The following is a 43,266-nucleotide window of genomic DNA, read 5'->3' on the forward strand; positions in this document are numbered from 1 at the left end:
ATCGACTGGTTGAAGTTGAAGCCGTTCAGGTTGAAGGCCATGGTGCTGACGCCCATGGACGTAAACCAGATGCCGACAACAGGCCAAGCACCCAGGAAGAAGTGGAGGCTGCGGCTGTTGTTGAAGGAGGCGTATTGGAAGATCAGGCGACCGAAGTAACCGTGGGCAGCCACGATGTTGTAGGTCTCTTCCTCTTGGCCGAACTTGTAGCCGTAGTTCTGGCTCTCGCTCTCGGTGGTTTCACGCACCAGGGAGGAGGTCACCAGGGAGCCGTGCATGGCGGAGAACAAAGAACCACCGAAGACACCAGCCACACCAAGCATGTGGAAGGGGTGCATCAGGATGTTGTGCTCAGCCTGGAACACCAACATGAAGTTGAAGGTTCCAGAGATGCCGAGGGGCATGCCATCGGAGAAGGAGCCCTGACCGAAGGGATACACCAGGAACACTGCAAACGCAGCAGACAGCGGAGCGCTATAGGCCACGCAGATCCAGGGGCGCATGCCGAGGCGGTAGGAGAGTTCCCACTGACGGCCCATGTAGCAGGAGATGCCGATCAGGAAGTGAAAAACCACCAACTGATACGGACCGCCGTTGTACAGCCACTCGTCGAGGCTGGCGGCTTCCCAGATGGGATAGAAGTGCAGACCAATGGCATTGCTGCTGGGGATGACAGCGCCAGAGATGATGTTGTTTCCGTAGATCAGGGATCCGGCAACAGGTTCACGGATGCCATCGATATCCACCGTCGGGGCGGCGATGAAGGCAACGATGAAGCAAATGGTGGCGGCCAGCAGGCAGGGAATCATCAGGACGCCGAACCAACCCACATAAATGCGGTTGTCGGTGCTGGTGACCCACTCGCAAAACTGCGTCCAAGAACTGGAGCCGCTCTTACGAAGAGCAGTGGTCATAGGGGAAGGCCCAATCGAGCCAAATGAGTACGAATGCCGCAGATGCGGCCTGCAAAACCTAGGAGCCCCTAGAAAACATTTCCTGGAGCAAAAATTAAATTCAGGAAAGAACCAAAATGTTCATGAAGAGCTTCATGAAGCCTTCATGAAGCTATGTATAGCGCTCGAGTCTGCGCGGCCTGGCGATTAGGCGGGGGCCGATTGTTCTTTGAGCCACTGCTGCGCAGACACCAAAAACGCGCTCCAGTCCAGTTTCTCCTCGTCCGCCGCGCGGGCAACCAACAGGGGAGCCTGGCGCTGCAAGAGAGCATCCAACTCCGCTTCGGGAACACCGGCGGCCAAAGCCATGTAGTCAGCCATCGCCCGGCCCACAACCCTGGTCAGATAGGCGGCACTGAGGGCCTGCATGGCACCCCCCACAAGCCATGTCGGACCGTGCCACTTCACCACCGAGGCCAGGGCTTGAGAGCTCCACTCGACAACCCCCAGACTCAGCGCCGCCTTGCCCAACTGAGACGCCGAGGCTTGCAGTTGCTCAAGGGACCAAGGGCAATTCCAAAGCCTGGCCATCTCCTGAAGCATCAAGCCATTGGCAGCGGCCAGCACCAACAGATCCAAGCTGGGAAGAGGCGCCACAACGACGCCCGCCGCCACGGTCCACTGGGTGCGTTGCAGCAAACGGGACCAGTGCTGGCGGCGCAGGCCCTCGAGTTCAAGCTGCCAAGCCGCATGCAACTCCTGCAGGCAGCGTTGTTGGTTGCGCTCCCGGCTCAGCGGTGTGGATTCCGCGAACCAGGAGGTGAGGTCTCGCCAGCCACTGGCCTCCTGGGCCGCAAGCGGCCAACAGCGCCCGCGCAGATGAACGGGAAGCTGCTGCTCGAGTTGCTGGAGCTGGGCGGAACTCTCGAGCTCCGGTTTCGTGCGCACCAGAATTCCCACCCGCTGCTGCTCTGGCAGGGCTTCAAGCCAGCGCAGGTCAGCCGCGGTCAGGGGCAGATCGAGTCGATACAGCAGCAGCTCGCAGTGGCGAAACACCTCCGGCCACTGCCAGGACTGAGGAGACAAGGGCAGGGCGTGACTGCGATGCACCCGAAGTGGATGCACAGAGGGGCAGTGACACAACAGCTGCTCCTGCTCGGAAGCGCTCCACGCTGCGGTCCCCACCAGGGCCAGCTGAATGCAGGTCTCCTCTTGGCGCTGACGCAACAGCTCCAGCTGAGAGCGGCGCTGAGTCTGGTGGAGCTCAAAGGTCTTGGCCTGAGCACGACCCTCCTCAGCGCTGGCTGCCTGCAGCACTTGGAACTGCTCAAGAACCGCCTCACAGCGCTCAAGCCAACCCTCGGAGGACTGAGGCAGGTGCTGACCGCTTGGACGCATGCGTCCGCCAAGCAACCAAAGGCCGGCCCCTGCGGCACCCAACCCCATCAGCGAGGAGAGGGGCCCATGGAGGGACTCCAGCACCATCCAGCCGCCGCCTGCTGCCGCAAGCCAGGGCCAATGCCGCATTCCCTGGCGCAGAACCTGCGCTTTGAGCTCCTCCCCCAGTGAGACGGGCCTCGGCGATGGGGATTCAGCTGAGACCTGAGGAACCGTCAATGGGGAGCCTGAATTCGGCGGCCGCGCCAACTCTTTAGCTCAGCTATTAACCCATGCCCAGACCCAATAGCGTGGGAGGACCTCAATGAGCCTCCTTGGCCATGGGTCTTGCTGGCCAAACCAACGAGCGGGCCGACCGCCGGTCCGAGGTCCAGAGGGTCCTGCTGGTGGCCCTCGGGGTCAACGTGGCGATGACGCTGCTCAAGCTGATCATTGGTCTCTTGAGCGGATCGCTTGCGCTCTTGGCGGATGCCATGCACAGCGCCACCGATGGCTTGTCCAGCCTGCTGGGACTGATCACCAATGGCCTCTCGGACCCCAAGCCGGACCGCGATCACCCCTACGGCCATGACAAATACGAAGCGGTCGGAGCCCTAGCGATTGCGGGCTTCATTTGCTTGACGGCCTTTGAGATCGTGCGCACAGCCCTCGAGCGCATCAGCTCGGGCCTGCCCCCAATCCGCCTGGATGGGCAGGAGCTGCTGCTGCTCCTCATCGTCCTGGGCTGCAATCTGCTGCTTGCCGGATACGAGCGCAGTGAGGGCAGACGCCTGGGCAACCAGCTGCTGTTAGCCGATGCCAAACACACGACCAGCGACATCTGGACCACCGTTGTGGTCCTGGTCGGTCTCTGTGGGGTCGTTCTGTTCAAGCAGACCTGGCTGGACGTGGCGATGGCCATCCCGCTCTGCGTCCTCTTGATCCGTGTCTGCTGGCAGGTGCTGAAGACCAACTTGCCCTGGTTGGTCGATCAAATCGCCATTGCACCGGAATCCATCCACGAGACGGCGATGGGCGTCCCTGGAGTCCTCAACGTCCATGACATCGCCAGCCGCGGGGTTCTGGGTCAGCGGGTGTTCATTGAGCTCCACATGGTGGTGGATGCCGATGACCTGCCCAAAGCCCATCGGATTACCGAGCTCGTGGAGGAGCATCTCGAGCGGCGCTTTGGACCCGTTCGCTGCACAATCCACCTGGAACCGCGGGAGTACGCGGAATCCACCATCACCTTCCAGGGGACCCATGGCTGAGCTCCTGCGCTGGCTCACCCCCCATCAGCAGCAGCTCTTGGCCGATCTCAGTGACCGCCAACAACTGTTGGCTCGCTGGGATGGCGATCGGCCCATTGCCCTGCTCGAGCGCTGCTGGTTGCGGCTGCAGATCCTGCCCATCAGCAGGCTCAGCGCGGTTTTACCGCCCGACAACAGTGGTGAAGCCCCAGAGTTGATTCGCTTCCGCAACCTGATCCGCGCCGGTTTCTCGAGCGCAGAAGCGGAAGAGCAATGTTGGGATGAGTTCGGGAAGGTGGCCTGCTCCGAGGCGCTCCAACGCTTTTGGGCCGCACAAGATCAGGGTTGCCATGGCTGGACGCTGCAGGCCTACCTCGACCTGCTGTCGCGCTACCGAAGCAGCATCGAATCGGAGGGACCAAATCCTTTGCCGGTACTGGTCTTGGCCCGAGCAGGCAGTCCAGAACACCATCGCCTGATTTGGCACTGGCCGGCCTCACTGTCGGTAGGGCACACTTGCCGCTGACTTCTTCAGGTGTGCGGCCATGGCCGACGGTGATTTCCAGCGGAATTCGGGCGAGCAGTCCCAAGGCAACCGCGGTCCTCGCGAAGGTGGCGGGTTCCGCATTCGCCTGAGCGATAACGAGATGCGCGCCGCCCGCGCCGTGCAAGAGGCTTTTGGCGTCCGTTCCACCGTGGCAGCCCTGGGCCTGTCCCTGCGCACCGTGGCCCAGCTGATCGAAGAGGGCCGGATTGACGACATCGTTGCCCAGCAGAAGGCCAGTGCCGGTTCCCGGGGACGGGGCGAGCGCGGTGACCGTCGTGGCGAGCGCAATGAGCGCCCTGGCAACCGCCCCAATCCGTTTGCCCGTCCCGCCAAACCAGCAGCCGCCGTCCCTCAAGAGGAGACGGTGAGCGAGGAAGCCGCGTCGGAAACCACCGAAGTAGCAACAGAGCAAACCACCACCGAAGAGACCACCGAGGCCTGATTCGAGGCCGCTGCCGGGTCCTGCCTCCAGGCAGAATCCGGCGAACATTTCGCCAGCTCGCATGCAACGCGCCAGGGTCCTGTCCGGAGTTCAGCCCACTGGCGCCTTGCATTTGGGCAATTGGCTCGGAGCCATCCGCAACTGGGTCGGACTGCAGGAGACCCACGACACCTTTTTCTGTGTCGTGGACCTGCACGCGATCACCGTGCCCCATGACGCGGCCGCCCTGGCCCGTGACACGCGCAACACCGCCGCCCTCTATCTCGCCTGCGGAATCGATCCTGAGAAAGCGACGGTTTTTGTCCAGAGCCATGTCTCAGCCCACAGCGAGCTCTGTTGGCTCCTGAACTGCGTCACACCGCTCAACTGGTTGGAGCGGATGATCCAGTTCAAGGAGAAGGCCGTCAAACAGGGGGACCAGGTCTCCGTTGGCCTTCTGGACTACCCCGTGTTGATGGCGGCGGACATCCTTCTGTATGACGCTGACCTCGTGCCCGTTGGCGAGGACCAGAAACAGCACCTGGAGCTGGCCCGAGACATCGCCCAGCAGCGAATCAACGCTCGCTTTGCCCCGCGGGATGCCGAAGGCGAGCCCATCCCCGTCCTGAAGGTGCCCGAGCCGCTCATCCTCAAGGAGGGTGCCCGCGTAATGAGCCTGACCGACGGGCGCAGCAAGATGAGCAAGAGCGACCCCAACGAAGGATCCCGCGTCAATTTGCTGGATTCGCCTGAGGTGATCACCAAGAAGGTCAAGCGCGCCAAAACCGATCCCGTGATGGGCCTCGAATTTGGGAACCCGGAGCGCCCCGAAACCGACAACCTCTTGGGGCTCTATGCCCTGCTGAGCGGCAAAGGTCGTGAGGCAGCCGCTGCAGAGTGCGCCGCGATGGGCTGGGGCACCTTTAAACCCCTACTGGCCGAGACACTGGTCGAAGCGCTGCGCCCCATTCAAGAGCGCTACAACGACCTGAGCGCTGATCCCGCCGAACTGGACCGCGTCCTCAAAGCAGGCAGCGAGCGCGCCAATGCTGTGGCCCAGGCCACTCTGGAGCGAACCCGCGAGGCACTGGGCTTCCTCAAGGCGAACTGAGGCCCCAAGCCGCTAATCAAAAACGGAAGGAAAGATAAAGGTGGCTAATTCGTTACGGCGCATTGGCCAGCCAAAAACCTCGCCAATCGCCCTGGAGAACTAAAAATCAACCTGCAGCACATCGAGGCAGCACTTGTCCAGTTCGGACGGGAAGTCTCACCTTGAGACTCGGCTAGCCAGCAGTCTCAATGGACTGCGACGTTGTGCCGCTTGCCAATTCGTCATTCGCTCCAGCATTCCCTCAAGCCCAGTCGTGCCGCCGCTCCGGCCTGCTCACTGGGTCTGCTGCTTCTGGCCGCTGGCCCCCTCGTGGCTCCCTCCAAGGGAGTCGAGGTGGATCAGTCACTGGAGCAGATCGTGGCGGCTGCCAGCGAGACCGAGGACGGAGAGCTGTATGCAATCACCCCGGAGCGCCGGGCCCTGCTCAACACCATTCGCTACGCCGAGGGCACCTGGAAACAAGGCCCCGAGGGCTATCGCACCCTCTACGGCGGCGGGCGTTTCAGCAGCCTGGCCAAACACCCTGATGTGGTGGTGGTGAAGCGCTACACGAGCGCGGCCGCAGGTGCCTATCAATTCCTGCCCGGCACCTGGAAAGAAGCCGCAAACAAACTGAGCCTTCGCAGCTTCAAGCCCCACAACCAGGACCAAGCGGCCCTGTATCTGGTGGATCGCCGCGGTGTACTCGATCAAGTCGACCGCAGCGGCTTAACCCGCGGGGTGATGGCCGTGCTGTCCAAGGAGTGGGCCTCCTTCCCTAGCCACAACGGACTGAGCGCCTACGGCCAACCCGTGAAGAAGGCTGCGGAACTGGCCAACTTCTACGAATCCAACCTCAAGCAACTGAAGCGCAGCCGCTGGGCTCAGGCCTGAGGAGGATCGGGGCGCTCTTGCTCCGGAAGCGGCACTCCCGCCACCCGCAACATCGCGGAGAGGTTCCAGACCCGCATCATCAGGCGATGCCAAGGGGTCATGGCATCCATATCAACGGCCATGGGGGTCGAGCAGGCGGCCCGGAGTGCTTTGGCGGCAGCGATCGCCTGAAGCGCCTCCTCCAGGGCGGAACGAAACTCCCGCTGTTCCACCGGTGGCACCAGGTGATCGGGGGCGTGATCCAGAAGGACCAAACCGCGCTGGAACCAATAGCGAAAGTCACCAAAGAGTGACTCGAGCAAGTGGTCGAGCAATTCGGCCGACTCAGCCTGGGGTTCTTGGGGGTTGCTCACCCCCACACCCTAGTAATGGTCTGAATTGCGCTGCGTAGGATCGGGGTTGCTATGCCGCTGCCGTGACCGCGACCCGTACTGCCGAGCCTGCAGCCACGGTGCACCTGCCCAAAACCAGCGAGAGCGAGCAGCTGCTGCGTATCCGCCACTCCATGAGCCACGTGATGGCCATGGCGGTCCAGCGCCTCTTCCCCAAGGCCCAGGTGACCATCGGACCTTGGACCGAGAACGGCTTCTACTACGACTTCGATAACCCCGATCCCTTCACGGAGGCCGACCTCAAGGCCATCAAGAAGGAAATGATCAAACTCATCAACAAGAAGCTTCCGCTGGAGCGTCTGGAGGTGAGCCGAGCGGAGGCCGAAAGCCGGATCCAGGCCCAGAACGAGCCCTACAAGCTGGAAATTCTGGCCGGGATCCAAGAACCCATCAGCCTCTACACCCTCGGCGAGGACTGGTGGGACCTCTGTGCAGGCCCCCACGTCAGCAACACCAAGGAACTGAACGCCAAGGCCTTTGACCTTGAGAGCGTCGCAGGCGCCTACTGGCGTGGCGACGAGAAGAACGCCCAGCTGCAGAGGATCTACGGCACCGCCTGGGAAACCCCAGAACAGCTGAGCGAATACAAGCGCAGGCAAGAGGAAGCCAAGCGCCGGGACCACCGCCGGATCGGGACCGACCTCGACCTGTTCTCGATTGAGGACGAAGCCGGCGCTGGCTTGGTCTTCTGGCATCCCCGCGGCGCCCGCATGCGCCTCTTGATCGAGAACCTCTGGCGGGAGCTCCACTTCAACGCCGGCTACGAGCTGCTCTACACCCCCCACGTGGCTGACATCAGCCTCTGGAAGACCTCTGGCCACCTCGACTTCTACAGCGAGTCGATGTTTGGCCCGATGCAGGTGGACGAGCGGGAGTACCAGCTCAAGCCCATGAACTGCCCGTTCCACGTGCTGACCTACGCCAGCACCCTGCGCAGCTACCGCGAGCTACCGATCCGCTGGGCCGAGCTCGGGACGGTGTATCGCTACGAGCGCCCCGGTGTGATGCACGGCCTGATGCGGGTGCGGGGCTTCACCCAGGACGACGCCCACGTGTTCTGCCTGCCGGAGCAGATCAGCGACGAAATCCTGGCGATCCTGGATCTCACCGAACAGATCCTCTCGACGTTTGATTTCCGCAACTACGAAATCAACCTCTCCACACGGCCTGAGAAGTCCATCGGCGAAGACGCGGTGTGGGATCTCGCCACCCAGGGCTTGATCGAAGCGCTGGAGCGCAAGGGATGGGCCTACAAGATCGACGAAGGCGGTGGTGCCTTCTACGGCCCCAAGATCGACCTCAAGATCGAGGACGCCATCGGCCGGATGTGGCAATGCTCCACGATCCAGCTGGACTTCAACCTGCCTGAACGCTTCGACCTGGAGTACGTGGCAGCGGACGGATCCAGGCAGCGGCCGATCATGATCCACCGCGCCATTTTTGGCTCACTGGAGCGGTTCTTCGGGATCATGACCGAGAACTACGCCGGTGACTTCCCCTTCTGGTTGGCACCCGAGCAGATCCGCCTGCTGCCAGTGACCGATGAGGTCGCCGGCTACGCCGAATCCGTCGCAGCGGCCCTGAAGGCGGCGGGCGTACGCGCCAGCGTGGATCACTCCGGTGACCGCCTGGGCAAGCTGATTCGCAATGGCGAACAGATGAAGATCCCCGTTCTGGGGGTGATCGGCGCCAAGGAGGCCGAAGGCGGGACCATCAGCCTGCGCAGCCGCCGGGAGGGCGACCTGGGCAGCATCGAGCTGGAGACCGTTGTGGCCGCTGCCAAGGAAGCGAATCAAGATCGGGAAGCGGGGCTCAAGATCAGCCCCCGCTGATCTCCGATGACCACGCTTCTAGCCGGTGATATTGGCGGCACGAAGACCCTGCTGGGCCTCTACAGCGTCGAAGGAACGGCACTGATTCAGAAGGCCAGTCAACGTTTCGTCTCGGCCGATTGGGCTGATTTCTCGGCCCTGGTGAATCACTTCCTCGACGGGGAGGCGTCCTGCTTCGAGCGACCTCGCCAGGCCTGTTTCGCGATTGCGGGTCCGGTGCGCCAGGGCCGGGTGAAACTCACGAACCTCCCCTGGCTGCTGGATGAGGTGGAACTGGCCCGCGCCTGCCAGCTCGAGGTGCTCGAGCTGGTCAACGACTTTGCCGTTCTGATCTATGGGCTGCCTCACCTGCAGCCAGAGCAACAGACGACCCTGCGGCAGCCGGCTGCGGGCGGCGGCGACCCCAAGGCGCCGATCGCGATTCTTGGGGCCGGGACCGGTCTGGGGGTAGCGATCGGAGTGCCCACGGCAGGGGGCTTGCAGGCCATGGCCAGCGAGGCCTCCCATGGCGAATTCGCCCCCTGCAACGAGGAGCAGTGGCAACTGAAGACCTGGTTGATGGCCGAGTTCGGTCTGCCGCGCCTCTCGATTGAACGGGTGGTGAGCGGCACGGGACTGGGCGACGTGATGCGCTGGCGCCTGGCCACCCATCCCGACGGACGCAACCATGCCCTGATGAAGACGGCCGACACCGAGTTGCCTGCGGCGACCGCTGCGGCCGCAGCGGCTGGCGATCCCCTCGCCCGCAAAGCCCTGGATCTCTGGCTGGAGGCCTACGGAAGCTGCGCAGGGGATCTTGCCCTGCAAAGCCTTTGCTATGGCGGGCTTTGGCTGGGAGGTGGCACAGCGGGCAAGCTTCTCGATGAGTTGCGCTCAGAGCGCTTCCTTGGGGCCTTCTTGAACAAAGGACGGCTCAACGCCGTGGTGGAACAAATCCCTGTCCACGCCTTGATCGACGGCGAGACTGGACTCTTCAGTGCCGCTTGCCGGGCTCGGCTGTTGAACGCCTGAGTGGGACACTGACCCCAGCAGAACAGAGCGCATGGCCCGCCCCCGCATTGGACAGGGGGTTGTGGTGGATGTCCCCGCCACAACAGCCAACTTGGGTCCCGGCTTTGATTGCCTCGGAGCGGCCCTGGATCTGAACAACCGCTTCGAGATGCGCTGCATCGAAGGCAGTGGCGAGCGGTTTGAACTGGTGATCGAAGGCAGCGAGGGATCGCACCTGCGGGGCGGCCCGGACAACCTCGTCTACCGCGCAGCCCAGCGGGTCTGGAAAGAAGCAGGGGAAGAGCCGATTGCTGTCGAAGCGCGGGTCCGCCTGGCGGTTCCACCAGCACGGGGACTGGGAAGCAGCGCCACAGCCATCGTGGCCGGCCTGATGGGGGCCAACGCGCTGATCGGCGAGAAGCTCAGTCGCGAGAAGCTGCTGGAGCTGGCGATCGACATTGAGGGGCACCCGGACAACGTGGTTCCTTCACTGCTCGGTGGCCTCTGCCTGACCGCTCGAGCCGCCTCCCATCGCTGGCGCGTGGTGCGTTGCGAATGGGACCCGAAGGTGATGGTGGTGGTGGCCATCCCGGCCATTCGTCTGTCCACCAGCGAAGCCAGACGGGTCATGCCGAAGGCCATCTCCATTCCCGATGCCGTGACCAACCTCGGATGCCTGACCTTGCTGCTGCAGGGACTACGCACCGGGAATGGCGACCTGATCGCCGATGGGATGCACGACCGAATCCACGAGCCCTATCGCTGGGGCTTGATCCAAGGGGGCCAGGAGGTGCGCGAGGCCGCCATGGCCGCGGGGGCCTGGGGCTGCGTCATCAGCGGCGCCGGGCCGAGCATCCTGGCCCTCTGCCCTGAAGACTCGGCGGTGGCCGTCAGCAAAACCATGGTTCGGGCCTGGGAGGGTGCTGGGGTGGCCTCCCGCTCCCAGGTGCTGCAGCTCCACCAGGCCGGAAGCCGCTGGGAGCACCTGCCCTCCTAGGCCACTCAACCTGAGTAGAAATGCCTAGACCAGATCGGTCTCACTGGTAGATTTCTTCCTTGATAGGCACCTCCCGTAGGAGGAGGGTTGAGTCCCTAGAGGGCTGAACCCAGATACGGGACATCGCCCTCGATACCCAAAAGCCGTGCACGCGATGGACGCCAACCTGCCCCTGATGGCCGCGTCCGCTGCGATTCCCGGCTCCGCGTTTGGAGACTCCGCTCTCGCCCAGGGAATGCTGGCGGCGCCAACAACCTTTCCCTGGCTCAGCCTGATCGCTCTGCTTCCGATCGCGATCGCGCCGCTGGTGATGCTCCTGCCCGGTGATGGCACGGACCCCAAGCTCCCGCGAACAGTTGCGCTGACGACCCTGTTGGCTGACCTAGGGCTGATGCTCTACGTCTACAGCCAGCACTACGACGGCTCGATCGCGGGGCTGCAACTGGTTGAGCGTTTCGCCTGGGTTCCCGCCATCGGCCTGGAGTGGTCCCTCGCCACCGATGGACTCTCAGCCCCGCTGGTGGTGCTCTCTGGCTTGGTCACCCTGCTGTCGGTGGCCGCCAGCTGGAACATCAAGACCAAAACCCGGCTCTACTTTGCTTTGCTCCTGGTGCAGGCCTCTGCCCAGGCCTTGGTCTTCCTTTCCCAGGACTTCCTGCTCTTCTTCCTGGCCTGGGAGCTCGAATTGGTTCCCGTCTATCTGCTGATCGCCATCTGGGGCGGCCAGCAGCGTCAATACGCGGCCACCAAGTTCATCCTCTACACGGCGACGGCCTCGCTGTTGATCCTGTTGAGCGGCCTGGCCTTGGCTCTCAACGGTCCCTTCACCCTGAATCTGAGCGAACTGATTGCCCGCTCTCCAGGCGGCCTTTTCGGCCTGCTCTGTTACCTGGGATTCCTGGTGGGATTCGGCGTGAAACTGCCGATGTTCCCGCTCCACACCTGGCTTCCCGATGCCCACGGAGAAGCCAATGCACCGGTCTCGATGCTGCTGGCTGGGGTGCTGCTGAAGATGGGGGGCTACGCCCTGCTGCGCTTCAACGTGCAGATGTTGCCGGAGGCCCACCTACAGCTGGCCCCCGCTCTGATCGTTCTGGGCATCGTCAACATCGTCTACGGCGCCCTCAACGCCCTGGCCCAGGACAACGTCAAACGGCGTATCGCCTGTAGCTCCGTCAGCCACATGGGCTTCGTGCTGCTCGGCATCGGTGCCATCGACAGCCTGGGGATGAGCGGAGCAATGCTGCAGATGATCAGCCACGGACTGATCGCCGCCGCGATGTTCTTCGTGACCGGCGTGTTCTACGAGCGGACCAAAACCCTCTCGATCCCCAACATGGGGGGATTGGCCAAGGTTCTGCCGATCACCTTCGCCTTTTTTGTCGCCAGCTCCCTGGCCTCCCTGGCCCTGCCTGGCATGAGTGGATTCGTCAGTGAAATCACCGTGTTCCTTGGCGTGACGAGCAATGACGGCTTCACCGTGGGCTTCCGGGTGATCGCCGTTGTCCTGGCGGCCATCGGTGTGGTGTTGACCCCGATCTACCTGTTGAGCCTCTGCCGCCGGGTGTTCTTTGGACCCCGGATCCCGGCGCTGGCGGTCCTCGGCGACATGAAGCCAAGGGAACTGGTCATTGGACTCACCCTGCTCGTCCCAACCCTCGTGATTGGCTTCTGGCCTCGAGTGGCGATTGATCTCTATGAGGCGACCACCACGGCCCTTGCCAACGACCTGGCGCAGCACGCCGTCGTGGCCCTTCGGCTACCCGCCCTCGGCTAATTCCCCGCAGCGTCAGTCCCTGAGCTGGAATGGGCCGAACAAGGCCCCTTGCCTCAGCCACGATGACTGTCAGCAGCGCTGCCAACGCTCAAGCGGAGATCCTGCGAGGCGAGGGCCTGCCGAACTTTGAGGCGATCACCCCCGAGGCCGTCAGCGAGCACATCCCGGCGTTGATGCAGGCCCTGGAGAGCGAACTGGGGGACCTCGAGCAGTCCTTGGGCCAGAGACTCGAGCAAAACCAGACGCTGAGCTGGAACGATGTGATGGCACCACTGCAGCGGCTGGGTGAGCGGCTGCGCTGGAGCTGGGGTGTCGTCAGTCACCTCAACGGGGTCTGCAACAGCCCAGAGCTGCGGGATGCCCATGCCAGCCAACAGGCCTCGGTTGTCCAATTCGGCAACCGTGCTGGCCAGAGCCAGGTGATCTATCGCGCCCTGCAGCAACTCGAGGCGGGTCGCTCTGGCCTGGATGGCACCCAACAACGGATTCTCGATGCCGAACTTCGGGACATGAAGCTGCGCGGGGTCGGCCTCAGTGGCGCCAGCAAAGAGGCCTTCAACAGTGCCAGTCAGAGCTTGGCGGAACTCTCGACCCGCTTCGGCAACCATGTGCTCGATGCCACGAACCACTGGACCCTGCGACTGACGCACGCCGCCGAGGTCGAAGGTCTACCGGCAAGCCTGCTGGGGCAGTTGGCCCAAGCGGCACGCCAGGCCGGCGACGAGGACGCCAGTGCTGAGCAAGGGCCGTGGCTGATGGGGCTGGACATGCCCCGCTACGTCCCCTTCATGAAGTACAGCCGCAGGCGTGATCTGCGCGAGAAGGTCTACAAGGCCCACGTCAGCCGTGCCTCAGGTCAAGACGGCAGTGACCTCAACAACTGGCCGCTGATCGAAGAGATCCTGACGCTGCGCAGACAACAGGCGGAGCGGCTGGGGTTTGCCAACTGGGCGGAGTTGAGCATTGCCTCGAAGATGGCCGATTCAGAGCAGGCCGTGGAGTCGCTGCTGGAGGACCTGCGCGGCGCCGCCTACCCGATTGCCCAGCAGGAACTGCAGGCGCTTGCCAGCTGCGCCCAAGCCCACGGCGCCCCAGAAGCGACTGAGTTGCAGCCCTGGGACATCAGCTACTGGGCTGAGATCCTTCGCCAAGAGAGTTTTGAACTCGACAGCGAAGCCCTACGGCCCTGGTTCCCCCTACCGCAGGTGCTCGATGGGCTGTTTGCCCTGAGCGAGCGACTGTTTGGAATCCGGATCGAGGCGGCCGATGGGGAGGCGCCGATCTGGCATCCGGATGTGCGTTTCTTCCGCATCCTCGAGCAAGGCCAACCCGTGGCTGGCTTCTACCTCGATCCCTACAGCCGTCCGGGCAGCAAGCGTGGTGGCGCCTGGATGGATGAATGCCTGGTGCGCTCCAAGGGCACTGACGGCAGCGTGGTCCTGCCGGTGGCCTACTTGATCTGCAACCAGAGTGCGCCGGTCGGAGAGACGCCGAGCCTGATGACCTTTGACGAGGTCGAGACCCTCTTCCATGAGTTCGGCCATGGTCTGCAGCACATGCTCACGAGCGTGGAGCACCCCCAGGCGGCCGGCATCAATGGCGTCGAGTGGGATGCCGTTGAACTACCCAGCCAGTTCATGGAGAACTGGTGCTATGACCGCGCCACCCTGATGGGAATGGCTCGTCACTGGCAAACGGGTGAGGCCCTACCCGAGAGCGAATTCTCCAAACTGCTGGCCGCACGAACCTTCATGGGCGGTTCAGCGACCCTGCGTCAGGTGCACTTCGCCCTGGTGGACCTGCGTCTGCACAGCCAGTGGACGCCGGAGTCCGGTGTGACACCGGAGGCCCTCCGAAGGGAGATCGCTACCACCACCTCAGTGCTGGCCCCCATCGACGAGGACGCCTTCCTCTGCTCCTTCGGACACATCTTCGCCGGCGGCTATGCGGCGGGGTACTACTCCTACAAGTGGGCCGAGGTGCTGAGTGCCGATGCCTTCGCAGCCTTTGAGGACGTCGGCCTGGAGAACGAAGACCAAATTCGCGAGACCGGTCGCCGCTTCCGCAACACGGTCCTGAGCCTTGGCGGCAGCCTGGACCCCAAGCAGGTGTTTGAGGCCTTCCGGGGGCGTCAACCCAGTAGCGATGCTCTGATTCGCCACTCCGGCCTGGTAGCCGTCTAAGTCCAGGGCCTACAGGATGGGGGGAGATGGGCCGCCCCATGGCTTCAGGCTCCCCCCTCGCCTCTATTGCCGATCCCCTGCAGCTGGATCCGGACTGGTCCTGCGGCGTTCCGCTGCTCGCCTTTGAAGACGCCCTGGATCAGAGCGTCTTTCGCTCAGGCTTAACCCGATCGGATTGGCTCAAACGCCTCGCCCACCAGCTCCACAAGCCACAGTTGCTGCCGCTGCTCTGGCTGTTGCCCAAGGGCTGGAAATTGGCTCCGGCGGATTTGCCCCAGCGCTTGCAGACCCTGGGCGGACTCGTGGAGCGCGAACTGCTCACTCCGGCCCTGCTTGGGGCGGTGGCCGATGCGCTGCCCCACTTCCTCAATGGGGAACACGCCGCTGCCATGGGCCGTTGGCGCGGGCAACAGGACGCCGACCTGCCCAGCAGCTTGGAGCAGCTCCTTCGGCTCAATCCATCAAGCACTGATCCAACAGACCCTCAAGTAGGCAGCACAGAGGCCGAGCGCCTCAGCGGCGGGCTCATCTGGCATAACGCCGGACTGCACCATGAACAGTCCGCCAGCGAGCGAGAGCGCAACGCACTGGCCGCCCGCGTGCTCAATCGCCTCGCAGCCAACGCGCTGGAGCAGGATCAGTGGCAAATCGATGGAGCCAGCAGCTGCAGGGCCTGGTTCAGCCGGTTGCAGCAGGAGGGCTGGAGCCTTCAGGCCCAGCTGCGCGCCAGTGTGGCCAGCTTTGGACTTGGGGCAAGCCTGCCCAATCCAGAGGGGTGCAGCCAGGTGCCCTTGGCCCTCCCCATCCGCACTGGACTGCTTGGGGAGGGGGAGCAGGACATCCAGAGCTTGCTTCCCCACAGCTGTCTGGAGCTGGAATGGCGACGGGGCAACGATCTCATCCGCCTGCAGTACTACCAGGGCACCGAGGGGCTCTGCGGTTGGGAAGCCCTCAACGATCTCCATCGTCCCTGGCAGAACGACCGAGAGAATGGAACGATCCGCTACTTGGGGGAGCCGTTCTGCGCTGAACGTCTCCTCGAGGTGATGGATCTCTGCGACCTCATGGCCTTGATACACAACCAGCAGAGCGATGCCGATGCGCTCTGGCTTGGGGGATATGGGGCCTTGGGATTTTGCATCGATAGCTCTGCGGTGTTGCAACAGGCCATGGACGGACGCTGCGACCTCTTCCCCTGCCTGCTCGGGGCCATCTGGCGAGAACGACTCCTGCAGCGAGCCCGTGGACTGCAGCTACAGCAGGAGTCACAGCACAGGGCCCGTGAGCGCTATTGCCGCGCCCTCACAGAGCTGCCCCACGATGGCTTTTGCTTTGCGGAGGGCAGCCGCGATGCCAAACGGCGCCTCAAAGCCTCACAACCCCAAAGCAGCCCATTCCGGTTGACCCAGCAGGCCCTAGTCCTCTGACTCAATCGCCTGGACGATCTGCTCAACGACGGCCTCGCGGTGCAATTCAGCAAACGGGCCACTCAAACCGTTGTGGTTCATGCCCTCAATCTCCCGCCGTTCAATGCGGGAGTGCTTCAGGGCTCGATTCCAATTCGACAGGGGGAGCAACGGTGATCGCCCCGGATAGGCAATGCGGCCAAAGGCCGCCACCGGGTCACGGCTCCCAATGATCATCGTGATTTTGGAGAGCTGGCTCAGCAGTTGATTGCCGCTAAACACGCCGCAGAAGCTGACGATGCTCACTGGCGCACGGCAAATGCGGCGGAGATATTCCGCGACGCCCATCGCCATCTCAGCACCACCGCTGTAGCCCACCAAAACGATGCGCTGGCCCTGATCAGGCCGAAACCCGACCTCCCCCAACCGCAACGCGATCTTGAGGGACAGCTCGTAATTCATGATCGGGCCGTAGCGGTGGTCCGAGGAAATCCCCACCTTGATCACGTTGTTGGCTTGAACCAAAACGGCAGCCAACAGCTGGATCCAGCCGTTGGGATGCTCCTCTTGCAGGGCAAACAAGCGACGCCAAAACCAGGCACTACCCAGGTCTTGAGCCAGGGCCACGGGCAGAACGGTGTAGGCCTCCAAGCCCTTCACCAACCGGGTGGAGTGGTTGAGCTGCTGATCCAGCAACTGCAGAAAGGCCGAGACCCGCGGCGGATGATCGCGCTCCAGTTGGTGAATCCCATCGAGATACACCACAAAACAGCGATGCTCAGCCGCCGCAGGGGACGTGGGGAACAGGGCGGTGGGATCCGGGAGCCCCTCCAACCAGCCCTCCCAAAAGGCAAATTGCGTGACCAGGGAATAGATGCCAGCCGTCGGAATCAAGACCAACAGCAGCAAGCCAGACCAACGCAAGAGCAGGTTGATGTCGGCCCAATCCAAGACCGAGCGCAGGGCCAAAAGCACATGGCCCACACCAAACCAACTCACCCCCAGCCCCAAGGCGAGCACCAGCACAATGAAAGCGAGCCTCGAGCGAGTGCTGTGTTGCTGGGCTTGGATCGCCGCCTGCTGAGCGGGGGATGACCGGTTCATCACTCAAGCCCCATGGGCATCGGACAGTTGGGAGGCCAGGGTGCTGTATCCCGCCTGCCAGCTCTGGCGGAACAACAACCAGACAAGCAACACGGCAACGGCATAGCCAGGAGTCGCCAGCAGCAAGGCCTCGCCGTAGGGCAGAGCGAAGCGCACATGCAACAACGACACCACGTTGAGGTGCATCAGCACCCAAATCGCAAAGCCGATGGTTTCACCGACATAGGGCGCAGCAACCAGCAAATAAAAGACCGCCGGCAGCAAACACACAGCCACCCCATCAATAAAGGCACTGGGGTGGACTGGAACACTGGCTCTTGTGGCCAGCAGAACCATGTCAATGGTGCTGCTTAAGAGGAAAGCCACCGAAAGCATCAGGCCATCGAGAATCAGATGGATGATGATTTGGCGGCGATTGAGGCGATTGGCCAGGAGAGAAAAGACATGGGAGAGGGACATCGACAGTCCCACCACGAGCAACAAACCAAGGCCCACATCGGTTTGAACGAGCCAAGTACCGAGAGCGTCGAGTACTGCTTGGACTCCCATGCTTCAACTCCCCCGTCAACTAGCGGCCGGATGCAGCACGCAAGGCCGGCCGGTTCACAATCCAGATGACGTAGATGGAAAGAACAGCGCAATAGAAGCACCAGACCGAATTAAACGTGGCGCTATAGGTCAACCAGGTCAGGAAGATCGAGACAAAGATCAGGACCCCAAACAATTTGACGGCCTTATCAGAGAGGGCAATCAAGGGGAGAACAATGAAGCCCCAATACGCCAGCTCACCCACGGGCTCCGTGTTGACGAAGTTATGGATAATGCTGTGCAGATTGGAGACGTCATAGAGCAGACGACCGTTGCTGTGGACCGCAGGCTGCAGAGCGGGAGGGTTAAACAAAACGGGCAAGTAGAAGGCAATGCCCAAGACCGTTGCCACAATCGCGACCCAGCGCAGCCGTTGTTGCAGCCCCTTGGAATCCGTCGATCGACTGATGGACCAGGCGCTCCAGGGAATCCAGATCATCCAGAAGCAGTAGGCGAAAAAGAGGAAGCCCAGCCCCGCCAGGGTGCTCAGCGGCTCCACTCCGCCTTGGTCAATCGCGGTCCACTCCAGACCCTCAACAAACTGTTGGACCCCAAAGAAAAAGGGCACCAGCGCCAGTGGGATGTAATCCCGTTTTCCTGTCTTTTGTGCAACGTGGGTGCTGTAGAGCCCCAACGGCATCAAAACCGCCGATGCCGTGAAACTGGCGGAGGCTGAAAAGCACATAGGGGGCCTTCAAACTTTGCCTACCCATAGACACGCTTCCCTCGAGCGACAACGGCCGTGATGGGAAATGTTGTGGCTAAGGCGCCAGCAATTCCTCAGCCAATGTTGCGATCGCCCGTGGATTCACGATGAGTTGCCGGTGGGTCCAAACGGGCAGGGCCTGCCGCGGCCCCTGGGGCAGAACCGCCCGCCAACCAGGAAACACCGTGATGTCCGTGCGGCTGTACAAACTGACGCACTGCAAGCCATCCAAGTGATGCTTCCCCGCATCGAGATCCCGCAGGAGTGCGCTGCCGATCTTCATGTCAGCAATGCCTGCCAAGGGCCAGCGAGGAACCAACTGCGCCGTCAATGTTCCCTGCTGTGGACTGCCTAAACAGACCAGACGGCGCGTTCGCCGAACCCCGTCCCACTCCTGCAGCCAGGTGCGCGCAATCACACCACCCATGGAGAACCCGAAGAGATCGAGCTCTCTCTCAGCGCCAAAGCGCCCTTGAATCAAGCGATCCAATTGCGCGGCGAGCTGACGAATGGGCGTGGCGCCCAGGCGATGGGGCAAGTGGGGTGCAAAGAGCTCCAGGTCTGGCTGACGCTCCAGCAGCGCCTGCTCGAGCCGGCGAAACAAACGGGGGGTGTCCCACAACCCATGCAGCAGCACCAGAGGACGCTTGGTCATCGGTCAGGCGGACTGGTGCCGGCTGCGCTGCACGCCAACCGTGCCACCAAATCCAGGGACAGGTGCCTGGCATTTGCGCAGTTCGATCGCCATCGGCACCGGGCCGTAGAGGTCCTCGAGCAGATCCAGGATCAGGCCGCTCCAATGCTCCAAGGTCTGACAACGCAGCTGCCTGGCCTGGCGCTGCAGGGCCTGAATGGCACGGCTGTAATCCAGGGTCGCGGTCACATCGTCACGGGCGGCGGCGTCACTGAGATCCCAACGGAGCTCGATGTCGAGTTCAAACCACTGACCGAATTCCCGCTCATGGGGCAGCACGCCCACGTGGGCCCAAAGGCGCAGGTCCCGCACCACGATCCGATCGCTACCGCTCACAGGGGGCAATCGCGATGGCTGAAACTGCGGGCGCCGGAGGCGTAGTCAGCGGCGATGTGCCCGTCACCACGCAACAGGTAGCGATAGGTCACCAGCCCCTCCAAGCCAACGGGGCCACGGGGCGGCAGGGTTTGGGTACTGATGCCGACCTCGGCGCCAAAGCCGTAGCGGAAGCCATCGGCAAAGCGCGTGGAGCAGTTGTGATAGACCCCAGCGCTATCCACACTGCGCAGGAACGTCTCCGCCGTTGCGCCATTGGTGGTGCAAATGCACTCGGTGTGCCGTGAGCCGTGGCGGGCGATGTGATCCAGGGCCTGCTGCAGGTCATCCACGACGCGGACCGAGAGGATCAAATCGGAGTACTCCGTCCGCCAGTCCGACTCCTCGGCTGCTGTTGAAACCCCCAAAGCCTGGCTGGCGGCATCTCCGCGCAACTCCACACCAGCCTCGGCAAAGGCCGGCAGGGCCTGCTCGAGGAACGCCGCGGCGCTGCTGCGGTGAATCAGCAGGGTCTCGATCGCATTGCAGGCGGCCGGGTACTGGGTTTTGGCGTCCAGGGCAATACGAATCGCCTGGGGAACATCAACCTCCTGGTCGACATACAAGTGACAGACCCCATCGGCATGGCCCAGGACAGGAATGCGGGTGTTGTCCTGAATGAAGCGCACCAGTTCGTTGGACCCCCGGGGAATGATCAGATCCACCAGGCCATCGAGCTTGAGCAAGGCCAAGCTTTCCTCACGGGACGTCAGCAGCTCCAGGGCCTGAGGGGCGACCGCCGAGGCCGCCAATCCGCTGCGAAGGGCGGAGAGGATCGCCGTGCAACTGCGGTTGGCTTCCCTGCCGCCCTTGAGGATGGCGCCATTGCCGGAGCGAATGGCCAACGAGGCGATCTGCATCACCGCATCGGGGCGGGCTTCAAAGATCACCCCCAGGACCCCCAAGGGAACACTGAGGCGCTCGAGCACCAAGCCGGAATCGAGCTCCCGGTGCATCTGGCGCACGCCGACGGGATCCGGCAGCTGGGCCACCTGACGCACCCCTTCGATCGCGCCGGCCAGCTTGTTCGCATCCAGCTTCAGCCTGGCCACCAGGGAGGGCGCCAGGTCAGCGGCTGCCGCGGCCTCGAGATCAGCGGCATTGGCCGCGACGATCGCGCTGGCCTCAGCCTCGAGGGCATCGGCCATCGCCAGGACGGCCTGCCGTCGCTCTTGATCACTGCAACGCCCCAGGGCCATCGCAGCGGTTCGAACGCCACCAGCGCGCTGCAGTAGTTCAGGCGATGGATCGGGAACGTTCACACACTTCTGGGGCTCGAGTGAGCATCATCCCAGCCGGGCTCAATCATTCAGCCGTTCCAGAGCCAAGCGCGCGGCCCCCAGTCGACCGGCCCCATTGCCAAGGGCAGCACAGCGGATCTCCAGGCCCAGGCGGCTTTCGGCCTGGACCCGCTGCTCCACCTCCGCCAGGGCATGGGGCAAAAAATGGGCGCTGGCGGCACTCAAACCACCTCCGATCAGCACCAACTGGGGCGTGAGGACATAGATCAAGGAACTCAAGCCGACCCCAAGCCAACGGCCGTACTCCCGCCAGGCCTCCAAGGCCTGCAGGTCGCCCGCGCGGGCCAGCCGATCCAGGGTTTGGGGGTCCTGATCCAACAGCCGGCGCAGGCCAGCAATGCTGCAGTACTGCTCCAGGGAGCCACGGTTGCCGCTGTTGCAGGCGGGGCCATCGGGGTTGACGCTGATCAGTCCCGGTTCAGCGGCGGCTCCGCCTTGACCCGTGAAGAGCTGACCATTGAGCAGCACTCCTCCACCCACGCCGGTCCCCAAGGTGAGCAGCAAGACATCGCGGTAGCCGACCGCAGCACCCCGCCAGGCCTCACCCATCAGGGCGCAGTTCCCATCGTTGGCGAGGGTCACCCGCCGGCCGAGTTGCGGCTCAAGCCATTCCGCCAAGGGCACCTGCTGCCAACCCGGCAGGTTGATGCAGACCCGAGCCACCCGGGCCGCCGCATCCATCGGTCCAGGCAAACCAATGCCCACCCTCGAGGCCCGTCGATCGGGATCGAGGGCAGCGACCGCATCGACGATTGCCGTCACCACTCCGCCGGGCATGGCCGGCTGCGGCGTGGGGCATTCCAACTCCGCCAGGAGCTCACCGCCGGTGGAGAAGCGGCCCAGCTTGATGGCCGTCCCTCCCACATCCACTCCGATCAGTTCGCTCATTGGGATGGCCGCTAGAAACGGAAGAAGACCTGCATCTGGGTCTGCCAACGGGCCTCCGCATCGATGGAGGTCTGCAGTCCCAACCAGGGCTTGGCCTGGTAGCCGAGGGTGACCTGGGGCGGGATGTCGCTGCGGTTGGGAGCAGCCAGCACAGAGGCGTTGAAACGCTCACTCACATCCAAGCCGATGTCGGTGACGGGAACCAGCTGCGATGGCACCTGACCGGAGCGGTTGGATTCGGCGTCGTAGTTCGTCGGTAAGACGTAGGCCGGATAGATCGCGAAGGTGAGCCGCTGGCCCAGCAATTCCGTCAGGCTGCCCACCAAAGGGGAGAGCAAGGACTGTCCAACCACGGTGGCGACGGCTGCTCCAGCGTTGCCACCGACCAGACCCACCAGGGAATTGCCGCCAATCAAGGCCAGCAACCGATCCTCAGGCAACGGCGGGGTACTGGAGAGGCGAATGTTGTCGACCAACTGGTCCGCAGGCCCCGTGACTTCGAGCCGCACCCGCACCAGTTGCAGCTGATCAAAGCTGTTGGGGGTCAAGGAGGCGTTGTTGAAGGAGCCATTGGTGCTCCAGTCGTAGATGGTGGAGCGATTGCTGCCATCGCCGAAGGCCGAGAGGGTGTCGGACACCCGCGTGCGCAAGACGATGTCCACGTAGGGAATCAGGCCCAGGCTGGGGGTGAAGACCGCCACGTTGGGGGCGTCGGGATCGAGGCTGAAGGTGGTGGTGAACAGCCCCAGGCGACCCCGCAGCAGCCGTACGACGCCACTGATCTGAATCTTGGGGTCGAGGGGGCCATTGAGGGTCAACAAACCACCCACACCGAAGTTCAGGACGTTGGGGACTTCCACCCGCAGATCGCGGCCAAAGCGCAAGCGGAAGCGCTCAAAGCTGACGGAGCCCAAGTTGGGCAGGGCGGCCCGCAGGTCTTGGCTGCTGGAGCTCTCCAACTGACGCCCCATGACGAGCAGGGGTTTGTTGAAGTCCCACTTGGACTCCAGCAGGGCAGGAACGGTGGTGGGCTTACTGGGGGCGTCTTCCGTGGCGAGCTCACCGGGCTGAACGTTGATCGCCCCGCGGCTCAGGGCGAGCTCACCGCCCAGAACGGGGCGCAGCAGGCTGCCGCCGATCTCGACGGTTCCGTCGGCGACGGCGGCCATCCGCGCCAGCTTGAACGGGGCTTGCTTAACAGTGAGATTCAGACGGCGTGCTGGCGCACCCTCACCCGAGGCAAAGAGGTTGAGATCTCCGCTGCCACTGAGCTGCCCCTTGTCGCCGACGCGAGCGCTCAGGCTTTGCATCTCCAGGGAACTGAAGTCGAACAGCAGGACCGCATCGAGATCGCGGACCGTCTGATCGGCCAGCTGCATCACCCCATTGCTGAAGCGCAAAAAGCCGTTCGCCACAGGCTGGAGCAAGGAGCCACGCACCAGGAGTTCCAGGTCGGCGCTGCCCTGCTTCCACTGCACCGCCGAACCCGAGAGGGCCGTGAGAAAGCGCAGACCATCACCGCGGCTACCAATCCGCAATTCGAGGGCATCCGATGACGCCGAGAGTGGAACCGTGCCACGCACATCCACGACCTCAGAGGAACCACCACCGCGCAAGACCCAATCGAGGGCGAGTTGGTTGTTCTGCAACGTCACCTCGCCGCGCTCGAGGGCCAAGCGCTCTCCATTGAGGGAGGCGTTCTGCAGGGCCAAATTCAGTTCAAAAGCTGGACGCTGCTTGGGGCCTCCGAGGCGATAGGAACCGCGACTGGAAAGCGATCCCCGGAGACCCTCTGGAACCGGCGCGACCAATGCCAGCAGTGCCAGTGGCAGATGGGCCAGCTCAAACTCCCCCCCTTGGTTGAGGGGCCCATGGAGACGCACAACCGTCGGCTGATCCGTAAGCGCTAGATCGCGATCCGTCCCCTGAAGCCACAGGTGTCCTTGGGCCGCGAGGTCGACAAACAAACGGTCAGCGGATGGCCCCCTCAAGGTGAAGTCGGCATCCAACACCCCCCGCAGGTCCTGCAGTGCGGCTTTGGTTTGCGCCGATTGGGCCCGCTGGCGCTGACGCTGGGCTTGGGCCAGGGCCGTGAGCTGATCCGCCAGGGACAGGCCCTGGGTGTTGAACACCAGCGTGCCCAAATCAAAGGCACGACCACTTGGCGTCGGAGGGAGTCCCCCCCAATGGGGGACAGCGGCCAGCAGCTCCTGCAGGGTTTGCGATTGGAGTTGGCGAGCCTCCAACCGCAGCCAGAGGGGGCCGGCCTGTTGGCCTTTGAGCTGAATGCCAACCGTTCCGTAGCCAAGGGCCGTCCATTGGCCATCCAGGCTGAAGCGACCCTGGCGAAGCGCAGCCTTGGCTTGCAGGGAGCGACCGAACAGTCCAAGCAGCTGCGGTTGATCAACCCGGAGCTGACCATCGAGGGAGAGGGGCTTCATGGCGAGGGCCCCTTGCCCGCTCAAATAACCGGACAACGGTTGGGGGGCGGCCGCTGGCCAAAGGGCCAGGTCAAAGCCAGAGAGGGGGAAACGCTCGGCACTCCAGCGGTAGCGCTGGTTGCCCGCCGTCAGGGCGAACGCCCCGCCCGCCCTCTTGAGGCTGAGGGAGCTGAGCTGCCAGCCGGGGGTCAGCCGTGCCTGCAACACTCCAGGAACGGCGCTGTTTTCGACTTGCAGCCGCAGGGACAAGCCCTGGAAGGTCCCAACCCAGTTCTCATCAAGACCAAGCGGACCGAGCCCAGGCGCCTCCGCCTGAAGAGTGAGGTCGGGTCTAAGGCGTTGCAGGGAACCGCGGAGTGCCCCTGAGGCACTGAGTTGTCCCCGCAGCTCTGTCCCCAGCAACGCAGAGAGGCGCTCCAGGGGAAAGCGCCGAAGGTCAATCTCCAGGCCCATCGGCGTGCGCCCAAGCGGCAGCGGCCCCTGGGCCGTCAGATAGGGCGACTCGAAGCGCTCCAACCGCAGGGCCGAGGGGCGCCAGATCAGCTGGGAGCGAACCGAACCCAGCAGCGGGTTGCGCTGTTGCTCGAGCTCAAGGCTCAGTTGGGGCTTGCTCCAGGGGCCCAGTTGCTTGAGCACAAGCTGCAGGTCCGGACGCGAGCCAAGGACAGGGCCCCAGGCCTTCTGCTGACGCGGTCCCAGGCTGAGTGTCTGACTGCGGAGCTGGAGGTTGGGCCAAAGCTGACCGCTCGCCACCAGCTCACCGCCACCCTGGCGAAGCAGCAACCGCTTCAGCTCAGCGCTTAGGCCTGCTTGGTTGCGCAGGAGGGCCTGGGCCTTCAACACCAAGGGCTGAGGGGGTTGCTTGGCTAGGGCCACACCGGCCAGCTGACCATCGAGTTGGAGCTGGAGCTCAGCCAGCGGCCCAGCGAGCGCGGCGCTGAAGCGGTGGCCCGCCTTGGGCTCACGGGCCTGGAGTTGAAGCTGAAGCTGGTTGGACCGTGCCCCCACCAGGGGAAACTCACCCTGCAGCTGGCCGCGCCAACCACTCCAGCGCAGGGGGGAAGAGGCCAGGCGCAGTCCTTGAGGACTGCAGCGCAGGTCCAAGCGAGCGGAGGTCAAGGGCTCCATTGCCCCCCCTGGCGCCCAGCGCAGATCGGTCAGATCCAGCTGTCCCTGACAGCGATTCTTTGAGGCGGTGCGCTCCAGGCGCAGCCGGCCATTGAGCGCGCCCCTGACATCGGCTTTGACCTCACCCGGAAGGAACGGCAAGAGGGAGGCGAGCTTCAGCGCCTGGGGCTGGAGCTGCAACTGCAGCCGTTGGCGTTGCCAGTCATTGCGGACCTCAACACTCAGCTGCCCCGCCTCACGGCTGCGCAGCTGAGTGTTGGTATCCAGACGCCGCCGGCGCAAATCAACCGACAGGGATCCCTCCAGCGCCAGGGACGTCGGCTCACCCTTCGCCCCGTGAATGCGCACCTGGGCGGGGCCGCCGCTCAAGCCATAACGGAGTGTCAATGGGGGCGGTTGTCCCCCCGCAGGCACACGCCCCAGTTGCCAGAAGGAGCCTTGGCTGTTGCGCCGCAGGTCAACGCGGGCACGATCAATTTGAAACTGCAACACCCAGCTGCGGGTCAGCAGGCTGCGCAGGGGGTCCAGGGAGACCGAAACCGCCTGGGCCTCGATCGTGGATGGGTTGTCGAGCCCCGGCTTGAAGCGACTGGCGCCGGCCGCCAGACCGAGGGGCCGCAATCCGCGATAGGGACCGAGCTCCAGGGGATGACCCATGGAGCGACTGGCGAGGAACTCGAGCCAGGGCTTTCGCAGGCCGTACTGCCAGGCCGCGACACGATCGAGGCCAAACCAAGTCAGCGCGATCCCCGCGGCCGCCAGCAGGGCAGGCAGGGAAGAGGCCGCGGGGCCGCGCGTTCTGGGATTCCTTCGGCGGCGCGCTGGGCCCGTGGGTCTCGGGGGCTGAGAAGGCCGCAATATAAGAGTGTTTCTTGATCCAGAACATTCCCCATGCGCGCCGATCCCCTCTTGCTCACGGCTGGCGAATGGCTGGGGATTGCCGCTGGTGGACTGCTGCTGATCACCGTGGTGGCCTTTCTGGCGCGCTGGGGCTTCCGCTTCCGCTTGGTGGGCGTCACGAGCTTCACCGTCCTCCTCTCGCTGTCCTGCCTGGCCTTTGCCGTGAGCTACGCCCCAAGGCTGGTGGTGGAGGGTGCCGTCAGTGTCCCGGTGGTCTTCGACAACGGCTCTGATCTCGTCGTGGCGGCCGCACCAGCGGACCTCGCTGCCGAGACCTTTGGACCCAGCGTGGAACAGGTCGCCCGCAACCTGCGCGGCAGCGGCCGCAAGGACCCCACCGTTGAAGTCCGCCTCCGCCGGGTCGAACCCCAAGGCGATGGCGTTGATCGCCCCGTGGTGCTGGCCACCGCCGTTCGCGATTGGGCCACGGGCGACGTGACAGTGAGCGTCAACGCCAAGCGGTGAGCGAAGGCAGCCCCTATCCGCTTCCCTCCCATTTCGCCAGGGAGCAGGCTGTCCTGATCGAAGCCGGCATCCAAAGCTGGCCAGCGATTGCAGCCCTCTCCGATCGGGAGCTCGATCAGCTCTCCAGACGGGGTGGGGCGCTGGAACGTCAGCTGCGCAAACTGCGCGGTCAGGCCCAGCTGGTGGTGGAGCTCGATCTTGAGCCCTACCAAGCGGCCCTCCTGCTCTACGCGGGGATCGCCAGTCGTCAGGGCCTAGCGGCGGCATCGCCCCAGCAGCTCTTGACCCAGCTGGGCCGCCTCGAGCGCTCGCTGACCGGGATGGCCCCGGCACGCATCACACCCGCCCTGATTCGAACTTGGATCAAACGGGCGCAGGAGGCCAGTCGCTCGACGAAGTGACCCCTAGCGCGCAGCGCTGTAGCACAGGCGACCTCAAATAGATCCATCGGGAGTTCTTTCAGTGACACGCCTCCGCCTTTGCGGCCTGTCCCTGGCCGCTGCAACCCTCTGTTTCATCCAGGCCGCTCCGGCGCTGGCGGACTCTGCGCTGCTGGAGTCGGTCAAGCAGAACCCCCAGAAAGCCAAGGCCCTCTGCGCAGAACTGCAGGGTCTCAACGCCAAGGGCATCTCCTACAACTCCCCTGAAGCGACAGCCCTGGTCGCGAAGCAGCAGGGTCTGAACACCACCGACGCCGAAATCCTCTCCACCTACGTGGTGGGCCTGTATTGCCCGAAAGTCCGGTGATCCAAGAGCAGCTGCGCTGCTCTGACGGCACTGCCCTGAAGTCGACCCTATGGAAGCCAGAGGGCCAAGGTCCCTGGCCCTGCCTGTTGATGCGTCAGCCCTATGGGCGGGCGATCGCGTCAACCGTCACCTACGCCCACCCCAGTTGGTACGCCAAGGGGGGCTTCGCCGTTCTCGTCCAAGACGTCCGCGGCCGCGGCGATTCGGAGGGGGAGTTCCTCGGCTTCCAGCAGGAGGCCAGTGACAGCACCGCAACCCTGCGCTGGATCCGCCAACAGCCCTGGTGCAACGGAAAGGTAGGGACCTACGGCTTCTCCTACCAAGGACTCAGCCAGCTGCTGGTCTCGGGTTCGGAGCATCTGCCGGATGCCCTGGCACCGGCCATGTGCGGCCTGGATGAACGGCTGCATTGGGCCAGCGAGGGGGGCTGTCATTGGTGGGCCCTGGGTTTGGGCTGGGCGCTGCAGCTCGCCGCCCAACGCTGCCAGCGTCAGGGGGATGGGCAAGGGTGGATCGAGATCCGCCGCAGCCTCGAGAACGGCTCCTTTCTGCATGACGGCCTGGCCTTGCTGGAGCGCTTCGACCCGATGGGCATGGGGCTGCGCTGGCTGAACAGCGACCCAGAGCGGCCAGAAGGATGGATTCGATACGAGCCGCCCGAGGAGCTCTGGCAGCGGCCGATGCTCTTGATTGGCGGGTGGCATGACCCCCACCTGAGGGGTGTGCTGGATCTTTGGAGACGTTCCACGGCTGCCGGCGGATCCAGCCTGCTGCGCATTGGCGCCTGGAGTCACCTCAACTGGCAGGGGGGACTGGATCAGCTGCAGCTGGAGTTTTTCCAGGAGCATCTCTGTGGACGTGGCCCAGCCGAGCCGTTGCCTGCCACCCAGCTGATGGAGATGGGCTCCGGTGCATGGCAGCAGCGCTCACCACGGGAGTGCAGCGGCCAACGCTGGTCCCTCGCCAGCAACGGCCTCGCAGCTGAAGGGCGACTCTGCCTTGGAGCCAGCTCCACTTCAGAGGTGGTGATCGTGCATGACCCATGGCGCGCCATGGGCGGCCGCGGAGGGCACCTCGGACTGGATGCGGGCCCGGTCGATCGACGCGATCTGGATGGACGCACCGACGTGGCCTGTTTCACCACCGCCCGCTTTGATCGCCCGACCGAACTCTTCGGACAACCCCAATTGGAGCTCGAGGCAGCCTCCGATCAACCGGGTTTTGATCTGTGTGTCGCCCTCTCGCTGTGCCACGGCGATGGCCGAATTGAGCAGCTCTCAACGGGGTTCTCCCGCATCCTTGGGGCATCAGCCCAGGTGTCTCAGCGGCGCACCGTCTCACTGCAACCGCTGCTGGTGAACGTCGAAGCAGGCTGTGCCCTCAGACTCTCGATCGCCCTGGCGGCTTGGCCTCAGATCGCCGTGAATCCGGGCGATGGCTCGCAGCCCCGCTCCGGCGTAGGACCCAACCATCGCGTGATCACGGTGTCCCTCCAGCTGAGCAGCGCAGCCCTCAGCATTCTTCCGATGGTTGGGGCAAACTGAGGCCCACTTTGAGCCTCTGCAATGCCGCGCCACCTGCGCCTGCTCTCCGCCGGTCTCCTGGCCATGGCGACGTCTGGCCTGATGGCAACCCCCGCGTCTGGGGAGGCGTTGTCCAATCCACAGCCCAAGGCCATTGCCCAAGGCACTGCATTGAGCGTGGACCAGGCCCGGGCTGCTGCACTCCGCATCTTGAAGGCCGTCAAAGACGGAGATGCCAACGCCCGTTACGCCCAGTTTTCGGCTGAGCGGCAAGCGATCACCAGCCCCTCGATGATCGCGGCCACCATGCGCACCCAGCCCAAGGTGCTGGGCTACACCCTGCTGAGTGTTCGCAGCGGCATGGGCAAGAGCACCGTGGAGGCGGAACTGAACACCAGCGCCGGCAAGCGTGTGGTCTTCATGGTCCTCAATGGCGACGGCAAGCTCTCGCGCTACTACGTCGACCGGGCCGACGATGCCACCAGCCTGGTGGCCAAGAGCTTCATCGAAGCCGTGAGCACGGGGAACTTCATCACGGCCCAGAGCTTCCTCAGCCCCTCCTTCCAGGAAGAAATCACCCCTGATGCCCTTCAGCGCAAGTGGCTCGGGCTGCAGCGGATCACTGGCAACTTCGTCAACATCAACCGCGTCGTTGAGGCGGAATCGACCCCGGAGATGCGCCTGGTTTTAGTGAATGTGCACTTCAACCGACTCAGCGACAACCTCTACGTGATCCTCAACAACGAGAACCAAATCACGGGCGTCGACTTCCCCGAGCAACCTGCTGCACCCGCTGCAGCTTCTTAGGCAAAAACCCGCTTAAGCTCCCAGCCACGCTTTGCCTTGAGGTTCTGTGCTGGCTCAGCTCGAGTGGATGGTTGAAGACGGTCAGCGCCTTGCGGAATGCCGCCATGACCATCCCCATGCTGTCCTGGGTCCACAGCCCCTCGACAACGGCCAATGGGTTGTCCGGGTCTGGATGCCTGAGGCCGATCGGGTTGAACTGATTGGCGCAGGCGCCCCCCAGGTGATGGGAACACCCCACCACCCCTGGGTGTTTGAAGCGGAGCTGCCCAGCAACCCCGGCAGCGGCTACCAAGTCCGGGTTCAGCGCGGCGGCATCGAACACGTCGCCCATGACCCCTGGGCCTTCCGCGACGAGTGGATGGGCGATCTCGATCGCCATCTCTTTGCCGAAGGCAACCATCACCACATCTGGCAGCGGATGGGCGCCCATGTGGTGAGCCGTGACGGGGTCGCCGGGGTGATGTTCTGCCTCTGGGCTCCGAACGCCCGCAGCGTCTCCGTGCTGGGCAACTTCAATGGCTGGGATGGTCGCCATCACCCCATGCAGTCGCGCCTGGGCGGCTGCTGGGAACTGTTCATCCCGGGGCTCAAGCCCGGCGAGATCTACAAGTACGAAATCCGCAGTCAGCAGGGGCACTGCTACCAAAAAGCTGATCCCTACGGCTTCCGCCACGAGGTCAGGCCCGATAACGGCTCCGTGGTCGAAGCCCTGGAGGGTTACAACTGGGCGGACAGCACCTGGATGCAGGAGCGGGATAGCCGCAATCCCCTCGACCAGCCGATCTCTGTCTATGAGATGCACCTGGGCAGCTGGATGCATGCCAGCGCCGATCAGCCCTACATCGAGGCCGATGGCACAGCACGCCTGCCCGTGCCCGCCGCCGACCTCAAGCCCGGCGCGCGCCTCCTGACCTACCCCGAGCTAGCCGATCGGGTGATCCCCTATGTGAAGGAACGGGGCTTCACCCACATCGAATTGATGCCGATCTCGGAGCATCCCTTCGATGGATCCTGGGGCTACCAGGTCACGGGTTGGTATGCGCCCACCAGCCGCTTTGGCCGGCCCGATGAATTCCGGGCCTTTGTGGATCGCTGCCACGCCGAAGGCATTGGCGTGATTCTCGATTGGGTTCCTGGGCACTTCCCGAAGGATGCCCATGGCCTGGCCTTCTTTGATGGCGCCCACCTCTATGAGCACGCTGATCCCCGCATCGGTGAGCACAAGGAATGGGGAACGCTGATCTTCAACTACAGCCGCAACGAAGTTCGCAACTTCCTTGTCGCCAACCTCATCTATTGGTTTGAGCAGTTCCACATCGATGGCATCCGCGTCGATGCGGTGGCCTCGATGCTCTACCGGGATTACCTGCGTCCCGATGGCGAGTGGATTGCCAATGAGCACGGCGGGCGGGAGAACACCGAAGCGGTTCAGTTCCTCCAGCAGGCCAACCACGTGCTCTTCCAGCACTTCCCTGGGGCCCTCTCGATTGCCGAGGAATCCACCACCTGGCCGATGGTGACCAAGCCCACGGACATGGGCGGTTTGGGGTTCAACCTCAAATGGAACATGGGCTGGATGCACGACATGCTCGATTACTTCGAGCTCGACCCCTGGTTCCGCCAGTTCCACCAGAACAACGTCACCTTCTCGATCTGGTACGCCTACACCGAGAACTTCATGCTCGCCCTGAGCCACGACGAGGTGGTGCACGGCAAGAGCAACCTGCTCCACAAGATGCCTGGGGACGACTGGCAGAAGTTCGCCAACACCCGGGCACTGCTGGCCTACATGTGGACCCATCCCGGCAAGAAGACCATCTTCATGGGGATGGAATTCGGCCAACGGGCCGAATGGAATGTCTGGGGTGACCTGCAGTGGGATCTGCTGCAGTACGAGCCCCATCAAGGCCTGCAGTGCTTGGTGGATGACCTGAACGTCTTCTACAAGTCACAACCAGCTCTCTGGCGGGATGACTTTGAGGAGTACGGCTTCCAATGGATCGACTGCAATGACAACCGTCATTCAGTCATCAGCTTCATGCGCCGGGAGAGCACGACCGGCCAATGGTTGGTCGTGGTGGCGAACTTCACCCCGCAAAGCCACTCGCACTACCGGGTGGGCGTGCCGCTGAGCGGCTTCTACACCGAGGTGTTGAACACTGATGCCGCCCGTTATGGCGGCAGCAACCTGGGCAACCTCGGCGGCAAGTTCACCGACGAGTGGGGCATTCACAGCTACGAGAACTCCCTCGATCTCTGCCTGCCCCCCCTGTCGGTGCTGGTCTTCAAGCGGGATGAGAAGCGCAGCCAGGAGGGCCAGGCTGCCGGCGAGACTGAAGTTCATGACGATGCGGCGGAACCCGGCGCCTGGAAGGCCTCAATCGGGGGTCTGCTCGGGTAGGTTCCAAGGCCCCTTCGCTGGTCCTCATGTCTTCCAACGCCCCTCTGCTGCTGCGCGCCGCCCGTGGTGAGCAGGTGGAGCGTCCTCCGGTCTGGATGATGCGCCAGGCCGGCCGGTACATGAAGATCTACCGCGACCTGCGCGACAAATACCCCAGCTTCCGCGAGCGCTCGGAGAACCCGGATCTCTCCTACGAGATCTCGATGCAGCCGTTCAACGCCTTCAAGCCCGACGGCGTCATCCTCTTCTCCGACATCCTCACGCCCCTGCCCGGCATGGGCATTGACTTCGACATCATCGAGAGCAAGGGCCCCCAAATCCAGGACCCCATCCGCTCGATGGCCCAGGTGGAGGCCCTGACTCCCCTGAACCCGGCTGAGACCATGCCTTTTGTGGGTGAGGTGCTGGGCCGCCTGCGCCAAAGCGTGGGCAACGAGGCTGCCGTCCTCGGTTTTGTCGGTGCCCCCTGGACCCTGGCGGCCTACGTCGTTGAGGGCAAGAGCAGCAAGAACTACGCGGTGATCAAGGCCATGGCCTTCCGCGAACCCCAGATCCTGCACAAGTTGCTGGATCACTTCGCCGAGTCGATCGCCAACTACCTGCGCTACCAGATCGATTCCGGTGCACAGGTGGTGCAGATGTTCGACTCCTGGGCCGGTCAGCTGAGCCCAGCTGACTACGACACCTTCGCCGCGCCCTATCAAAAGAAGGTGGTGGACCTGGTCAAGCAGACCCACCCCGACACCCCCTTCATCCTCTACATCTCCGGCAGCGCTGGCGTGATTGAGCGGATGGCCAAGACCGGTGTGGACATCGTCTCCCTGGACTGGACCGTGGATATGGCCGAAGGCCTGGCCCGCATGCCCGAGCACATCGGTGTTCAGGGCAACGTGGACCCCGGCCTGCTCTTCGGCAGCCAAGACGCGATCCGCGATCGCATCGACGATTGCGTGCGTAAGGCCCGCGGCCGGAAGCACATCCTGAACCTGGGTCACGGCATCCTTCCTGGAACCCCTGAAGAGAACGGTCAGTTCTTCTTCGAAGCCGGCAAGTCCGTGATGGACCGCCTCGGAGCTGCGGTTTGAGTTCGGCCCCCGCACGGATCCTGATTACTGGGGCCAGCGGCTGCGTTGGCCAGCACATCGCTGATCTGCTCTACCGCGAGAGCGACGCCGAGCTGTTGCTCTGGCTTCGCGATCCCAGCAAGCTGACCGCCGTCCCGGCCAACGATCCGCGCATCACCCTGTTGGTGGGCGACCTACGCGATGTGGAACCCCACCGCGCCCAGATCGCCTCGGCCACCCGCATCATCCATACCGCCACCGCCTGGGGCGATCCCGAACGGGCCCAACAGGTGAACGTGGTGGCGGTGAAGCAGATGCTGGCGGCCACCAATCCAGAGGTGCTGGAGCAGGTGGTCTATTTCTCCACCGCGAGCATCCTCAACAAGGACCTGAAGCTGCTGCCGGAGGCGATGCCCTACGGCACCGAATACATCCAAACCAAAGCCCAGTGCCTGGAGCAGCTGGAGCAACATCCCCTGGCCCAGCGCATCGTGGCGGTGTTCCCGACACTTGTGTTTGGCGGACGGGTGGACGGCGGCGGCAAATTCCCCACCAGCTACCTGACGGCCGGACTGAAGGAAGGCGCCCGCTGGCTCTGGCTGGCCAAGTGGCTGCGGGCCGAGGCCAGCTTCCACTTCATCCATGCGGCCGACATCGCCCGGGTTTGCGTCCACCTGGCGACCCATCCCCATCAGCCCAATCCAGAGGTCGGCCAGGGTGCCGTCCGACGCTTGGTGCTGGGACAGCCGATGGTGACGGTGGATGAAACCGTCAGACGCCTCTGCCGCTGGCGCCGCGCCTGGTACCCACCATTTGGCCTGGATCTCCAGGGTTGGCTGATTGAAGGCCTGATCAAGCTGCTGCGGATCGAAGTGAATGCTTGGGATCGTTTCTCGATCCGCCAGCGGCACTTTGTCCACGACCCGATCAGCCCTCCGGAGCGCTTTGGCTTGGTGAGCCATGCGCCCACTCTCGAGGCGGTCTTCGAGGACGCCGGGCTGAAACACCGGGGCTAATCACAACAGGAGGTTTCAAATGTTGCGAACCTCTGCAGCAAACGCGACGAGGGCCACTTCGGCCTCTTAATTTGGCCAGGTTGCACGAGCTCAGATGCGCCGTCTCCTCTCCCTGATTGCCCTTTGCCTGGCGCTGGTGCTGGGTGCTTCCCCCAGCTTCGCCGCTGATGCCGACCACGGCGCTCAAATCTTCTCCGCGAACTGCGCTGCTTGCCACATGGGCGGCGGCAACGTGGTGAACGCCGAGCGCACCCTCAAGAAAGAGGCCCTCGAGTCCTACCTCGCTAACTACAGCGCTGGTCACGAAGAGGCCATCCAGTACCAGGTCACCAATGGCAAGAACGCCATGCCCGCCTTCGGCGGCAAGCTGAGCGAAGGTGACATCGCTGACGTCGCTGCCTACGTCGAGTCCCAGAGCCAGAACGGCTGGGCCTGATCTCTCAGACCCCACAGACCAAACCGCCCCTTCGGGGGCGGTTTTTTTATGCCTGCTAAAGGCGAGAGCCGTTGCCGTACAAGGCTGAGCGCGCGAGGGTGAACGATGCGCAACAGCCAACGCCATGGGCAACCGCACAGGCCACGACAGGAGCAGAACGACTCAAGAGCAATCGGTCGTGGACTTTCTCAAGCGCTCGAAACTCGCCGCGATTCCACCGCTCAGAAATGCAGCTGACGGCGGTACGGGCAGCGCTCAACAAACAGCTGAGCAGCACTTGAGTCAGGACTGAGCCAGAGCACGCCGGGCCTCAAGCACCTCGAGATAGAGCGCCTCATCCACCTCGCGGATGTCGTATTCACTCGGCAGGCAACCGTGCTGATGGCGATGCACCACAAGCCAGCAATTGCGCTCAGGGTCGCGGGCTGTGCCGTCGAAGGTGAAGGACTCCTGGGCCAACCCCTGCACCAATTCAGACCGGGAGGGTTCTTGCTCTGCTGAATCGACGGGCATCTCGGCGTGTCTTGACCAGACTGGAGTCACTGGACCCAGCCATGATGGCGAGAGAGAGAGCCTGGCCGCTACTGCTGCTGAGCCTGACGCTGCTGGGGACGACGGTCAAAGCCCAGTCCAGCACTAATTTCGCCCCACTCGAACTGATTCAAGGAGGGGGAACACCGGCGGCGATTGGGCCGAATGCGCTGCGCGTCCTTGAGGCCAAGCGCTGCCGACTGGTGGTCAACCCCGAGCTGCCAGCACTCCAACCCCTACGGATCGCACCGAGCGCCGTTGCGGCGAAAAACCGTCTGGGCTGTCTCTCCCCGGCGGATGCGATCTACGGAGCCGACGGCTGCCCGACCAGGCTCTGCAGCCAGACCAGTGGTGTCTTGACCCTGCCGGCTGCCCAATAGAGAAACTCTGGACACACTGAGGAGGACTCCTCTCATTCCGCAGCAACGGTCATGTTCAAGTCGCTGGTGAAGACCTCTGTGCTGGTCGCAACGACCGCCGTACTCAGCAGCCTTCCTGCCCTCGCCCAGGTGAGCGCCGCCAACGTCCGGGCCCTCAATTCCGCCCGCAACTGGGCCGTGGATAACAACGGTGGTCTGAGCGTCTATCGCCCCGCCGCCTGCATGTTCAACACCGGTGATGGCGGCGGCAGCTGCCTGACGCAGAACAACAGCCAGGGCTTCCGCTTCAAATTCCTCGGCGGTGCACCCGGCTGGCAGCAGCAGGGCACTCCCGCCACCACGGAAACCGAGATCCAGATCTCAAGCGATGGCCGCACGGTCAGCAACGTCATCTACAACGGCTCGCCCCGCTGATCGGAAAACCGTCCGGAGCGGACGGCCTGCATCCCCGAGGGGTGGAGGACCGAAGCTGCAACTTCGGTTCTCCCCTCCTTCAAAGCCAAACAATCGCCATACGGTTTGGTCACCACCCAGTTGAGGGAGGACCGCCATGCATCCCACCGCCGAACTGTTTACCGAGAAAGCCTGGGCCTCAGTTGTTGCAGCGCAGCAGCTCGCGCAGCAGCGCCGGCAGCAGCAGATGGAAAGCGAGCATCTCTTCGCCGCGCTCCTGGCTCAACAGGGTCTAGCCAATCGGTTGCTGGAGAAGGCCGGGGTGGATGTGGGGACCCTCAGCCAGACCATCGAGGCCTACATCGAAGGGCAGCCATCCCTGAGCTCTGCGCCTGAGAACGTCTATCTCGGCAAAGGACTCAACAGCGTCCTGGATCAAGCCAATGGACTCAAGGAGTCCTACGGCGATAGCTACATCGCCATCGAGCATTTACTACTCGCCCTGGCGGGTGATGATCGCTGCGGCAAACAACTGCTCAAGCAAGCCGGCAGCGATGCCGCCCAGCTCAAAGAGGCCGTTCAGGCGATTCGCGGATCCCAGAAAGTGACTGACCAGAACCCCGAAGGCACCTACGAATCCCTGGAGAAATACGGCCGCGATCTGACCCAGGCGGCCCGCGATGGAAAACTCGATCCGGTGATCGGTCGCGACGAGGAGATTCGCCGCACGATTCAGATCCTCAGCCGCCGCACCAAGAACAACCCCGTTCTGATCGGTGAACCCGGCGTGGGCAAAACGGCAATCGTCGAAGGGCTCGCCCAACGGATCGTCAATGGAGACGTCCCCCAGGCCCTGCAGAACCGTCAACTGATTGCCCTGGACATGGGGGCCCTGATCGCCGGGGCCAAGTACCGCGGTGAATTCGAAGAGCGGCTCAAGGCTGTGCTCAAGGAGGTCACGGCCTCCGAGGGACAGATCGTGCTGTTCATCGACGAAATCCACACCGTGGTGGGCGCCGGTGCCAGCGGTGGCGCCATGGATGCCAGCAACCTGCTCAAGCCGATGCTCGCCCGCGGTGAGCTGCGCTGCATCGGGGCCACCACCCTCGATGAGCACCGTCAGCACATCGAGAAGGACCCGGCCCTGGAGCGCCGCTTCCAGCAGGTCTTTGTCGATCAACCCACAGTTGAAGACACCATCTCGATCCTGCGGGGCCTGAAGGAGCGCTACGAGGTGCACCACGGCGTGCGCATCGCCGACAACGCCCTGGTGGCTGCTGCTGTCCTCAGTAGCCGTTACATCGCTGATCGCTTCCTGCCGGATAAGGCCATCGACCTGGTGGATGAATCCGCCGCGCGCCTGAAGATGGAGATCACCTCCAAGCCGGAGCAGATCGACGAACTCGATCGCCGCATCCTGCAGCTGGAGATGGAGAAGCTCTCGCTCGGACGTGAATCCGATGCCGCCAGCAAGGACCGGCTGGAGCGGCTGGAGAAGGAACTCGCGGACCTCAGTGAGCAGCAAAGCGCCCTGAATGCCCAGTGGCAAAAAGAGAAAGGCTCCATCGATGAGCTCAGCTCAATCAAAGAGGAGATCGAGCAAGTGCAGCTGCAGATCGAGCAGGCCAAACGCAGCTACGACCTCAACAAGGCCGCCGAGCTGGAGTACGGCACCCTGACGGGTCTGCACAAGAAGCTTGCCGCCAAAGAAGAGGAACTCACGGGCGAGGGCGATGACAAGTCGCTGCTGCGTGAGGAGGTCACCGAAGACGACATCGCCGAGGTGATCGCCAAGTGGACCGGGATTCCTGTGGCCAAGCTGGTGCAAAGCGAGATGCAGAAGTTGCTGCAGCTCGAGGATGAACTGCACACCCGGGTGATCGGCCAGGAGCAGGCGGTGACCGCCGTGGCTGATGCCATCCAACGCTCCCGCGCTGGCTTAAGCGATCCCAACCGCCCGATCGCCAGCTTCCTCTTCCTCGGCCCCACCGGTGTGGGCAAGACCGAGCTCTCCAAGGCCCTGGCCTCCCAGCTGTTCGACAGCGAAGAGGCGATGGTGCGCATCGACATGTCCGAGTACATGGAGAAGCACACCGTCAGCCGTCTGATCGGAGCGCCTCCGGGCTACGTCGGCTACGAGGAAGGCGGACAACTCACTGAGGCCGTTCGCCGCCGGCCCTACGCCGTGATCCTCTTTGACGAGGTGGAGAAGGCGCACCCCGACGTCTTCAACGTGATGCTGCAGATCCTCGATGACGGTCGCGTCACCGATGGCCAGGGGCGCACGGTGGATTTCACCAATACCGTCCTGATCCTGACCAGCAACATCGGCAGCCAGTCGATTCTGGATCTCGCCGGTGATCCCGCTCGCCACAGCGAGATGGAAGCACGAGTCAATGAGGCCCTGCGCGGACACTTCCGCCCCGAGTTCCTCAACCGACTCGATGAGTCGATCATCTTCCACAGCCTCAAGCAGGAGGAACTGCGGCAGATCGTGGAGCTGCAGATCCAGCGGCTGGCCAAGCGCCTAGAGGACAAGAAGCTCGGGCTGCAGGTCAATGCCGATGCCCTCGACTGGCTCGCCGGAGTTGGCTATGACCCCGTCTACGGCGCCCGCCCGCTGAAGCGCGCGATCCAGAAGGAGCTGGAGACTCCGATTGCCAAAGGGATCCTCGCGGGGCAATTCAGCGCCGGGCACGACGTGGCCGTCGACGTGGAAGGCGAGACATTGCGCTTCCAGCAGGTGGACCCCAGCAAGCTGCCGCTGTTGGTCTAGTCCCTCGAACTAGCCGGGTTGGAGCGCAATCCCCATGTTGCGCTCCAACCAATCGGCCAGCACCAGCAGTCCCCACTGGCGCGCCCAGGGCCTGAGGTCAACCCGCCGCGATGCCGCCTTCAGATCCAGTTGAGGAAGACCGCTACTAGCCGATGGCGAGCGGAGCCACTGGTCAAAGGGAATCACAAACCCACGCTTGGGGGCGTCCTGCAGAACCGCCGTCACCTCCGGGAAGGCATCCCGCAGCAGTTGCTTCCCCTGGGCCAAGCGCTCTGAGGCGGCGATGGGCGCGAGAGCCTCAAAGAGAGCGACATCGACCAGCGGCACCCGAAGCTCCAGCGAACTCGCCATCGAGAGGGCATCGCTATCGCGCAGCAGCATCGCTCCCATGTAGCTCGACGTCTCGAGCCAGGCGATCTGATCGGCGAGAGCTGCAGACTCCAACCCCTCATGCAGGGGAGGCGTTGATGGAGCGGGGAGATCCCAGAGCTTGATCAAACGGGAGGCCTCGCGGGCTGAAAAAATCGTGCGCATGCAGCGGTGGGCCGCGGGCACACCGGGCGGACTGGCCAGGTAGTCCGAGAAGCGCTGGAGCTTGGCACGCTTGATCGGCCGAATCAGCTGGGAGGCGGCCCAGGCGGCCGGCCCGAGCCGTTGACGCAACGCCAGCAACTTCGGAACGGTTTGGAACAGCGGGTAGCCGCCGAAGAGTTCATCGCCCCCCAAGCCACTCATCACCACCTTCAATCCCGCATCCGCCGCCTCAGCCGAAACGCAGTAGGTGTTGAAGCCATCGGTGCTGGGTTGATCCAGGGCATCAAAGAACGCCGGCAGACGGGACCAGGCCTTATCGCGTCGCAACAACAGGCGGCGATGGTCGGAACCAAAGCGTTGGGCCACCTGCTCGGCGAGGACACTTTCATCGAAAGCCTCCTCTTCAAAACCGATCGAGAGGGTCGTCAGCCGTTGGTCAGAGGCCGCCAGGATCGCCGATGAATCCAGGCCGCCAGAGAGGAACAGACCCACGGGCACATCCGAGACCATGTGCGCTTCGACGCTCTCCTTGACGGCCGTTCGTGTGCGCTCCACCAAGGCGCCATAGGAGTCGCCCTTCTCCTCCCCAAAGCGCGGCTGCCAAAAGCGTTCAATCGTCAACGCGCCGTTGGCCCAACGGGCCAGATGGCCGGGCGGCAGGGCGTTTAATCCTTCGACCAAGGTCCCGAGCTGGGGAACGCAGCCGAACATCAGGTAGTGCTGCAGCGCCTCCCCATTGAGTTCACGAGGGATTGATCCGCTGCGCAGCAGCGCCCGCACCTCCGATGAGAACAGCAGGCGTTGGTCTGACGATCGGTAGAGATAGAGCGGTTTGATCCCAAAGGGATCCCGGCCCAGCAGGGCGCTCTGGCGCTCCTGGTCGAACAGGCAGAACGCGAACATGCCGCGCAGGCGAGGCAAGGCTGAGGCCCCCTCACGGATCAACAGCCGCAGGAGCACCTCGGTGTCGCCCGTGGAGACAAAGGTCTCACCCTCGGCCTCCAGCTGGGCACGCAGGGTTTTGTAGTTGTAGATCTCGCCGTTAAAAACCAGCCGATAGCGCCCGCAGGGGGACTGCATCGGCTGGTGCCCCGCCGGGGAGAGGTCCTGAATCGAGAGCCTGCGGTGGATCAGGGTGCAGGTCGGGCTCTGCCAAATCCCGGCGTCGTCAGGGCCGCGGTGGACCAGGAGTTCAGCAATGCGCTCGGCTTGGGCGCGAGGCATGGTCTCGGCCGAACCACGCGTGAGTTCGCCTGCCAATCCGCACATGCGAGGCGCCGCTCAGTGGAGTGAATCTACGGTCAAAGCAACGCGTTGATCCGCTGCGCCAACTGCCGATCCAGGCTGGAGAGCCCACCGGTGTCATGGGTGGTGAGATCGACGACAACCCGGTTCCAGACGTTGCGCCACTCCGGGTGATGGCCCATCGCTTCGGCGATCAGGGCCACCCGGCTCATGAAGCCAAAGGCCTCGTTGAAATCGGCAAAAACCAACTCTCGGTGGAGCTTTCCATCCACCAGGCTCCAGCCAGGCAACTGCTGCGGCAGCTGATCGATCTCAGCCGGAGTCAGCGGAACAGCAGCCATCAGCAACCCATCCAACAGCCCTCAGCCTGGCGCGGCTCAACCGAAGCGGTAGTGCTTGCGTACAGGCTGATGCACATCCCAGTGGCAGGAGAGACCGGACGCAAAGGTGACCAGATCACCGGCACCAAAGCGCACCGGTTCACCGCCCTCGGGAGTCACCGTGACATCCCCCTCCAGCAGCAGGCAGGTTTCCTGCTCGTCGTAGGTCCAGGGGAAGGAACTGATCTCGCAGCTCCAGATCGGCCACTGCTCCACCCCCAACGCCTCGAGCTGGGCAGGCTCAGGCCCATGGACAACGGTGATTGATGAGGCCATCAACGGCTGCCAGAACTGGGGCCATTCTCAAGGGCCAGATCGTGCAAGCGATCGATCAGCAGATCAATATCCGTGTCCTCCTCAGGCTCCGGTGTGGTCTCCCTGCGGCGCCGCACCTCCTCCGCCAGTCGCTCGGCATTGCGCCGCGCCAACTGGGTTGAAGGCGAGAGGTCCCGGCCACGCAGGGATGCCAGTTCCGCCTCCAGGGCCTCCACCCGCTGTTGCAGGCGCGTCAGCGCCGCGGTCAGTTCTTCAAGAGAAAGCGTCATCACTCACTCCCCGACCAGATGGGCCGCGACCCGCCTGCACTGGGGCCTCGAACGGTGCTCCCAGAGGTAGACCGCCTGCCAGATGCCAAGCAGCAACTCCCCATCCACAACGCTCAGGGACAGGGTTTGGCTGGTCAACGCCGAGCGGATGTGGGCGGGCATGTCGTCAGGCCCCTCGTCGTCATGGCGATAACGGCGCAGGGAATCAGAGCCATCCAAGGCGCCATGGGCGACCTGAGGAACCACGGCCTCCATCCAGGCCGCCAGGTCATCGAGAACCCGCGGATCGGCGTTCTCATTGATGGTCAGGCTGCAGCTGGTGTGGAGAGCACTCAGATGCAGGACGCCCTGACGCAGGCCCGTGGAGCGAATCCAGCGGTTCAGCTCAGGGTCGATGCGCAAGAACCCCTTGCCGCTGCTGTTGAACTCGAATTGCTCGAGCGCCTGCTGCAAGCCCATCACTGATCCAGCGCAACCCGGCTCCAGTCAAAGCGATCAGCCACGGAGAGCCAGGGCCATCGTTCAGGCTGGGGCGATGACGACAGAACTCACACTCCTCTACGACGGTGGCTGCCCGCTCTGTCTGCGGGAGGTGAATTTCCTGCGAAAAAGAGATCAGCACTCGCGGATCGCCTTTGTCGACATCAACGCCAGCGATTACAGCCCGGAGCAGCACCAGGGAATCAGCTACCGGCAGGCCATGGGGCGCATCCATGCCATCCAGGGCAATGGAACGGTCCTCAGGGACGTCGCAGTCTTTCGCGAGGCCTATCGCCTGATCGGCCTGGGCTGGTTGTACGCCCCGACGGCCTGGCCCGTCATCGGACCGTTGGCGGACTGGGTCTATGGCCTCTGGGCCCAGTGGCGCCTCGCCCTCACGGGACGCCCGAACCTGGATCAACTCTGCAACTGCCGCTTAGAAGCGACGGCGGATCAGACGCGCTGAGACGCGGGTATCCAACAGCAGGGTCAATAGCCCCACCATCAGCGAGAGCATCGCCACAACGAACAGCGGCACCACGATCGCCGTCAGGTCAATCACGGCGATCGCACTGATGAAGGTGACCGCCACCACGGCTGCCACCAGTACGCCGGTTGTGGTGACCGCTTCGCTGGCTCGGGTCAGCAGGGTCATCCGCCGCTTCAACAACGCCAGATCCATGGCTTCGTCCCGGATGCTCTGCAACCGCTGGGCCCGGTCCAGCACACGGGCCAGGCGGTTACTGATCACGCTCAACAGGCCCGCGATGGCCGTCAGCAGAAACACTGGGGCCACTGAGAGCTGAATCGCCTTGGCCAAGCCGAGCATCGGTGAGCCAGCTCCGGGATCCATCGTCAGCCACATCGACAGGTCCACCTAAGCGAGGCGAGACAAAACTGCCAACCTGGCTGCACACACTCACCGCCCCGTGACCCAAATCAACAGCAGCTACAGCGGGGACCTGCGTTGTGCCTCGCTGCACGGGCCATCGGGCTCCGCCCTGGAAACCGATGCCCCAACCGACAACCAAGGCAAGGGCGAGCGCTTCTCACCAACCGACCTGGTGGCGACAGCCCTGAGCACCTGCATCCTGACGATCATGGGCATCGTCGCCGAACGCCACGACTGGGATCTCAAGGGATGCACGGCCCGGGTGGAGAAGGTCATGACCAGCGAAGCCCCGCGCAAGATCGCCCAGCTCGAGGTCTGGATTGAACTGCCGGCCCACCTCGATGAAAAGGCCCGCAAGATCCTGCGCAAAGCCGCTGAAAACTGCCCGGTCAAATTGAGCCTTGAAGGGGCCGTGGCGATGGAGCTCCACTGGAGCTGAGGACAGTGCCTAGGGTCGCGCCCAGAGCCGGGCATTCC

Annotated in this window: 43 protein-coding genes; 25 read left to right on the forward strand and 18 right to left on the reverse strand. The window is 63.5% G+C overall.

The genetic code is table 11. The features are described 5' to 3' along the window. A partial coding sequence (psbA, locus tag QZ189_RS02495) for a photosystem II q(b) protein (RefSeq protein ID WP_296420792.1) occupies positions 1-914 on the reverse strand: 914 nt, incomplete at its 3' end. 186 nt (positions 915-1,100) lie between these two features. Next, positions 1,101-2,510 (reverse strand): YcjF family protein, encoded by a 1,410-nt coding sequence (locus QZ189_RS02500; RefSeq protein WP_296420794.1) that lies wholly within the window; start codon positions 2,508-2,510, stop codon positions 1,101-1,103. Positions 2,511-2,611: 101 nt separating this feature from the next. Between QZ189_RS02500 and QZ189_RS02505 the strand changes: the two genes are divergently transcribed. The 5 genes from QZ189_RS02505 to QZ189_RS02525 all read left to right on the forward strand — a co-directional run bounded on the left by QZ189_RS02505 (position 2,612) and on the right by QZ189_RS02525 (position 6,472). Then, positions 2,612-3,541, forward strand: coding sequence for a cation diffusion facilitator family transporter (locus tag QZ189_RS02505; RefSeq protein ID WP_010316761.1), 930 nt, complete (start codon positions 2,612-2,614; stop codon positions 3,539-3,541). Next, positions 3,534-4,046, forward strand: a complete 513-nt coding sequence (locus QZ189_RS02510) for a hypothetical protein (protein ID WP_247478085.1) — start codon at positions 3,534-3,536, stop codon at positions 4,044-4,046. Before QZ189_RS02505 ends, QZ189_RS02510 begins: the two co-directional genes overlap by 8 nt. A gap of 19 nt (positions 4,047-4,065) precedes the next feature. Further along, the gene (locus QZ189_RS02515; protein ID WP_010316759.1) at positions 4,066-4,509 is read left to right on the forward strand and encodes a hypothetical protein; all 444 of its coding nucleotides are present in this window, start codon (positions 4,066-4,068) and stop codon (positions 4,507-4,509) included. Positions 4,510-4,570: 61 nt separating this feature from the next. Then, positions 4,571-5,599 carry a tryptophan--tRNA ligase gene (gene trpS / locus QZ189_RS02520; protein ID WP_010316758.1) on the forward strand — a complete coding sequence of 343 codons (1,029 nt, stop codon included), beginning with the start codon at positions 4,571-4,573 and terminating at the stop codon, positions 5,597-5,599. A 210-nt stretch (positions 5,600-5,809) separates the two neighbouring features. After that, the gene (locus QZ189_RS02525) at positions 5,810-6,472 is read left to right on the forward strand and encodes a glycoside hydrolase family 104 protein (RefSeq protein ID WP_296420797.1); all 663 of its coding nucleotides are present in this window, start codon (positions 5,810-5,812) and stop codon (positions 6,470-6,472) included. Here QZ189_RS02525 and QZ189_RS02530 read toward each other — a convergent pair. Beyond that, positions 6,463-6,825, reverse strand: a complete 363-nt coding sequence (locus QZ189_RS02530) for a DUF2605 family protein (RefSeq protein WP_010316756.1) — start codon at positions 6,823-6,825, stop codon at positions 6,463-6,465. The two genes, QZ189_RS02525 and QZ189_RS02530, sit on opposite strands and share 10 nt — an antisense overlap. A 152-nt stretch (positions 6,826-6,977) precedes the next feature. Between QZ189_RS02530 and thrS the strand changes: the two genes are divergently transcribed. From thrS to QZ189_RS02560, 6 genes are all read left to right on the forward strand, one after another. After that, positions 6,978-8,696 (forward strand): threonine--tRNA ligase, encoded by a 1,719-nt coding sequence (thrS, locus tag QZ189_RS02535; protein WP_247479951.1) that lies wholly within the window; start codon positions 6,978-6,980, stop codon positions 8,694-8,696. Positions 8,697-8,702: 6 nt separating this feature from the next. Then, positions 8,703-9,707 (forward strand): glucokinase, encoded by a 1,005-nt coding sequence (glk, locus tag QZ189_RS02540; RefSeq protein WP_010316752.1) that lies wholly within the window; start codon positions 8,703-8,705, stop codon positions 9,705-9,707. 31 nt (positions 9,708-9,738) lie between these two features. Beyond that, entirely contained in the window at positions 9,739-10,683 is a 945-nt protein-coding gene (gene thrB / locus QZ189_RS02545; RefSeq protein ID WP_247478072.1) for a homoserine kinase, read from the forward strand. Between the two features lie 154 nt (positions 10,684-10,837). Next, positions 10,838-12,460, forward strand: coding sequence for an NAD(P)H-quinone oxidoreductase subunit 4 (locus QZ189_RS02550; RefSeq protein WP_010316748.1), 1,623 nt, complete (start codon positions 10,838-10,840; stop codon positions 12,458-12,460). A gap of 62 nt (positions 12,461-12,522) precedes the next feature. After that, entirely contained in the window at positions 12,523-14,643 is a 2,121-nt protein-coding gene (locus QZ189_RS02555) for a M3 family metallopeptidase (protein ID WP_296420800.1), read from the forward strand. A gap of 38 nt (positions 14,644-14,681) precedes the next feature. Continuing rightward, the gene (locus QZ189_RS02560) at positions 14,682-16,070 is read left to right on the forward strand and encodes a hypothetical protein (protein ID WP_296420802.1); all 1,389 of its coding nucleotides are present in this window, start codon (positions 14,682-14,684) and stop codon (positions 16,068-16,070) included. On the opposite strand, the gene QZ189_RS02565 is transcribed toward QZ189_RS02560, so the two are convergent. The 8 genes from QZ189_RS02565 to QZ189_RS02600 all read right to left on the reverse strand — a co-directional run bounded on the left by QZ189_RS02565 (position 16,059) and on the right by QZ189_RS02600 (position 25,931). Further along, the gene (locus tag QZ189_RS02565; RefSeq protein ID WP_296420804.1) at positions 16,059-17,153 is read right to left on the reverse strand and encodes an alpha/beta hydrolase; all 1,095 of its coding nucleotides are present in this window, start codon (positions 17,151-17,153) and stop codon (positions 16,059-16,061) included. The two genes, QZ189_RS02560 and QZ189_RS02565, sit on opposite strands and share 12 nt — an antisense overlap. A gap of 3 nt (positions 17,154-17,156) precedes the next feature. After that, positions 17,157-17,702 (reverse strand): hypothetical protein, encoded by a 546-nt coding sequence (locus QZ189_RS02570; protein WP_296416430.1) that lies wholly within the window; start codon positions 17,700-17,702, stop codon positions 17,157-17,159. Between the two features lie 19 nt (positions 17,703-17,721). Then, a complete protein-coding gene (locus QZ189_RS02575; protein ID WP_296416429.1) occupies positions 17,722-18,426 on the reverse strand; it encodes a DUF6629 family protein in 705 nt (234 codons plus the stop codon). 76 nt (positions 18,427-18,502) lie between these two features. After that, entirely contained in the window at positions 18,503-19,102 is a 600-nt protein-coding gene (locus QZ189_RS02580; RefSeq protein WP_247478052.1) for an alpha/beta fold hydrolase, read from the reverse strand. Positions 19,103-19,105: 3 nt separating this feature from the next. Continuing rightward, entirely contained in the window at positions 19,106-19,477 is a 372-nt protein-coding gene (gene folB, locus QZ189_RS02585) for a dihydroneopterin aldolase (protein ID WP_247478051.1), read from the reverse strand. Beyond that, positions 19,474-20,778: a glutamate-5-semialdehyde dehydrogenase gene (locus QZ189_RS02590; protein ID WP_296416428.1), complete on the reverse strand. Its 1,305-nt coding sequence runs from the start codon at positions 20,776-20,778 to the stop codon at positions 19,474-19,476. The genes folB and QZ189_RS02590 overlap by 4 nt, the downstream gene beginning before the upstream one ends. 39 nt (positions 20,779-20,817) lie before the next feature. Further along, entirely contained in the window at positions 20,818-21,705 is an 888-nt protein-coding gene (locus QZ189_RS02595; protein ID WP_296420806.1) for an ROK family protein, read from the reverse strand. Between the two features lie 11 nt (positions 21,706-21,716). Next, positions 21,717-25,931: a translocation/assembly module TamB domain-containing protein gene (locus QZ189_RS02600; protein WP_296420808.1), complete on the reverse strand. Its 4,215-nt coding sequence runs from the start codon at positions 25,929-25,931 to the stop codon at positions 21,717-21,719. A gap of 234 nt (positions 25,932-26,165) precedes the next feature. Here QZ189_RS02600 and QZ189_RS02605 point away from each other — a divergent pair, with 234 nt between their 5' ends. The 9 genes from QZ189_RS02605 (at position 26,166) to petJ (ending at position 34,633) form a co-directional block, all read left to right on the forward strand. Further along, on the forward strand, positions 26,166-26,639 hold the full coding sequence (locus QZ189_RS02605; RefSeq protein WP_010316733.1) for a DUF2518 family protein: 474 nt from the start codon (positions 26,166-26,168) through the stop codon (positions 26,637-26,639). Then, positions 26,636-27,040: a DUF4332 domain-containing protein gene (locus QZ189_RS02610; RefSeq protein WP_296420810.1), complete on the forward strand. Its 405-nt coding sequence runs from the start codon at positions 26,636-26,638 to the stop codon at positions 27,038-27,040. Before QZ189_RS02605 ends, QZ189_RS02610 begins: the two co-directional genes overlap by 4 nt. A 61-nt stretch (positions 27,041-27,101) precedes the next feature. Next, complete coding sequence (locus QZ189_RS02615; RefSeq protein WP_296416423.1) at positions 27,102-27,386, forward strand: hypothetical protein; 285 nt, start codon at positions 27,102-27,104, stop codon at positions 27,384-27,386. Then, positions 27,368-28,930, forward strand: a complete 1,563-nt coding sequence (locus QZ189_RS02620) for a CocE/NonD family hydrolase (protein WP_296420811.1) — start codon at positions 27,368-27,370, stop codon at positions 28,928-28,930. The genes QZ189_RS02615 and QZ189_RS02620 overlap by 19 nt, the downstream gene beginning before the upstream one ends. Positions 28,931-28,951: 21 nt before the next feature. Next, positions 28,952-29,716 (forward strand): DUF3887 domain-containing protein, encoded by a 765-nt coding sequence (locus QZ189_RS02625; protein WP_010316728.1) that lies wholly within the window; start codon positions 28,952-28,954, stop codon positions 29,714-29,716. 67 nt (positions 29,717-29,783) lie between these two features. Next, the gene (gene glgB, locus QZ189_RS02630; protein ID WP_296420827.1) at positions 29,784-32,117 is read left to right on the forward strand and encodes a 1,4-alpha-glucan branching protein GlgB; all 2,334 of its coding nucleotides are present in this window, start codon (positions 29,784-29,786) and stop codon (positions 32,115-32,117) included. 26 nt (positions 32,118-32,143) lie between these two features. Continuing rightward, entirely contained in the window at positions 32,144-33,202 is a 1,059-nt protein-coding gene (gene hemE, locus QZ189_RS02635) for a uroporphyrinogen decarboxylase (protein ID WP_010316726.1), read from the forward strand. After that, the gene (locus QZ189_RS02640; protein ID WP_296420815.1) at positions 33,199-34,197 is read left to right on the forward strand and encodes an NAD(P)-dependent oxidoreductase; all 999 of its coding nucleotides are present in this window, start codon (positions 33,199-33,201) and stop codon (positions 34,195-34,197) included. Before hemE ends, QZ189_RS02640 begins: the two co-directional genes overlap by 4 nt. A gap of 94 nt (positions 34,198-34,291) precedes the next feature. After that, positions 34,292-34,633, forward strand: coding sequence for a cytochrome c6 PetJ (gene petJ / locus QZ189_RS02645; protein ID WP_010316724.1), 342 nt, complete (start codon positions 34,292-34,294; stop codon positions 34,631-34,633). Positions 34,634-34,915: 282 nt separating this feature from the next. Here the strand turns inward: petJ and QZ189_RS02650 are convergent, their stop codons facing one another. Continuing rightward, a complete protein-coding gene (locus QZ189_RS02650; protein WP_010316722.1) occupies positions 34,916-35,146 on the reverse strand; it encodes a hypothetical protein in 231 nt (76 codons plus the stop codon). Between the two features lie 44 nt (positions 35,147-35,190). On the opposite strand from QZ189_RS02650, the gene QZ189_RS02655 reads away from it, so the two are divergent. From QZ189_RS02655 to clpB, 3 genes are all read left to right on the forward strand, one after another. Further along, complete coding sequence (locus tag QZ189_RS02655) at positions 35,191-35,544, forward strand: hypothetical protein (RefSeq protein WP_296420818.1); 354 nt, start codon at positions 35,191-35,193, stop codon at positions 35,542-35,544. A 51-nt stretch (positions 35,545-35,595) separates the two neighbouring features. Further along, complete coding sequence (locus QZ189_RS02660; RefSeq protein ID WP_247477994.1) at positions 35,596-35,958, forward strand: hypothetical protein; 363 nt, start codon at positions 35,596-35,598, stop codon at positions 35,956-35,958. 136 nt (positions 35,959-36,094) lie between these two features. After that, positions 36,095-38,713 (forward strand): ATP-dependent chaperone ClpB, encoded by a 2,619-nt coding sequence (clpB, locus tag QZ189_RS02665; RefSeq protein WP_296417712.1) that lies wholly within the window; start codon positions 36,095-36,097, stop codon positions 38,711-38,713. A 9-nt stretch (positions 38,714-38,722) separates the two neighbouring features. Here clpB and asnB read toward each other — a convergent pair whose 3' ends face one another. From asnB to QZ189_RS02690, 5 genes are read right to left on the reverse strand one after another with little or no spacing between them, the layout of a single operon-like run. Further along, positions 38,723-40,516, reverse strand: a complete 1,794-nt coding sequence (gene asnB, locus QZ189_RS02670; protein ID WP_296420820.1) for an asparagine synthase (glutamine-hydrolyzing) — start codon at positions 40,514-40,516, stop codon at positions 38,723-38,725. A 32-nt stretch (positions 40,517-40,548) separates the two neighbouring features. Then, complete coding sequence (locus QZ189_RS02675) at positions 40,549-40,833, reverse strand: 4a-hydroxytetrahydrobiopterin dehydratase (RefSeq protein WP_296420822.1); 285 nt, start codon at positions 40,831-40,833, stop codon at positions 40,549-40,551. Positions 40,834-40,869: 36 nt separating this feature from the next. Beyond that, positions 40,870-41,148, reverse strand: a complete 279-nt coding sequence (locus QZ189_RS02680; protein ID WP_247477978.1) for a cupin domain-containing protein — start codon at positions 41,146-41,148, stop codon at positions 40,870-40,872. After that, the gene (locus tag QZ189_RS02685) at positions 41,148-41,417 is read right to left on the reverse strand and encodes a hypothetical protein (protein ID WP_296415949.1); all 270 of its coding nucleotides are present in this window, start codon (positions 41,415-41,417) and stop codon (positions 41,148-41,150) included. The genes QZ189_RS02680 and QZ189_RS02685 overlap by 1 nt, the downstream gene beginning before the upstream one ends. Positions 41,418-41,420: 3 nt before the next feature. Beyond that, positions 41,421-41,876, reverse strand: a complete 456-nt coding sequence (locus QZ189_RS02690) for a secondary thiamine-phosphate synthase enzyme YjbQ (protein ID WP_363155230.1) — start codon at positions 41,874-41,876, stop codon at positions 41,421-41,423. Positions 41,877-41,952: 76 nt separating this feature from the next. On the opposite strand from QZ189_RS02690, the gene QZ189_RS02695 reads away from it, so the two are divergent. Beyond that, on the forward strand, positions 41,953-42,363 hold the full coding sequence (locus QZ189_RS02695; RefSeq protein ID WP_296420825.1) for a DUF393 domain-containing protein: 411 nt from the start codon (positions 41,953-41,955) through the stop codon (positions 42,361-42,363). Here QZ189_RS02695 and QZ189_RS02700 read toward each other — a convergent pair. Continuing rightward, on the reverse strand, positions 42,334-42,750 hold the full coding sequence (locus tag QZ189_RS02700) for a DUF2721 domain-containing protein (RefSeq protein WP_296415947.1): 417 nt from the start codon (positions 42,748-42,750) through the stop codon (positions 42,334-42,336). The two genes, QZ189_RS02695 and QZ189_RS02700, sit on opposite strands and share 30 nt — an antisense overlap. Positions 42,751-42,826: 76 nt before the next feature. Between QZ189_RS02700 and QZ189_RS02705 the strand changes: the two genes are divergently transcribed. Then, entirely contained in the window at positions 42,827-43,228 is a 402-nt protein-coding gene (locus QZ189_RS02705; protein ID WP_296415946.1) for an OsmC family protein, read from the forward strand. The last annotated feature ends 38 nt before the right edge of the window (positions 43,229-43,266 follow it).

Origin of the sequence: Vulcanococcus sp. CPBay_Sum15L08_68 (assembly GCF_017855895.1) — a bacterium.
Lineage (GTDB): Bacteria > Cyanobacteriota > Cyanobacteriia > PCC-6307 > Cyanobiaceae > Vulcanococcus.

Excerpts from the sequence above, each read along its gene's own strand:
- QZ189_RS02505 (WP_010316761.1), top strand. The coding sequence starts at position 2,612 with ATGGGTCTTGCTGGCCAAACCAACGAGCGGGCCGACCGCCGGTCCGAG.
- QZ189_RS02510 (WP_247478085.1), top strand. The coding sequence starts at position 3,534 with ATGGCTGAGCTCCTGCGCTGGCTCACCCCCCATCAGCAGCAGCTCTTG.
- QZ189_RS02515 (WP_010316759.1), top strand. The coding sequence starts at position 4,066 with ATGGCCGACGGTGATTTCCAGCGGAATTCGGGCGAGCAGTCCCAAGGC.
- trpS (WP_010316758.1), top strand. The coding sequence starts at position 4,571 with ATGCAACGCGCCAGGGTCCTGTCCGGAGTTCAGCCCACTGGCGCCTTG.
- thrS (WP_247479951.1), top strand. The coding sequence starts at position 6,978 with ATGAGCCACGTGATGGCCATGGCGGTCCAGCGCCTCTTCCCCAAGGCC.
- glk (WP_010316752.1), top strand. The coding sequence starts at position 8,703 with ATGACCACGCTTCTAGCCGGTGATATTGGCGGCACGAAGACCCTGCTG.
- thrB (WP_247478072.1), top strand. The coding sequence starts at position 9,739 with ATGGCCCGCCCCCGCATTGGACAGGGGGTTGTGGTGGATGTCCCCGCC.
- QZ189_RS02550 (WP_010316748.1), top strand. The coding sequence starts at position 10,838 with ATGGACGCCAACCTGCCCCTGATGGCCGCGTCCGCTGCGATTCCCGGC.
- QZ189_RS02555 (WP_296420800.1), top strand. The coding sequence starts at position 12,523 with ATGACTGTCAGCAGCGCTGCCAACGCTCAAGCGGAGATCCTGCGAGGC.
- QZ189_RS02560 (WP_296420802.1), top strand. The coding sequence starts at position 14,682 with ATGGCTTCAGGCTCCCCCCTCGCCTCTATTGCCGATCCCCTGCAGCTG.
- QZ189_RS02565 (WP_296420804.1), bottom strand. The coding sequence starts at position 17,153 with ATGAACCGGTCATCCCCCGCTCAGCAGGCGGCGATCCAAGCCCAGCAA.
- QZ189_RS02570 (WP_296416430.1), bottom strand. The coding sequence starts at position 17,702 with ATGGGAGTCCAAGCAGTACTCGACGCTCTCGGTACTTGGCTCGTTCAA.
- QZ189_RS02575 (WP_296416429.1), bottom strand. The coding sequence starts at position 18,426 with ATGTGCTTTTCAGCCTCCGCCAGTTTCACGGCATCGGCGGTTTTGATG.
- QZ189_RS02580 (WP_247478052.1), bottom strand. The coding sequence starts at position 19,102 with ATGACCAAGCGTCCTCTGGTGCTGCTGCATGGGTTGTGGGACACCCCC.
- QZ189_RS02595 (WP_296420806.1), bottom strand. The coding sequence starts at position 21,705 with ATGAGCGAACTGATCGGAGTGGATGTGGGAGGGACGGCCATCAAGCTG.
- QZ189_RS02600 (WP_296420808.1), bottom strand. The coding sequence starts at position 25,931 with ATGGGTCATCCCCTGGAGCTCGGTCCCTATCGCGGATTGCGGCCCCTC.
- QZ189_RS02605 (WP_010316733.1), top strand. The coding sequence starts at position 26,166 with ATGCGCGCCGATCCCCTCTTGCTCACGGCTGGCGAATGGCTGGGGATT.
- QZ189_RS02625 (WP_010316728.1), top strand. The coding sequence starts at position 28,952 with ATGCCGCGCCACCTGCGCCTGCTCTCCGCCGGTCTCCTGGCCATGGCG.
- glgB (WP_296420827.1), top strand. The coding sequence starts at position 29,784 with ATGGTTGAAGACGGTCAGCGCCTTGCGGAATGCCGCCATGACCATCCC.
- hemE (WP_010316726.1), top strand. The coding sequence starts at position 32,144 with ATGTCTTCCAACGCCCCTCTGCTGCTGCGCGCCGCCCGTGGTGAGCAG.
- petJ (WP_010316724.1), top strand. The coding sequence starts at position 34,292 with ATGCGCCGTCTCCTCTCCCTGATTGCCCTTTGCCTGGCGCTGGTGCTG.
- QZ189_RS02650 (WP_010316722.1), bottom strand. The coding sequence starts at position 35,146 with ATGCCCGTCGATTCAGCAGAGCAAGAACCCTCCCGGTCTGAATTGGTG.
- QZ189_RS02655 (WP_296420818.1), top strand. The coding sequence starts at position 35,191 with ATGGCGAGAGAGAGAGCCTGGCCGCTACTGCTGCTGAGCCTGACGCTG.
- QZ189_RS02660 (WP_247477994.1), top strand. The coding sequence starts at position 35,596 with ATGTTCAAGTCGCTGGTGAAGACCTCTGTGCTGGTCGCAACGACCGCC.
- clpB (WP_296417712.1), top strand. The coding sequence starts at position 36,095 with ATGCATCCCACCGCCGAACTGTTTACCGAGAAAGCCTGGGCCTCAGTT.
- asnB (WP_296420820.1), bottom strand. The coding sequence starts at position 40,516 with ATGTGCGGATTGGCAGGCGAACTCACGCGTGGTTCGGCCGAGACCATG.
- QZ189_RS02675 (WP_296420822.1), bottom strand. The coding sequence starts at position 40,833 with ATGGCTGCTGTTCCGCTGACTCCGGCTGAGATCGATCAGCTGCCGCAG.
- QZ189_RS02680 (WP_247477978.1), bottom strand. The coding sequence starts at position 41,148 with ATGGCCTCATCAATCACCGTTGTCCATGGGCCTGAGCCTGCCCAGCTC.
- QZ189_RS02685 (WP_296415949.1), bottom strand. The coding sequence starts at position 41,417 with ATGACGCTTTCTCTTGAAGAACTGACCGCGGCGCTGACGCGCCTGCAA.
- QZ189_RS02690 (WP_363155230.1), bottom strand. The coding sequence starts at position 41,876 with ATGGGCTTGCAGCAGGCGCTCGAGCAATTCGAGTTCAACAGCAGCGGC.
- QZ189_RS02695 (WP_296420825.1), top strand. The coding sequence starts at position 41,953 with ATGACGACAGAACTCACACTCCTCTACGACGGTGGCTGCCCGCTCTGT.
- QZ189_RS02700 (WP_296415947.1), bottom strand. The coding sequence starts at position 42,750 with ATGGATCCCGGAGCTGGCTCACCGATGCTCGGCTTGGCCAAGGCGATT.